Annotated in this window: 50 protein-coding genes and 1 pseudogene (1 of these 51 cut by a window edge); 28 read left to right on the top strand and 23 right to left on the bottom strand. The window is 64.9% G+C overall.

The window, feature by feature from the left end; genetic code table 11:
* Together argJ and BRSPCE3_RS31245 are read right to left on the bottom strand one after the other, a co-directional pair.
* Positions 1-465, bottom strand: partial view of a bifunctional glutamate N-acetyltransferase/amino-acid acetyltransferase ArgJ gene (argJ, locus tag BRSPCE3_RS31250; RefSeq protein ID WP_244070221.1) — the 5' portion only. 777 nt of this gene lie to the left of the window's left edge; 465 of the gene's 1,242 nt are visible here — the first part of the coding sequence; the start codon lies at positions 463-465; its stop codon lies off the left edge, out of view.
* Between the two features lie 312 nt (positions 466-777).
* Positions 778-1,716 carry a peptidylprolyl isomerase gene (locus tag BRSPCE3_RS31245; protein ID WP_244070218.1) on the bottom strand — a complete coding sequence of 313 codons (939 nt, stop codon included), beginning with the start codon at positions 1,714-1,716 and terminating at the stop codon, positions 778-780.
* A gap of 418 nt (positions 1,717-2,134) precedes the next feature.
* Between BRSPCE3_RS31245 and secA the strand changes: the two genes are divergently transcribed.
* Positions 2,135-4,999: a preprotein translocase subunit SecA gene (gene secA / locus BRSPCE3_RS31240; RefSeq protein ID WP_244070215.1), complete on the top strand. Its 2,865-nt coding sequence runs from the start codon at positions 2,135-2,137 to the stop codon at positions 4,997-4,999.
* A 25-nt stretch (positions 5,000-5,024) separates the two neighbouring features.
* Here secA and BRSPCE3_RS31235 read toward each other — a convergent pair whose 3' ends face one another.
* Positions 5,025-6,236 (bottom strand): ABC transporter substrate-binding protein, encoded by a 1,212-nt coding sequence (locus tag BRSPCE3_RS31235; RefSeq protein ID WP_244070213.1) that lies wholly within the window; start codon positions 6,234-6,236, stop codon positions 5,025-5,027.
* 316 nt (positions 6,237-6,552) lie between these two features.
* Positions 6,553-6,933 (bottom strand): cupin domain-containing protein, encoded by a 381-nt coding sequence (locus BRSPCE3_RS31230; protein ID WP_244070210.1) that lies wholly within the window; start codon positions 6,931-6,933, stop codon positions 6,553-6,555.
* Between the two features lie 144 nt (positions 6,934-7,077).
* Here BRSPCE3_RS31230 and BRSPCE3_RS36200 point away from each other — a divergent pair.
* Positions 7,078-7,188: pseudogene (locus BRSPCE3_RS36200) on the top strand (SEC-C metal-binding domain-containing protein); the annotation flags it as partial.
* A gap of 121 nt (positions 7,189-7,309) precedes the next feature.
* Here BRSPCE3_RS36200 and BRSPCE3_RS31225 read toward each other — a convergent pair.
* The 4 genes from BRSPCE3_RS31225 to BRSPCE3_RS31210 all read right to left on the bottom strand — a co-directional run bounded on the left by BRSPCE3_RS31225 (position 7,310) and on the right by BRSPCE3_RS31210 (position 9,724).
* Complete coding sequence (locus tag BRSPCE3_RS31225) at positions 7,310-7,879, bottom strand: hypothetical protein (protein WP_244070208.1); 570 nt, start codon at positions 7,877-7,879, stop codon at positions 7,310-7,312.
* Positions 7,880-7,900: 21 nt separating this feature from the next.
* The gene (locus tag BRSPCE3_RS31220; protein WP_244070206.1) at positions 7,901-8,455 is read right to left on the bottom strand and encodes a hypothetical protein; all 555 of its coding nucleotides are present in this window, start codon (positions 8,453-8,455) and stop codon (positions 7,901-7,903) included.
* A 223-nt stretch (positions 8,456-8,678) separates the two neighbouring features.
* Positions 8,679-9,113, bottom strand: coding sequence for a VOC family protein (locus tag BRSPCE3_RS31215; RefSeq protein ID WP_244070204.1), 435 nt, complete (start codon positions 9,111-9,113; stop codon positions 8,679-8,681).
* Positions 9,114-9,280: 167 nt separating this feature from the next.
* A complete protein-coding gene (locus tag BRSPCE3_RS31210) occupies positions 9,281-9,724 on the bottom strand; it encodes a MarR family winged helix-turn-helix transcriptional regulator (protein ID WP_038387042.1) in 444 nt (147 codons plus the stop codon).
* 178 nt (positions 9,725-9,902) lie between these two features.
* Between BRSPCE3_RS31210 and BRSPCE3_RS31205 the strand changes: the two genes are divergently transcribed.
* The 9 genes from BRSPCE3_RS31205 to BRSPCE3_RS31165 all read left to right on the top strand — a co-directional run bounded on the left by BRSPCE3_RS31205 (position 9,903) and on the right by BRSPCE3_RS31165 (position 18,971).
* Positions 9,903-11,084 (top strand): substrate-binding domain-containing protein, encoded by a 1,182-nt coding sequence (locus BRSPCE3_RS31205; protein ID WP_244070202.1) that lies wholly within the window; start codon positions 9,903-9,905, stop codon positions 11,082-11,084.
* 91 nt (positions 11,085-11,175) lie between these two features.
* Entirely contained in the window at positions 11,176-12,339 is a 1,164-nt protein-coding gene (locus BRSPCE3_RS31200) for a substrate-binding domain-containing protein (RefSeq protein WP_244070645.1), read from the top strand.
* A 170-nt stretch (positions 12,340-12,509) separates the two neighbouring features.
* Positions 12,510-14,024, top strand: coding sequence for an amidase (locus tag BRSPCE3_RS31195; RefSeq protein ID WP_244070200.1), 1,515 nt, complete (start codon positions 12,510-12,512; stop codon positions 14,022-14,024).
* 42 nt (positions 14,025-14,066) lie between these two features.
* Positions 14,067-14,924, top strand: coding sequence for a branched-chain amino acid ABC transporter permease (locus BRSPCE3_RS31190; protein ID WP_194457249.1), 858 nt, complete (start codon positions 14,067-14,069; stop codon positions 14,922-14,924).
* A gap of 5 nt (positions 14,925-14,929) precedes the next feature.
* A complete protein-coding gene (locus BRSPCE3_RS31185) occupies positions 14,930-16,150 on the top strand; it encodes a substrate-binding protein (RefSeq protein ID WP_244070198.1) in 1,221 nt (406 codons plus the stop codon).
* Between the two features lie 7 nt (positions 16,151-16,157).
* The gene (locus tag BRSPCE3_RS31180; protein WP_244070197.1) at positions 16,158-17,261 is read left to right on the top strand and encodes a branched-chain amino acid ABC transporter permease; all 1,104 of its coding nucleotides are present in this window, start codon (positions 16,158-16,160) and stop codon (positions 17,259-17,261) included.
* Positions 17,248-17,982 carry an ABC transporter ATP-binding protein gene (locus BRSPCE3_RS31175; protein WP_244070196.1) on the top strand — a complete coding sequence of 245 codons (735 nt, stop codon included), beginning with the start codon at positions 17,248-17,250 and terminating at the stop codon, positions 17,980-17,982. The genes BRSPCE3_RS31180 and BRSPCE3_RS31175 overlap by 14 nt, the downstream gene beginning before the upstream one ends.
* Entirely contained in the window at positions 17,975-18,676 is a 702-nt protein-coding gene (locus BRSPCE3_RS31170; RefSeq protein WP_244070195.1) for an ABC transporter ATP-binding protein, read from the top strand. The genes BRSPCE3_RS31175 and BRSPCE3_RS31170 overlap by 8 nt, the downstream gene beginning before the upstream one ends.
* 64 nt (positions 18,677-18,740) lie before the next feature.
* On the top strand, positions 18,741-18,971 hold the full coding sequence (locus BRSPCE3_RS31165; RefSeq protein WP_244070193.1) for a cysteine rich repeat-containing protein: 231 nt from the start codon (positions 18,741-18,743) through the stop codon (positions 18,969-18,971).
* Between the two features lie 38 nt (positions 18,972-19,009).
* On the opposite strand, the gene BRSPCE3_RS31160 is transcribed toward BRSPCE3_RS31165, so the two are convergent.
* The 5 genes from BRSPCE3_RS31160 to BRSPCE3_RS31140 all read right to left on the bottom strand — a co-directional run bounded on the left by BRSPCE3_RS31160 (position 19,010) and on the right by BRSPCE3_RS31140 (position 23,737).
* Positions 19,010-19,405: a nuclear transport factor 2 family protein gene (locus tag BRSPCE3_RS31160; protein WP_244070643.1), complete on the bottom strand. Its 396-nt coding sequence runs from the start codon at positions 19,403-19,405 to the stop codon at positions 19,010-19,012.
* A 224-nt stretch (positions 19,406-19,629) separates the two neighbouring features.
* Positions 19,630-21,102, bottom strand: a complete 1,473-nt coding sequence (locus BRSPCE3_RS31155; protein WP_244070191.1) for a murein L,D-transpeptidase family protein — start codon at positions 21,100-21,102, stop codon at positions 19,630-19,632.
* 229 nt (positions 21,103-21,331) lie between these two features.
* A complete protein-coding gene (locus tag BRSPCE3_RS31150) occupies positions 21,332-22,294 on the bottom strand; it encodes an acetyl-CoA carboxylase carboxyltransferase subunit alpha (protein ID WP_106328597.1) in 963 nt (320 codons plus the stop codon).
* Between the two features lie 272 nt (positions 22,295-22,566).
* Positions 22,567-23,574, bottom strand: coding sequence for a site-specific tyrosine recombinase XerD (xerD, locus tag BRSPCE3_RS31145; protein ID WP_244070190.1), 1,008 nt, complete (start codon positions 23,572-23,574; stop codon positions 22,567-22,569).
* Positions 23,575-23,590: 16 nt separating this feature from the next.
* On the bottom strand, positions 23,591-23,737 hold the full coding sequence (locus tag BRSPCE3_RS31140; RefSeq protein ID WP_076864023.1) for a histidine kinase: 147 nt from the start codon (positions 23,735-23,737) through the stop codon (positions 23,591-23,593).
* 145 nt (positions 23,738-23,882) lie between these two features.
* On the opposite strand from BRSPCE3_RS31140, the gene BRSPCE3_RS31135 reads away from it, so the two are divergent.
* The 3 genes from BRSPCE3_RS31135 (at position 23,883) to BRSPCE3_RS31125 (ending at position 27,067) form a co-directional block, all read left to right on the top strand.
* The gene (locus BRSPCE3_RS31135; protein WP_244070188.1) at positions 23,883-24,515 is read left to right on the top strand and encodes a shikimate kinase; all 633 of its coding nucleotides are present in this window, start codon (positions 23,883-23,885) and stop codon (positions 24,513-24,515) included.
* Complete coding sequence (gene aroB / locus BRSPCE3_RS31130; protein ID WP_244070186.1) at positions 24,512-25,654, top strand: 3-dehydroquinate synthase; 1,143 nt, start codon at positions 24,512-24,514, stop codon at positions 25,652-25,654. The genes BRSPCE3_RS31135 and aroB overlap by 4 nt, the downstream gene beginning before the upstream one ends.
* A gap of 108 nt (positions 25,655-25,762) precedes the next feature.
* Positions 25,763-27,067 carry an HlyC/CorC family transporter gene (locus BRSPCE3_RS31125; RefSeq protein ID WP_244070184.1) on the top strand — a complete coding sequence of 435 codons (1,305 nt, stop codon included), beginning with the start codon at positions 25,763-25,765 and terminating at the stop codon, positions 27,065-27,067.
* A 149-nt stretch (positions 27,068-27,216) separates the two neighbouring features.
* On the opposite strand, the gene BRSPCE3_RS31120 is transcribed toward BRSPCE3_RS31125, so the two are convergent.
* Both BRSPCE3_RS31120 and BRSPCE3_RS31115 read right to left on the bottom strand, forming a co-directional pair.
* Positions 27,217-27,666 (bottom strand): hypothetical protein, encoded by a 450-nt coding sequence (locus BRSPCE3_RS31120; protein ID WP_244070183.1) that lies wholly within the window; start codon positions 27,664-27,666, stop codon positions 27,217-27,219.
* Positions 27,667-27,787: 121 nt separating this feature from the next.
* Positions 27,788-28,063: a BolA family transcriptional regulator gene (locus BRSPCE3_RS31115; RefSeq protein WP_028338206.1), complete on the bottom strand. Its 276-nt coding sequence runs from the start codon at positions 28,061-28,063 to the stop codon at positions 27,788-27,790.
* 109 nt (positions 28,064-28,172) lie between these two features.
* Between BRSPCE3_RS31115 and BRSPCE3_RS31110 the strand changes: the two genes are divergently transcribed.
* Positions 28,173-28,808 carry a J domain-containing protein gene (locus BRSPCE3_RS31110; RefSeq protein WP_092120102.1) on the top strand — a complete coding sequence of 212 codons (636 nt, stop codon included), beginning with the start codon at positions 28,173-28,175 and terminating at the stop codon, positions 28,806-28,808.
* A 282-nt stretch (positions 28,809-29,090) separates the two neighbouring features.
* Here BRSPCE3_RS31110 and BRSPCE3_RS31105 read toward each other — a convergent pair whose 3' ends face one another.
* Positions 29,091-30,185, bottom strand: coding sequence for a citrate synthase/methylcitrate synthase (locus tag BRSPCE3_RS31105; RefSeq protein ID WP_244070181.1), 1,095 nt, complete (start codon positions 30,183-30,185; stop codon positions 29,091-29,093).
* A 76-nt stretch (positions 30,186-30,261) separates the two neighbouring features.
* Between BRSPCE3_RS31105 and BRSPCE3_RS31100 the strand changes: the two genes are divergently transcribed.
* Entirely contained in the window at positions 30,262-31,485 is a 1,224-nt protein-coding gene (locus BRSPCE3_RS31100; RefSeq protein WP_244070179.1) for a citrate synthase family protein, read from the top strand.
* 16 nt (positions 31,486-31,501) lie between these two features.
* Here BRSPCE3_RS31100 and BRSPCE3_RS31095 read toward each other — a convergent pair whose 3' ends face one another.
* Positions 31,502-32,164, bottom strand: a complete 663-nt coding sequence (locus BRSPCE3_RS31095; RefSeq protein ID WP_244070177.1) for a DedA family protein — start codon at positions 32,162-32,164, stop codon at positions 31,502-31,504.
* A gap of 291 nt (positions 32,165-32,455) precedes the next feature.
* On the opposite strand from BRSPCE3_RS31095, the gene cobS reads away from it, so the two are divergent.
* The 5 genes from cobS (at position 32,456) to BRSPCE3_RS31070 (ending at position 38,134) form a co-directional block, all read left to right on the top strand.
* Positions 32,456-33,454 (top strand): cobaltochelatase subunit CobS, encoded by a 999-nt coding sequence (gene cobS / locus BRSPCE3_RS31090; protein WP_244070175.1) that lies wholly within the window; start codon positions 32,456-32,458, stop codon positions 33,452-33,454.
* 3 nt (positions 33,455-33,457) lie between these two features.
* Positions 33,458-33,868: a GNAT family N-acetyltransferase gene (locus BRSPCE3_RS31085; RefSeq protein WP_244070173.1), complete on the top strand. Its 411-nt coding sequence runs from the start codon at positions 33,458-33,460 to the stop codon at positions 33,866-33,868.
* The gene (gene cobT, locus BRSPCE3_RS31080) at positions 33,865-35,763 is read left to right on the top strand and encodes a cobaltochelatase subunit CobT (protein ID WP_244070171.1); all 1,899 of its coding nucleotides are present in this window, start codon (positions 33,865-33,867) and stop codon (positions 35,761-35,763) included. Before BRSPCE3_RS31085 ends, cobT begins: the two co-directional genes overlap by 4 nt.
* Positions 35,764-35,766: 3 nt before the next feature.
* On the top strand, positions 35,767-36,864 hold the full coding sequence (locus tag BRSPCE3_RS31075) for an esterase-like activity of phytase family protein (RefSeq protein ID WP_244070169.1): 1,098 nt from the start codon (positions 35,767-35,769) through the stop codon (positions 36,862-36,864).
* A 157-nt stretch (positions 36,865-37,021) separates the two neighbouring features.
* Positions 37,022-38,134, top strand: a complete 1,113-nt coding sequence (locus tag BRSPCE3_RS31070) for an NADH:flavin oxidoreductase/NADH oxidase (RefSeq protein WP_244070167.1) — start codon at positions 37,022-37,024, stop codon at positions 38,132-38,134.
* Positions 38,135-38,195: 61 nt separating this feature from the next.
* Here the strand turns inward: BRSPCE3_RS31070 and BRSPCE3_RS31065 are convergent, their stop codons facing one another.
* Positions 38,196-39,749, bottom strand: coding sequence for an FAD-dependent monooxygenase (locus BRSPCE3_RS31065; protein ID WP_244070165.1), 1,554 nt, complete (start codon positions 39,747-39,749; stop codon positions 38,196-38,198).
* Positions 39,750-39,804: 55 nt separating this feature from the next.
* Between BRSPCE3_RS31065 and BRSPCE3_RS31060 the strand changes: the two genes are divergently transcribed.
* Both BRSPCE3_RS31060 and BRSPCE3_RS31055 read left to right on the top strand, forming a co-directional pair.
* Positions 39,805-40,443: a TetR/AcrR family transcriptional regulator gene (locus BRSPCE3_RS31060; RefSeq protein ID WP_244070163.1), complete on the top strand. Its 639-nt coding sequence runs from the start codon at positions 39,805-39,807 to the stop codon at positions 40,441-40,443.
* A 105-nt stretch (positions 40,444-40,548) separates the two neighbouring features.
* A complete protein-coding gene (locus BRSPCE3_RS31055; RefSeq protein WP_097671068.1) occupies positions 40,549-41,649 on the top strand; it encodes an LLM class flavin-dependent oxidoreductase in 1,101 nt (366 codons plus the stop codon).
* 70 nt (positions 41,650-41,719) lie between these two features.
* Here BRSPCE3_RS31055 and BRSPCE3_RS31050 read toward each other — a convergent pair whose 3' ends face one another.
* Entirely contained in the window at positions 41,720-43,402 is a 1,683-nt protein-coding gene (locus BRSPCE3_RS31050; RefSeq protein ID WP_244070162.1) for a phospholipase D-like domain-containing protein, read from the bottom strand.
* A gap of 218 nt (positions 43,403-43,620) precedes the next feature.
* On the bottom strand, positions 43,621-45,888 hold the full coding sequence (locus BRSPCE3_RS31045; protein WP_244070161.1) for a DUF2235 domain-containing protein: 2,268 nt from the start codon (positions 45,886-45,888) through the stop codon (positions 43,621-43,623).
* A 221-nt stretch (positions 45,889-46,109) separates the two neighbouring features.
* Between BRSPCE3_RS31045 and BRSPCE3_RS31040 the strand changes: the two genes are divergently transcribed.
* Positions 46,110-46,529 (top strand): hypothetical protein, encoded by a 420-nt coding sequence (locus tag BRSPCE3_RS31040; protein ID WP_244070159.1) that lies wholly within the window; start codon positions 46,110-46,112, stop codon positions 46,527-46,529.
* A gap of 18 nt (positions 46,530-46,547) precedes the next feature.
* Here the strand turns inward: BRSPCE3_RS31040 and BRSPCE3_RS31035 are convergent, their stop codons facing one another.
* On the bottom strand, positions 46,548-47,726 hold the full coding sequence (locus BRSPCE3_RS31035) for an ABC transporter substrate-binding protein (protein WP_244070157.1): 1,179 nt from the start codon (positions 47,724-47,726) through the stop codon (positions 46,548-46,550).
* A gap of 151 nt (positions 47,727-47,877) precedes the next feature.
* On the opposite strand from BRSPCE3_RS31035, the gene BRSPCE3_RS31030 reads away from it, so the two are divergent.
* Positions 47,878-48,876: a winged helix-turn-helix domain-containing protein gene (locus BRSPCE3_RS31030; RefSeq protein ID WP_244070155.1), complete on the top strand. Its 999-nt coding sequence runs from the start codon at positions 47,878-47,880 to the stop codon at positions 48,874-48,876.
* Here BRSPCE3_RS31030 and BRSPCE3_RS31025 read toward each other — a convergent pair.
* Complete coding sequence (locus BRSPCE3_RS31025) at positions 48,867-49,493, bottom strand: TetR/AcrR family transcriptional regulator (RefSeq protein ID WP_244070641.1); 627 nt, start codon at positions 49,491-49,493, stop codon at positions 48,867-48,869. The two genes, BRSPCE3_RS31030 and BRSPCE3_RS31025, sit on opposite strands and share 10 nt — an antisense overlap.
* 52 nt (positions 49,494-49,545) lie before the next feature.
* On the opposite strand from BRSPCE3_RS31025, the gene BRSPCE3_RS31020 reads away from it, so the two are divergent.
* The 3 genes from BRSPCE3_RS31020 (at position 49,546) to BRSPCE3_RS31010 (ending at position 54,595) form a co-directional block, all read left to right on the top strand.
* Complete coding sequence (locus BRSPCE3_RS31020; RefSeq protein WP_244070153.1) at positions 49,546-49,803, top strand: hypothetical protein; 258 nt, start codon at positions 49,546-49,548, stop codon at positions 49,801-49,803.
* Positions 49,804-50,089: 286 nt separating this feature from the next.
* Entirely contained in the window at positions 50,090-53,557 is a 3,468-nt protein-coding gene (locus tag BRSPCE3_RS31015) for an acyl-[ACP]--phospholipid O-acyltransferase (protein WP_244070152.1), read from the top strand.
* Between the two features lie 75 nt (positions 53,558-53,632).
* Complete coding sequence (locus BRSPCE3_RS31010; RefSeq protein ID WP_244070151.1) at positions 53,633-54,595, top strand: alpha/beta hydrolase; 963 nt, start codon at positions 53,633-53,635, stop codon at positions 54,593-54,595.
* Positions 54,596-54,938: 343 nt separating this feature from the next.
* On the opposite strand, the gene BRSPCE3_RS31005 is transcribed toward BRSPCE3_RS31010, so the two are convergent.
* On the bottom strand, positions 54,939-56,144 hold the full coding sequence (locus tag BRSPCE3_RS31005; protein WP_244070150.1) for an ABC transporter substrate-binding protein: 1,206 nt from the start codon (positions 56,142-56,144) through the stop codon (positions 54,939-54,941).
* Positions 56,145-56,383: the final 239 nt, after the last annotated feature.

Genomic DNA, 56,383 nt, shown 5'->3' with positions numbered 1-56,383 from the left:
GGCTTTGGCCGCGTCCATCCAGTGGTCGGGCGTCGCGGTCTCGGTGAGCTGCGCCAGCACGCCGTCGAACTTGGTGGCGTCGAGCGGCTCGCCGATCACGCCGGTCGAGGCCAGGAACACGTCCGAGGTCGAGCAGCCGACCGCCTTCGCCGCGATCTGCGCGGTCAGCGTGGTGGACGCCTTGCCGGTCTTGCCGGTGAAGGCGTTGGCGTTGCCGGAATTGACCACCAGCGCGCGGGCATTGCCGCCCTTCAGCCTGGCGCGGCACCATTCGACCGGCGCCGACGGGCACTTCGACTTGGTGAAGACGCCGGCCACCGTGGTGCCCTTGTCCAGCAGCGCGAGCAGCACGTCGGTGCGCCCCTTGTAGCGGATGCCGGCGGCAGCGGTCGCAAGCCGCACACCCGCGATCACGGGCATCTCGGGAACGTCAGGCGGGGCGAGGGGGGAGACGGCGGTGGACATCGGGAGGCTTCCGGCTACGGGGAGGGAAGCGCTGCATAACATCTCGTTGCGTGAAGCGGGAGAGGGTGGTGATGCGAACGCGCTACAGCGTCGTCCCGGCGAAGGCCGGGACCCAAAACCACCGTCATCAATTGTTCAAGAAACGGCTGCCACGGCAAGAACAGGTCTGCCGTCCCGGCCTGCGCCGGGACGACGCAGTCCCGCGGATAGACTGTCCCGGATTTCGCTTCGCTGCATCCGGGCTACGAAGGCCACAAAAGCAAATGGCCGGGACGTGCCCGGCCATCGCAACTGCAATAACGTTCGCGACGCTTACTTCTTCGCCGGCGCCATCTTGTTGTCGGCGGGCTTCGGCGCATCCTTGGCGGCGTCGGCCGGCGCGGCGGGGTCCTTGGCGGTCTCGGCCGGCTTGTCCATGCGCTCGACCTTGGCGGCCTCGCGCAGCTTGGCGACGTAGTCGGCCTGGGCCTTGCGGGTCACATAGGTCTCGATCTGGGCCTTCACCTGCTCGAAGTCGGGCGCCTTGCGGTTACGCTTTTCCTCGACCTTGATGATGTGCCAGCCGAACTGCGACTTGACCGGATCGGAGATCTTGCCCGGCTCGAGCGAGAAGGCGACCGCGGAGAATTCCGGCACCATCTGCTCCTTGGTGAAGAAGCCGAGGTCGCCGCCGTCGGAGGCGCCGGGATCCTTGGACTTCTTCTTGGCGAGCTCGGCGAAGTCGGCGCCCTTGTCGAGCTCGGCCTTGATCGCCTTGGCCTCGTCCTCGGTCTCGACCAGGATGTGGCGCGCGCGCACCTCCTGCTCGCCGGTGATCTGCTTGGAGGCCTCTTCATAGACCTTCTTCATGGCGTCGTCGGTGGTCGCGGCCTTGCCCTCGCTGGCAAGCAGGCTGTCCATCAACAGGCGGTTGCGGGTGAAGGCGAGCCGCTTCTTGAAGTCGTCATTGTTCTCGATCTTCTTGTCCTCGGCGGCCTTGGACACGATCTTCATGTCGATCAGGAAGGACAGCACGTTGTCCTTGCGGGTCGAGGGGTCCATCTGCTGCAGGCTCGGGCCGAGCTCCTCCTCGGCGAGCGCTACGTCGCTGGCGTGGATTTCGGAACCGTTCACCTTCGCCAGCACCGGGTCGGATTCGGCGGCGCGGACCGGAAGGCCGGCGGCCAGCACTGCGACAAGACAGCCCGTGGCGGCCAGGGTGGCGAGGCCGAGGCGCAGGCCGGTCTTGGTTTCCGGAGGCGAGGTGGTCATGCAAAATCCTTGTCTCAAAGGGGGGAAGCTCGAGCGGGGCGGACACTCGCCCAATCGTGTTACATTGGCAACGCGAAAGTCGTGTCAAAATGATGAATTCCTTGACATCTTGCCAGCGTTGACAACCCCCCGACCGGGCCATATCTCTGGCCCACCGTTTCGGTGGTGAGAGCGCTTATTTTGCTGCGTTTTTCGCCGTTGAACCCAGGATGGCCTGTTTCCCACTCAATTGGCGAAGGAGCCCCGGGTCGGGGCTCGAGCCGTAGCGCGTCACGGTGAGTTGATAGGCGGTCCGGCGGACCATCTCAGGCTGTATTCCGAGACTGAAATCCAAGACTGAAATCCAAGACTAAATTCAAGACTTGAATCGCAAGACCGAACCAAGACCGAACCCGAGACCGAAGAACAGGAATTTCGCATGATCGGCGCGCTCGCCCGCAAGTTTTTCGGCTCCGCCAACGACCGTCGGGTCAAGGGGTATCAGTCCCGCGTCAGCGCCATCAACGCACTGGAGGGCGATCTCGTTAAACTGTCCGACGACGAGCTCAAGGCCCGCACCGCCGAATTCAAGCAGCAGCTCGCCAGCGGCAAGACGCTGGACGACATCCTGGTCCCGGCCTTCGCCACGGTGCGCGAGGCCGCCAAGCGGACGCTCGGCCAGCGCCATTTCGACGTCCAGCTGATCGGCGGCATGGTGCTGCACGAGGGCGACATCGCCGAGATGAAGACCGGTGAAGGCAAGACGCTGGTCGCGACGCTCGCGGTCTATCTCAACGCGCTCGCCGGCAAGGGCGTCCACGTCGTCACCGTCAACGACTACCTCGCTCGCCGCGACTCCGGCTGGATGGGCCAGATCTACGCCTTCCTCGGCCTGACCACCGGCGTGATCGTGCACGGTCTCGACGATGCCGAGCGCAAGGCCGCCTATGCCTGCGACATCACCTACGGCACCAACAACGAATACGGCTTCGACTATCTGCGCGACAACATGAAGTACCGCCTGGAGGACATGGTCCAGCGCGAGCACTTCTACGCGATCGTCGACGAAGTCGACTCGATCCTGATCGACGAGGCGCGCACGCCGCTGATCATCTCCGGCCCGCTCGACGACCGTTCGGATTTCTACAACACCATCGACACCTTCATGCCGAAGCTCGTCAAGAAGGACGACTACGAGGTCGACGAGAAGCAGCGCACCGTGACCCTGACCGAAGGCGGCATGGAGAAGCTCGAGAACTTGCTGCGCGACGCCGGCCAGCTCAAGGGCGAGTCGCTGTACGACGTCGAGAACGTCTCCGTCGTGCATCACGTCAACCAGGCGCTGCGCGCCCACACGCTGTTCACCCGCGACAAGGACTACATCGTCCGCGACGACGAGGTCGTCATCATCGACGAGTTCACCGGCCGCATGATGCAGGGCCGGCGCTATTCGGAAGGCCTGCACCAGGCGCTGGAAGCCAAGGAGCACGTCACGGTCCAGCCCGAGAACCAGACGCTGGCCTCGATCACCTTCCAGAACTATTTCCGGATGTACCAGAAGCTGTCCGGCATGACCGGCACGGCGCTGACCGAAGCCGACGAGCTGTTCGACATCTACAAGCTCGAGGTCGTCGAGATCCCGACCAACCTGCCGGTGGCGCGCCTCGACGAGGACGACGAGGTCTACCGCACCCAGAACGAGAAATACGCCGCGATCCTTGCCGAGATCGAGCGCGCCAACAAGCGGCTGCAGCCGGTGCTGGTCGGCACGGCGTCGATCGAGAAGTCGGAAGTGCTGGCCGAGTACCTCAAGAAGCACGGCTACAAGCAGATCGACTTCACCTCCGAATCCGGCATGGAGAAGCTCTATGCCGCGGCGCGCGCGGGCAAGCCGGCGAAGCTGTTCGCGGTGCTGAACGCGCGCTTCCACGAGCAGGAAGCCTACATCGTCGCGGAAGCCGGCGTGCCGGGCGCGATCACGATCGCGACCAACATGGCCGGCCGCGGCACCGACATCAAGCTCGGCGGCTCGCTCGAGATGCGGATCCAGCAGGAGACCGGGGCGATCACCGACGAGGCCGAGAAGGCCAAGAAGATCGAGCAGATCAAGGCCGACATCGAGCGCTTCCGCGAGATCGTGCTGAAGGCGGAAGAGGATTTCGAGATCGAGCCCGCCAAGGGCAACAAGCCCGCCAAGACCGTGAAGAAGCCGGGCGGCCTCTACATCATCGGCTCCGAGCGTCACGAGTCCCGCCGCATCGACAACCAGCTGCGCGGCCGATCCGGCCGTCAGGGCGACCCCGGCCGCTCGAAGTTCTTCCTGTCGCTGGAAGACGATCTGATGCGCATCTTCGGCTCCGACCGGCTCGATAGCATGCTGCAGCGGCTCGGCCTGCAGGAAGGCGAAGCCATCATCCATCCCTGGATCAACAAGGCGCTCGAGAAGGCGCAGCAGAAGGTCGAGGCGCGCAACTTCGACATCCGCAAGAACCTCTTGAAGTTCGACAACGTCCAGAACGACCAGCGCAAGGTGATCTTCGATCAGCGCGTCGACCTGATGAAGGACGACAGCGTGGTCGAGACCGTGACCGACATGCGCCATGCCTTCGTCGAGGACGTGGTCACCAAATACATTCCCGAGCACGCCTATGCCGAGCAGTGGGACACCACGGGCCTCAAGGACGAGCTGAAGCGCGTGCTCGATGTCGATCTGCCGGTCGACGAATGGGCCAAGGAAGAGGGCATCGCCGACGAGGAACTGCTCAACCGCATCGAGACCCATGTCGACGAGCGCATGGCGGCCAAGGTCGCGCAATGGGGCCCCGACGTGATGCGCTACGTCGAGAAGACCATCCTGCTGCAGACGCTCGACCATCTTTGGCGCGAGCACCTGATCATGCTCGACCATCTGCGCCAGGTGATCGGCCTGCGCGGCTACGGCCAGCGCGATCCGTTGCAGGAGTACAAGACCGAAGCCTTCAATCTCTTCCAGGAGATGAGCGCGCATCTGCGCGAGGCGGTCACCGCGCAGCTGATGCGGGTCGAGATCGTGCCGCCGGAGGAGCCGCCGCAGCCGCTGCCGCCGATGGAAGCGCACAAGCTCGATCCCAACACCGGCGAGGACGAGTTCGCCCGCGCCAGCCTCACCGAGGCCACCTACGCCCAGGCCTCGCTGGCGCCGGCGATGCTCGCCGCCGACCGCAATCCGAACGACCCGGCCAGCTGGGGCAAGGTCGGCCGCAACGAGGACTGCCCCTGCGGCTCAGGCAAGAAGTACAAGCACTGCCACGGGCGGTACGCGTAAGCGATTTGACCGGTGAGTTCGGTCATCATCGCTTGATGAGAGGACATCCATCCTCGCCTGCCGGGCGAAACGCCTGTTCGCCCGGGATCGTCGCAATGATCTTGTAGTAGTCCCAAGGGCCACTCGATTCATCGGGTGTTTTGACCTGCACGAAATACATGTCGTGCAGCAGCCTTCCGTCTTCCCTGAGCTTGCCGGCTTTTGTGTAGAAATCGTTGACCGGAATCTCGCGCATTTTGGCCATCACCGCTTTCGGCTCATCGGTGCCGGCTGCCTCGATGGCGCGAAGATAATGCAGGATTGCGGAATAGACGGACGCCTGCGCTGAGGTCGGCATACGTTTGTGTCGTTCAAAAAAGCGCTTCGACCATGCGCGCGTTTCGTCGTTGCGATCCCAGTAGAACCCGGTGACAAATCGCAAACCTTGCGCCGGTCGAAGTCCGAGACTGTGAATGTCGGTGATGAAGGCAAGAAGCGCGACGAGCGTCTGACCGCCGCGTGACAGTCCAAACTCGTTTGCCTGCTTGGTGGCGTTGATCATGTCTCCGCCGGCATTTGCCAGCGCTACGACCTTCGCGCCCGAGGCTTGCGCCTGCAGCAGATACGAACTGAAATCCGAGCTGTTGATCGGGTGGCGCACGCTTCCCAACACCTTTCCGCCGCTGGCTAGAACGGCGCTGCTCGCATCGGCCTCCATCGAATAGCCAAAAGCGTAATCAGCGGTGACGAAGAACCAGGTGTCCGCACCGCTGCGGACCATGGATCGAGCAAGTGTGGTGGTTAGCGCGTATGAATCCTGCAGCCACGAGGCTTCGTTCGGCGTGCAGTTCTTTCCTGTGTACGCAGTCGTTCCGACGGCGCCGGCGATGGCGATGCGATTTTTCTGGAGTGCGACCTGCTCGACCGCGAGCGCGACGGATGAATTGTCGAATCCGACCGCCATATCGACGTTGTCGACGTCGAACCAGTGACGCGCAATCGCGGCACCGATGTCGGCCTTGCTCTGATGATCGCCAATGACGATATCGATCGGCTTGTTCAGCACCTTGCCGCCGAAGTCCTCCACCGCCATGTGCGCGGCGATGACCGAGCCGGGTCCGCCAAAATCGGCGTACACACCGGACTGATCGTTCAATACCCCGATCCGTACCACGTCGTCCGAAATCTGTGCGACGGCTGTCCCGCTATAGGGGGATGCCAGGCAGCCCAAAAGCACCGCGAGATGTGGCAACCGCATGGGTTCACCTCGGTGTCGGAGTGGACGGTGCCGATCCTACTTGTTTTTGATTCAATTATCGATGGACGAGGAGAATATGCGAACCGGACGAGCCTCATGCGTCAACAGCTGACTTTCGGAGGTACCGCGAATGGATGATGCTTGCTTGAGGCGGCGGTCGCTGTGTTCCGGCCTGAGGCGCCTACCGACGGAAGCCACGAGTACAAGCGCTGCCAGGACGGTCCGCGTAAGCATCGCCCTTCAGTGAGGCAAGCGCATGTGGCAGGCGCGCGCAATCCGTCACGCCCGCTCTTCGCCAGTTGGCCGTTGAACGGTGCTACTTCGGCGTGTCGTAGAGCGGCTTGCCCTTGTCGACGATATGGACGGTCAACAGCTTGATCGCCTTGTCGCCGACGACCTTGTAGGCGCCGTGCGGTGCACCGCGCGTGGTGATGCCAACCGCGCCGGTCGGAATTGCCACCTGCTTTCCGTCCGGCAACTCGATGGTGCCGCCTTCGAGGAAGTAGTACGATTCCTCACCATTATGGAAGTGCAGCATCGACGTGTCGCCAGGCTTCAGTTCGCTGATGCTCGTGATGACCTCCATGTTGGTGCCGCTCAAATCGGCTCGCTTCAGCTCTTTTCGAAACGGTGAGTCCTGTGCATTCGCGGGCGTGACCAGCATTGCAGCCAAGGCAAGTCCGACAATCGTCTTCATGGAAATCGTGCCTCCCTGAAAATGATATTGAGAAATACCTGCTAGCTTCTTGGAAATTGCGCATGCCGGCAAGGTGGTTGGCTTGGCAAGATACATCCCGCACCGCACACGCGGGCCTGCTGTCACGGAGAAAAATCCGGTGCGGCCGGTCGCAATCCGAACGACCCGGCCAGCTGGGGCAAGGTCGGCCGCAACGAGGACTGCCCCTGCGGCTCAGGCAAGAAGTACAAGCACTGCCACGGGCGGTACGCCTGACAGTTGTATCGACAGTTTGGCGGGACCGACATGAGTTCGGCCCGCCAGCATTTTGCTTCGATCCTGCGGGCGCCTGCTAACCTGCGGGGCCGCCGCGAATGGTTGGCGTCCACGCATTGGCTTACGCGATAATTATCGGCGTGGCCTCCGCATTGTTGGCCGCCGGCGGATCCGGCTCATTCTGTGGATCGGGAAGCGGCTCATCGTAGAAACAACGCAGCAGCATCACGCATGTTTTTACGTTCTGGGCAGGATTTGCCATGCTTGGCATGTTTCTGGTCTGAGGCACGTGAGAGTTGTTGGGATCGAGCTCAAATTCAGTTGTGATGGTGCTGTCATGCACCGCATCGAAATGGACTTGCTTTATCGACGAGTCACCCATCACGGCATTCAGGACGGCGCTGATCGCGACTTTGGTGGCGTGAGGAAGTCCTCGACGCAACAAGAAGAACCAGCGCAATCTGGCGGCTTGATTGGCCGGGGCGCTGCTCAATCGATGCGCAAGGCGAGCCAGATTCAGTCTTCTGCTAAAGAGCAATCCGCTTTCCTTCTGGTCCTGGAATCGGACCGATCCCAGCATCGTCTTGTCGAGGTTTGCGGCTTCGGCGTTGGGATCGTGCATATCCGAGAAGCGATTGCTTAGCGCGGCGCAGATTTGCTGGTCGTTAGGCGACGGAATCAGAGCTCCCATGTTCACCTCCGTAAAATGAACTTACAGCAATAATTCACACCTTTCAGGCCGGCTGGTAAGGGAAGCTCCTAGCGCTTGCCTCCGCCGTAACCAGCACCGATTCCAGCAAGGCAGCGGAACGTTCTGCGAAGATGACGGACCTGCTGCCTCCGACTCGCTCATCAAGCAATGCAACTCGTCCAGCGCCTGTTCGATTTGCAATCGGCGTCCAGTATTACGAAGCAGTGTCTGGGCTCCCTGCGTTGTCGCCCATTGGTCAGCGATGCAGTCACAGGCCAACGTCACGTTGTACGGTGATCTTGGCCCGGTCCCGAGATGATGCCCTGCTTCATGAAGGAAAACAAAGGTCAGGGACGCTTCGGCCAATGTCGGATGTAACGCCAGCCCGCCGTAGACCAGTACGCTGGGCTTCCCATCAAGCACGATGGCCTGCGCGTTGATCACCCTGCAATCGAGACGCAACTCAAACCGCAAGCCGGGAAAGGCGGTCTGAAAATCGGCGGTGATCGCACTGAGCACGGCAGACCGTTCTCCGGCGAGTCCACGATCAAGCGGCAAAAAATTGCTGAAGAGCATGCAAACTTCCAATCACCACTTGCAATGTAAGGGCGCGGTCGTAACGCAGGAGCGGTCGTCGCTCTACTCTCTCGCATCAATACTATCTAAGCGTGAGCAGATGTAAATAGACCGCGAAGAGGCCGCGGCTGGCTGTCCGGTGGAGGTCTCACTGGCGCGGGGCAATGTAAGAATGCAAGCGGCTGCACGCGGCGACCGGGCCGCCGCTGCAGCCGCCTCACTGTCAGCCCGCATACGCCTTGTCGAGATCGGCGATCACGATCTTCTGCATCTTCAGCATCGCCTGCATGACGCGATCGGCCGCCTTGCGGTCGGGATCGCCGAGATAGCGGCTCAGCGCCGACGGGATCACCTGCCACGACAGGCCGAAGCGGTCCTTGAGCCAGCCGCAGCGCGATTCCTGGCCGCCGTCGGTGAGCTTCTCCCAGAAATAGTCCACCTGCTGCTGGGTCTCGACGCTGAGGAAGAACGACACCGCCTCGTTGAACTTGTGCTGCGGCCCGCCATTGAGCGCGTAGAACCGCTGCCCCTCGAGCTCGAAGCTCGCCATGAAGTCGCTGACGGTCTCGATCTCGGCGTTGGGAAACACCGATTTGTAGAAGGCGACGGCCTCGCGGACGTTGTTGTCGAGCCAGAGGAACGGCGTGATCGAAGTCATGACGGGGTGTCCTCGCTGGTTGGTCGATCGGGGAACCTGCGCGACGACACGCGAAGGCTGCGCCACCGGCGCGCCCACAGGACGTGCATGGCGGCCACATCCCGACATTCGCTGTCAGCTTTTTTCGATGATTTCGACAAATGCTGCGCCCGACCAGCGCGCGGGCCTCAGTTGGCGCTGCCGATCAGGCTTTCCAGGAGCCGCTTGAGCTCGGTGGTCGACTTGTCGCCATAGCTCTCGACGATGTGCTCTTCCTGGCTCACCGCCAGCGAGTTGAGCCGGCGGCACAGCGCCTTGCCGCGGTCGGAGACGAACATCAGCACCTTGCGGCGATCCTTGGGGTCCTGCACGCGATAGACCAGCGCGTCCGACACCATGCGGTCGATCATCTTGGTCAGTGTCGGATGGTTGAGCAGCACCGCGTCGGCAAGCTCGCCCATCGAGTGGCCGTTGCCGTCGGACAGCACCTTGAGGATGCGCCACTGCTCGACCGGCACGCCTTCCTTGGCCAGCCGCGTCTCCAACTGCCGGTTGATCTCCCGGTTGGCTTGCGCGAGCAGGTAGGTGAGGTGTTCGGTGATCGGGGAGTTTTCTTTCGGCGGTTTAGCCACGGCGTGAGACCTGGTTCCTGACCCGGTGAATGAATGTCCGGCAACTCATGCCGTTTCTATATGCACTTCAATTGTTGAATATTCAATATTTTCCCCTAGGATATTCCCCCAACCAAAGGGCGGATGCCGCGACCGCCCGCTGGCTGCGTTGCGTATTGCTTCCCAGACAGGAGTTGGCGTGCTCTCGACGGTCTCTCTCCAGGCGTATGGCGGCTTGCCCGTCGCGCCGCCGCACCTGTTTCGAAGCCCGTCGTCCTGTGCGGCCGATTTCGCTTTGACCGTCAAGCCGGGCTCGTCGCGCCGTGGCGGCACCGACAGCAAGCTTCGGATCGGCAATTTCATCACCTTCTCCGGCGCGCCCGGGATCTGGGGGCCGATCTCGGCCAACAGCGTCATGCTCGCGGTCGACGAGATCAACCGGCGCGGCGGCATCCGCGGCCGCGAGGTCGAATTGTCGATGTACGACGCCGGCGGTCCGATCGAGGAGGTGGTGCGACGCGCCGAGCAGGCAATCGCCTTCGACGAGATCGACGTGATCATGGGCTCCCATATCAGTGCGGTCCGCCTCGCGCTGCGCAGGGTTACGGCCGGCCGCATCCCCTATGTCTACACGCCGGTCTATGAGGGCGGCGAGCGGACGCCCGGGGTGATGGCGATCGGCGAGACGCCACGCGCCGAGAGCCGCCCGGCGATCCATTGGCTCACTGAGGCCAAGAAGGCGCGGCGCTGGTACCTGATCGGCAGCGATTATGTCTGGCCTTGGCAATCGCATCGCGCGGTGAAGCGCTACATCAAGCAGGCCGGCGGCCAGGTGGTCGGCGAGGAATTCGTCCCGCTCGGCGAGGACGATCACGAGCCGCATCTGGCGCGGATCCGCGCCGCCAAACCCGATGTCGTGCTGATCACCCTGATCGGGACCGACAGCATCACCTTCAACCGCGCCTTCGCCGATGCCGGGCTTGCCGCCACCACGCTGCGCTATGCGGGCGCGATGGACGAGACCGTGCTGCTCGGCATCGGGCCGGACGCGACCGAGAATTTGTTCTGCGCCTCCGGCTATTTCGGCTGCGTCGATGCCCGTGCCAATGACGAGTTCCGGGCCAGCTACCGTGCGATGTTCGGGGTGCATGCCCCGCCGATCGGGTCGGTCGGGCAATCCAATTATGAGGGGATGCGCTTTCTCGAAGCCGCGGCCAACCAGGCCCGCTCGCTGTCGACCGGCCCCTTGTCTGCTGCAGCGCGCAACCTGGTCTACAGCGGTGCCCGCGGCATCGTCACCATCCGCGACGGCCGTGCCGAAATGCCGATCTATCTTGCCGAGGCCGACGGTCTCGACTTCAATGTGATCAAGACGATCTAGCGGGCACCGTCGCCCGCGAGGGCAATGCCGCACTCGCCGTGCGGGGTGCCGTTACCAGACAGGAGCAGGTGTGCATTTGACGCCCAACGTCATGGCCGGCGGCCTCCCGTTCCCGCCATCCCTGCTGTTCAGGAACCTGGCGTCGGCGGCGTCGGATCGCGTGCTTGCGCCGATGGATCGTGGCGGGTTCGGCCGGCGTGGCGCGCGCAACCGGCTGCGGATCGGCGGTTTCGTCTGTTGCACCGGTTCGCCCGGGATGTGGGGACCGGCCGCGACCTCGACCGCGCAACTCGCCGTTGCGGACATCAACCGGCGCGGCGGCATCCTCGGCCGCGAGATCGAGTTCCAGGTCTACGACGCCGGCGGCCCGATCGAGGAGGTGCTCGACCGCGCCGAGCAGGCGATCGCGTTCGACGAGGTCGATCTCATCATGGGCATGCACACCAGCGCGGTGCGCGTCGCGATGCGGCATCTCATCACCCGCAGCAAGATCCCCTACATCTATACGCCGGTCTATGAGGGCGGCGAGCGGACGCCGGGCGTGATTGCGATCGGCGAGACGCCGCGCTGGCAGAACCGGCCGTCGATCCACTGGCTGGCCGAGGCGAAGCGCGCCTCGCGCTGGTACCTGATCGGCAGTGACTATGTCTGGCCATGGCAGTCGCACCGCGCGGTGAAGCGCTACATCAAGGAGACCGGCGGCCTCGTGGTCGGCGAGGAGTTCGTGCCGGTCGGCGAGGACGATCACGACGCGCATCTGGAGCGGATTCGTGCCGCGAAGCCCGATGTGGTGCTGATCTCGCTGATCGGCACCGACAGCGTGACCTTCAACCGCGCCTTCGCTGACGCCGGGCTCGCCGCCACCACGCTGCGCCTGGCCGGCTGCTTCGACGAGACGGCGCTGCTCGGCGTAGGCGCCGACAAGACCGAGAACCTGTTCTGCGCCTCCGGCTATTTCCCCTCGGTCGGCTCGCAGGCCGGCGACGATTTCCGCGACCGCTATCGCGCGATGTTCGGGGCCTTCGCGCCGCCGGTCGGATCATGCGGCGAATCCGCCTATGAAGGCTTCTGCCTGCTCGAGGCCGCCGCCCACCGTGCCGGTTCGCTCGACCTGCGGCCACTGCTCGCGGCCGCCGACAACCTCGTCTATCGCGGCCCGCGCGGTCCGGTCACGGTGCGCGATGGCCACGCCCGGATGCCGATGTACCTCGCCGAAGCCGACGGCCTCGACTTCAGGGTGATCAAGCCGATCTGAAATCGAGGTGCGACAGCCGCGCCGGAAGGTTTTGCGAAATAATACTTGAAAAGGAAAATATTTCCGTTTTGAATACAACAGCGGGGTGGACGGTTCGCGCGGGGCAACGCGCAGCCGGCTGCCTCGTGTCGAGGGATCAATCCAAAGATCAAAAGCTTCAGGAGAGCGCCGTGACCGTCGTCCTTCCCACGCCAACGCAACTTCGCGCCGTCGCCGAGCAGTGCGGCCTGTCCCTGACCGATGAGGACGTGGCCTCGTTCCGCGGCCTGATGCAGGGCTCGGTCGAGGCCTACAACCTCGTCGCCCAGATGCCGGACGAGCTGCCCGAAGTGAAATATCCGCGCACGCCCGGCACTCGGCCGGCGCCGGAAGACAACAAACACAACGCCTGGTACCGCAAATCGACGGTGAAGGGCGCCGCCTCCGGCAAGCTCAAGGGCAAGACGGTGGCGCTAAAGGACAACATCATGCTGGCCGGCGTGCCGATGACCAACGGCTCGTCGACGCTGGAAGGCTATGTCCCCGACTTCGACGCCACCATCGTCACCCGCATGCTCGACGCCGGTGCCGAGATCAAAGGCAAGGTGCATTGCGAGCACTTCTGCCTGTCCGGCGGCAGCCACACCGGCTCCTACGGGCCGGTGCACAATCCGCACAAGATGGGCTATTCGGCCGGCGGCTCGTCGTCGGGCTCGGGCGTCGTGGTCGCGCTCGGCGAGGTCGACATGGCGATCGGCGGCGACCAGGGCGGCTCGATCCGCATGCCGTCCTCGTTCTGCGGCACCTACGGCATGAAGCCGACCTGGGGTCTCGTGCCCTACACCGGCATCATGCCGATCGAGATCTACGTCGATCACACCGGCCCGATGACCGCGACGGTGGAAGACAACGCGCTGCTGCTCGAAGTGCTGGCCGGCGACGACGGCTACGATCCGCGGATCAAGGCGCCGACGGTCGACGACTACACCAAGGCGCTCGGCAAGGGCGTCAAGGGCATGAAGATCGGCATCGTCAAGGAAGGCTTCGAGCAGCCGACCGCGGAGGCTGCGGTGAACGAGAGCGTGCGCGAGGCGGCCAAGCGCTTCAAGGACCTCGGCGCCAGCATCGAGACGGTGTCGATCCCGATGCACATGCTCGGCGGCGCGATCTGGACCCCGATCGGCACCGAAGGCCTGACCCAGACCATGATGTTCGGCGACGGCTACGGCCTCAGCCGCGGCGACCTCTATTCGACCTCGCTGATGGATTTCCATCGCGGCTGGCGCCGCCAGGCGGATTCGCTGTCCGAGACGACAAAGCTGTTCATGATGCTCGGCACCTACATCAACAACAATTTCGGTCCGCGCTTCTACGGCAAGGCGCTCAACATCTCGCGCCGGCTGGCCGCGGCCTACGACAAGGCCTTCAAGGACTACGATCTCTTGCTGATGCCGACCACGCCGATGAAGGCGACGAAGTTGCCCGAGGCCAATGCCAGTCGCGAGGAATACGTCGCCCGCGCGCTCGAGATGATCTCCAACACCGCGCCGTTCGACATCACCCATCACCCGGCGATGTCGCTGCCCTGCGGCATGGTCGACGGACTGCCGGTCGGGCTGATGCTGGTCGGCCGGATGTTCGAGGAGAGCACCATCTACCGCGCCGCGCATGCCTTCGAGCAGGCCGGCGACTGGAAGAAGATGTGAGGCGCCGCTTGCTGCTGACCCAGGCTGGATGGATCGAACACCATGGCTAGCACCTTCGCCGCGGTGTTCGAGATTGTGAGCTTCGGCGCGATCATCGTGCTGGTCGTGCTCGGGCTCGGCATCATCGCCAGCATGATGGGCATCTTCAACTTCGCGCAGGGCGAGTTCGTCCTGCTCGGGGCCTACGTCACCTATCTGGCCTACGCCCATGGCGCGCCGGTCTGGGCCGGCATGGTCGCCGCGCCCTTCGTGGTCGGCGCGATCGGCTTCGTGCTGGAGGCGCTGATCATCAGGCGCTTCTACGCTGCGCCGATCGTGGCGATGCTCGGCACCTATGCGCTCGGCCTGATCATCCGCGAGAGCGTCCGCGGCCTGATCGGGGGCTTCTATCTCACGGTGCCGGAGCCGATCGGCGGTTCGATCGACCTCGGCTCCGTCCACATCTCGGCCTGGCGCTTCACCATCATCGTGATCACGCTGCTGGTGATGGGTGGTTGCTATCTGCTGCTGGCGCGCACCTCGTTCGGGCTGCGGGTCCGCGCCACGCTGGAGAACCCGGCGCTGGCGCGCGCCTCGGGCATCTCGACGCCCCTGATCTACGGCGCGACGTTCGCGTTCGGTGCGGCGCTCGCCGGGCTTGCCGGCGCGCTGATCGTGCCGGTGTTCAGCCTGTTCGCCGATCTCGGCATCCGCTTCCTGATCCAGGGTTTCGTCGCCGTGATGGTCGGCGGGGTCGGCTCCTTCATCGGTCCGGTGGCCGGCGCCGGCGTGATCGGCACGCTCAGCGCTGCGCTGCCATGGGTGATGTCGCCTGTCGTCGCCGACGTGCTCGTCTTCGTGCTCGCCATCGCCTTCATCAAATTCCGGCCGCAAGGCCTCATTGCTGGGAAAGGGGTCTAATCACCATGTCGATTGAACGCATGAATCTCACGCGCCGCCGCTTCATGAGCAATTTTGCCTTTGCGACCGGCGCGCTCGCGACCGGGGTCGGCAGCTGGGTGGTGAGGCCGGATTGGGCCAATGCCGCAGAGGGACCGATCAAGGTCGGCATCGCGACCGACCTGACCGGCCCGATCGCTTATGCCGGCAACGCCGACGCCAACGTCGCCAAGATGGTGATCAAGGAGATCAACGCCGGCGGCGGCCTGCTCGGCCGGCCGCTCGAGCTCTACATCGAGGACACCGCCTCGAACGAATCGGTCGCGGTCGGCAACGTCCGCAAGCTGATCCAGCGCGACAAGGTCGACATGGTGCTGGGCGGCATCACCTCGTCGATGCGCAATGCGATCAAGGATCCGATCGTGGCGCGCGGCAAGACACTCTACATCTATCCGCAGCTCTACGAGGGCAAGGAGTGCACGCCGTTCCTGTTCTGCACCGGACCGACGCCGGCGCAGCAATGCGACGAGTTCATTCCCTGGCTGATCAAGAACGGCGGCAAGAAGTTCGCGCTGCCGAGCGCCAACTATGTCTGGCCGCATACGCTCAACGTCTACGCCCGCAAGGTGATCGAAGACAATGGCGGCGAGGTGGTGTTCGAGGAGTACTATCCGCTCGACCAGGTCGACTTCTCAGCCACCGTCAACCGCATCATCTCCAACAAGGTCGATGTGGTCTTCAACACCGTGATCCCGCCCGGTGTCGGCCCGTTCTTCAAGCAGCTTTATGAAGCCGGCTTCCTCAAGAACGGCGGACGGCTCGCCTGCGTCTACTACGACGAGAACACGCTCAACATCAACCAGGCCAACGAGATCGAGGGGTTGGCGAGCTGCCTCGACTACTTCAAGGTGCTGACCAAGGAAAGCCCGTTCGACGCCAAGATCCAGGCGGCCTACGAAAAGGATTTTCCCGGCAACTTCCTGTTCGCGGCCGGCAGCGCCGCCACCGGCACCTATCGCGGCCTCAAGCTGTGGGAAGCCGCGGTCAAGGAAGCCGGCAAGGTCGACCGCGAGTCGGTCGCCGCTGCGCTGGACCACGCCAAGATCGCCGAAGGGCCCGGCGGACCGGCCGAAATGGTGCCGGGCAAGCGTCACTGCAAGATGAAGATGTACACCGCAGTTGCCAAAGGCGGGAACTATGAGATCGTGGCACGCAGCGCCGGTCTCGTCGATCCCAAGGAATGCTGAGCAGTCAATGGGTGGAGCAAGCGAGGCCGTCGCACGCGTCGGTGAGGAACCAGATGTCGTGACGGGTGAGGGACTACCGGCCGCGCACGCGCCGGCGGGACAGGCGTCGGCTGGATGGAAGGTCCTGCCGATCGTGGAAGGGCTGGTGCTGCTGATCGCACTGGTCCTGCCGTGGGTGCTGCAGGATTATCTCACGGTGTTCGCTACCCGTGTGGTGATCCTGGCGCTGTTCGCGCTGTCGTTCGACCTGGTGTGGGGCTATGCCGGCATCATGAGCTTCGGCCAAGCGCTGTTCTTCGGCGCCGCCGGCTACGGCGTGGCGCTCTTGGCGCGCGACCTCAACGTCACCTCGATCCTCTTGATCCTGCCGGCGGGCACCCTGATCGGCCTCACCGCATCGCTGCTGCTCGGCGGCTTCCTGCTGCTCGGGCGCTATCCCTCGAGCGTGATCTTCGTCTCGCTCGGCACCCTGACCGGCTCCTATGCCGCGGACCGGTTGGCGCGCGGCTGGTACTATCTCGGCGGCCAGAACGGCATCCCGTCGATCCCGCCGCTCACCCTCGGCAGCTACGAGTTCGAGGAAGGGCCGGTATACTACTACATGGTGCTCGGCATCCTGGTGGTGGTCTATCTGCTCTGCCGCTTCCTGGTGCGTTCGCAATTCGGCCTCGCGCTCGCCGGCCTGCGCGAGAACGAGCAGCGCATCGCCTTCTTCGGCTACAAGGCGCAGCACCTGAAGGCGATCATCTTCGCGGTCGGCGGCACCATCGCCGGCCTCGCCGGCAGCCTCTATGCCTTCCATGAAGGCTTCGTCTGGCCCAACATGCTGGGCGTCGTGTTCTCGACCCAGGTCGTGCTCTATGTTCTGTTCGGCGGCTCCGGCACGCTGATCGGCGCGGTGATCGGCACCGTGATCATCGAGGGCGTCTCGTTCTGGCTCTCGGACAACTATCGCGATATCTGGCCGATCATCCTCGGCGTGCTGCTGTTGCTCGTGATCATGTTCCGCCCGCTCGGGCTGGTCTCCCTCGTGCTCGGCGAGCGCGAGCGGGTCGGCAGCTTCGGCAAAGCGCCCAACAAGGCAAAGGAGTCCGGCCATGCCGCTCCTTGAGGCGCAAGGCATCAGCAAGGTGTTCGGCAAGCTCACCGCGCTTGACGGAGCGGCGCTGACCGTCGGCGAGAACGAGTTTCACGGCCTGATCGGCCCGAACGGCTCGGGCAAGAGCACGCTGATGAAATGCGTCGCCGGCGCCGACGTGCCGACCACGGGCAAGGTCTCCTTCGTCAACACCGACATCACCGCGTTCACGCCAACCGAACGCGCCCGCGCCGGCATGAGCCTGAAATTCCAGATCACCTCGGTGCTGCCGACGCTGACGCTGTACGACAACATCCTGCTTGCGCTGCAGGCGCAGTGCTCGCTGTTCGACCTGGTGCTGTCGCGCACCCGCAGGAAGCTGCACGATCAGGTGATGACGATGCTGACCCAGTTCCGGCTTGCCGATCGCGCCCATGATGCCGCCGCGGCGCTGTCGCACGGCCAGCAGCAATGGCTGGAGATCGCGATGGCGCTCGCAGGCCGGCCGCGGCTGCTGCTGCTGGACGAGCCGACCGGCGGCATGAGCCTCGAGGAGCGCCGCGTCACCGGCGAATTGTTGCAGCCGATCAAGCAGCATTGCTCGCTCGTCATCGTCGAGCACGACCTCGATTTCATCCGCGACATCTGCGACCGCCTCACCGTGCTCGACCAGGGCAAGGTGCTGGCGTCGGGGACGGTCGCGGAGATCCAGGCCAACAAAAGCGTCCAGGAGATTTATCTTCGCCGTGCCTGAGCAAACCTTCCTCGATATCAGGCATCTCGATGCCGGTTACGGCCGCAGCCAGGTCCTGTTCGATGTCAACATCGGCATCCCCTGGCGCGGCGGCGTCGCCGTGCTCGGCCGCAACGGCGCCGGCAAGACCACGCTGATGAAGACCATCGTCGGCGAGCTCGCCAGCACGCAAGGCGAACTGTCGTTCGACGGCCGGGACATCACGCGGCGCCGCACCGAGGAGCGCGTGCGCTCCGGCATCGGCTATGTGCCGCAGGAGCATTCGGTGTTCGCCCGCCTGTCGGTGCGCGACAACCTCGCCGTCGGCTCGCTGTTCAATCCGGATGCCAGCGCGGTCGACCGCGTGATCGCCATCTTCCCGAAACTCGGCCAGCGCCTCGACCAGCCGGCCGGCACGCTGTCGGGCGGCGAGCGCAAGATGCTGGCGATCGGCCGCGCCATGCTCGGCAATCCGAAGCTGCTGCTGCTCGACGAGCCGACCGAAGGCGTCTGGATCGGCGTGATCGAGGAGATCACCGAGCGGCTGATCGAGCTCGCCAAGAGCATCTCGGTCGTGATCGTCGAGCAGCATCTCGACCTCGCGCTGCGCGTCGCCGACTATGCCTATGTGCTGGATCGCGGCCGCGTCGCGCTGCAGGGCGCAGCAGGCGAGGTGCGCAACGATCCGGAACTGCTGCGCTATCTGGCGCCGTAGAATCCCGGGTTCCCGCAGGAACGAAGCGCTCCTGCTGCCGTTAGGCCGCGGGAGGAATTCAACGATGCGTTATTTCTCGATTGCAGCCGTTTTTGCCGCTGCCGTGCTCAGCAGCGGCGCCGCGCTGGCGCAGCATTCCGGCACCTCGGCGGAACAGAAGGCGTGCTCGCGCGATGCGCAGCGCTTCTGCCGCAAGGACCTCGGCAATGACGGCGCGGTGCAGAATTGTCTTCAGACCAATCGCGACAGCCTGAGCCGAAGCTGCAAGAAGGTGTTCGAGAGCCACGGCATGTAGCCGTCGCTTGCCGGTTGCAGCAGCAACTCCTTGTCGGGTTAGCGCGGCGACGTTCCGTCGATGCGCTCGACGAGGTGTGCCCGTGAAGGCGAAGGCGCGAATCGGTCGGCGAAATATTGCGTTTCGTGGGCGACCAGTCCGTCGCGGAATTCCATGATGCTCACCACGTAGGACGGCCTGTCGTCATAGGTGAGGATGTATTCGGTCACCCAGAGATCGCCGCCGCCGATGATGCGCCGGATCGTGAAGCGCTTTGTGTTCGGCTGCACGGTCCGGCTCTCCTGAATGCTGCGCCGGCCCCGGATCCGTTCGCCCGATTGCGGATAATCAAGCACGGCATCGTCACGGTAGATGTCGTGCTCGCGTTCGAAATCGCTCGCATCCGAAGCCTCCCAATGGCGCTGAAGCGCTGCGCGTACGGTTTGATCGTCCATCGCAATCTCCCGGCTGTGCCCCGCGTGCGTGATCTGACGATCGTCGATAGGTGGTTGGCAAGAGGAATGTGGCAGAGCAACGCTGCGGCGATTCATGTCGCGGGGATACGGAAGTTTGACCTACAGATCGCGCAACATACTCGACGTCGTCCCGGCCTTCGCCGGGGCGACGCTGAGTCGGCGGGATCGCTACCGAATGGCGTCGCGGCGCAGTCGTGCCGCGTCTACTTCACCGCGGAGAAGCGGGTGTCGAACGAGTTGGTCTGCACGACCGGTGCGGAGCCGGCGAGCTGGGTCGACGAGCTCGCGGCCGGTGCGGCGGCGGCGGTGTTGGTGACCTGCGGCTTCGGCGCGGGCTTGGCGGCCTGCTTCGGCTCCGCCTTCGGGGCGACGCGTACCACCGATTGCGGCTTGGCCTCGGCGACCTTCGGCTTGGCCGGTGCGGCAGCGGCCGGAGCCGGCGCGCTCGTCCTGCTGGCGTCGGCGGTGGCGCCGCCGATGCCGACCTTGCGGGCGAAGCTCGAGAAGAAGCCCTCGGACTTGTCGGAGGCGTTCGCCGAAGCGACGCGGGTGTTGGCCGGCGGCGCTGTCGTCGTCGACGACGTCGTCGCCACGACCGGCTCTTCCTGTTGGGGCGCGATGTTCGGCCGCGGCGGATTGACCGTGCCGGGGATCGTGCCGGGCGCGCGCGCCAGCGCCATCGACTGCAGCGCCTGGCTGTCGCCGCCTTCGGAGAGACCGGTGTTTCCTTCCGGAATCTTCGAGGCGAAGATCGCGTTCATGCCGCCGTCGATGCCGGTGTTGAGGCGGGCAACGGGCGTGCCCTTGGACACCAGCTTGGCGGTCTCGGCGGCGTCCTGCTGCTCCTTCTCGCGCACCGCGCTCGCGATCTCGTCGGGGATCACATAGGCCGGGCACTTGGCGGCGGCGTCGAACACCGGATCGCGGGTCGCATTCGGGGCCTTGACCGCGTCGAACACGTATTTCTTCTCGCAGAAGTCGACCTTCGGCTCCTGCTTGGTCACCTCGAAATGATCATAGCCTTCCTTGATCATCTTCCAGAAAGGCATGTTCGGATTGTTGCGGTGCTTGGCCATGTTCACCGGCGTCATCCGGAACGGATAGGCCTGCAGCTGGAACGCCTTCTGGCCGCCGAAGAACGACTCGCGGCCGAGCGAATAGATTTCCGCGATCTGCTCGTCGGTCATCGCGTAGCAGCCGCGCGACGAACAGTCGCCATGCACCATCAGCTGCGAGCCGGTGCGGCCGAGCGCCTTGTCGAACGCGTTGGGATAGCCGGTGTTGAACGACAAATAGTAGGCCGACTGCGGGTTCATCTGGCTCGGGTTGATCGAGTAGAACCCTTCGGGCGCCTGGCGGTCGCCTTCGCGGACCTTCGGGCCCAGATCGCCCGACCAGCGGCAGATCGGATAGGTCTTCAGCAGCGCCATGCGGCCGGAGCGATCCTGCTTCCAGACCTCGAGCTCGGCTTCCTGCTTGAACAGCCGCACCAGCATCGGCGACTGCATGTCCATGTCCTTCTCGGCCATGGCGGCGACGAGCTTGGGCGGGACCGGCTGGTTGGCCTTGGCGTTCTGGGCGAGCGAGATCTGGTCGCTGTCACAGCCGGCGAGCATGACACCCGCGGCGAGGACCGCCGAAGTCAGAAGCGCGCGTACGAGCGTGCGATGAGTCAAGTCCGAGCTCCACACCCACCGGGCGATTTTCGCGACCCCAACACGGCGAACATGCCCTGAAGCCATTGTGTAAAATATTAGCCTTCGACCACCCCTGCTCGCAACCTGAACCGGGGCTGACGGCTCTCACCGTAGCAGGCATGGTTCAAGGAACGTTAAAGACCCGGCTCGGGGCTCAATTGCGGCAAAATTGGTCGATTTGGGCGAAAATCACGGCGATTTGCGCAGGTCAGCCGAGCTTGCGGCCGATATCCAGGAACTTCTGGCGCCGCTGCTTGCGAATCGCGTCCGGATCAAGATTTCGTAGGTCGTTCAGCGCCTGGGCGATGGCGTCGCCCGTGGTCGCGATCATCGCGGCGGGGTCGCGATGAGCGCCGCCGGAGGGCTCCTTGAGGATCTGGTCGATCACGCCGAAGCGCAGCATGTCCTGCGCGGTGATCTTCATGCTGTTGGCGGCTTCCTGCGCCTTGGTGCCGTCGCGCCACAGGATCGAGGACGCCGCCTCCGGCGAGATCACGCTGTAGATCGCGTGCTCCATCATCAGCACGCGGTTCGCCGTGGTGATGGCGATGGCGCCGCCCGACATGCCTTCGCCGGTGACGATCGCGACGTTGGGCACGCCGAGCGACAGGCAGGCGTCGGTCGAGCGCGCGATCGCCTCGGCCTGGCCGCGCTCCTCGGCGCCGATGCCGGGATAGGCGCCGGCGGAATCGACGATCGACAGCACCGGGATGCCGAAGCGGTCGGCCATCTCCATCAGGCGCACCGCCTTGCGGTAGCCTTCGGGGCGCGCCATGCCGAAATTGTGCTTGATGCGGCTGTCGGTGGTGGCGCCCTTCTCCTGGCCGACCACGCAGATGCTCTCGCCGCGGAAGCGGCCGAAGCCGCCGATCAGGGCCTCGTCGTCGGCGAACTTGCGGTCGCCGGCCATCGGGGTGAATTCGGTGATCAGGCCGCCGATGAAATCGGTGAAGTGCGGCCGCTGCGGATGCCGCGCCACCAGCGTCTTCTGCCACGGCGTCAGGTTGGCATAGAGATCGGTCAGCGCCTGCGCGGCCTTGTCCTCGATCCGCGCGACCTCGTCGCCGATGTCGCTGCCGCTTGCGGCAAGCGCCCGCAACTCGTCGATCTTGGATTCAAGCTCGGCGACGGGTTTTTCGAAGTCGAGATAGCTGCGCATCGGGTCGGGCATCAACTCAATATAGGGAGGAACAATGCGAGGGGCGAAGCGGTTTCGGCGGTGACAAGAGAAGTTTTGTAACTTCAATCGGTTAACGCGCATTCAGGTGGAATGCACGCTTCGGGATCGCAGGCAGGTGACGCTCTTTCTGCGGAGATGCGGCGGAAGTCAAGGCGGATTGCTCGTAGCCCGTAGCCCGGATGGAGCGAAGCGCAATCCGGGAATGGTATTTCCGCCGATACAGTCCCCGGATTTCGCTTGCGCTCCATCCGGGCTACGGGTGTCTAGGGCTTCTCCGCCAGCGGGTGCAGGTCGCGGACCAAGCTCTTCAGCCGCTCCTCCACCACATGGGTGTAGATCTGGGTGGTGGAAATATCGGTGTGGCCGAGCAGGGTCTGCACGATGCGCAGGTCCGCGCCATTGTGCAGCAAATGGCTGGCAAACGCATGACGCAGCACGTGCGGCGACACCAGCCGCGGCGCGAGGCCGGAGGCGCTCGCGAGCTCCTTGAGGTCGCGGGCGAAATGCTGCCGGGTCAGATGGCCGCTCTCGCCGGAGGACGGAAACAGCCATTTCGATGCTGCTGCCTTCTTCGCCTTCGGCTGCATCACCTCCAGCGCAGCGAGGTAGTCCGCCATCGCCTGGCGCGAGGCGTCGTTCAGCGGCACCAGCCGCTCCTTGTTGCCCTTGCCGCGCACCACGATCATCCGCGCGTCGCGGCGTGCCGCGGAGACCGGCAGCGACACCAGCTCGGAGACGCGCAGGCCGGTGGCGTAGAGCACCTCGAGCAGGCAATACAGCCGCAGTGCGCGCAGCCGCTGCGCCGGCGAGACGTCGGTCTGGGTCAGCTCCTTGGCGCGGGTCAGCATGCGGTCGACGTCGGCGATCGACAGCACCTTGGGCAGGCCGCGGCCGCGCTTCGGCCCGGACAGGATCGCGGCCGGATCATCGCCACGGATACGTTCGTTGAGCAGGAAGCGGTAGAGATGCCGCATCGCCGACAGCCGCCGCGCCACGCTGGTCGACTTGAAGCCCCGCGTGTCCAGGTCGGCGAGGTAGCCGCGCAGCGCCTCGGTATCGGCGCTGGTGAAATCGGCGCCGGCATGGGCGAGGTAGTCGGAGAAATCGGTGAGGTCGCGCCGATAGGCGTCGAGCGTGTTGACTCCGGCACCCTGTTCCGCGGCGAGCATGTCGAGGAACAGCGCCGTCAGCTTGGCGTCGGAGGATTTTGCGGGGGACCTGGCCTGGGTCTTGGCTTCGGTCTTGGCGGGATTTTTGGCAGCAGCGGGCATGCCGGAATCATAGCGTCTATTTCTTGAGGAACTTATCCGGCGGGATGGTCACCGTCATTTCCCGCGGTTTCGGCTGTACGTAATTCGCCAGCGCGAAGACGATGCCGTAGCCGATCCCGAAAATCACGGCGACGACCGTCAGGAAGCGGAACAGGCTGGGCATGGAGGCGACTCGGGCGGCGAATTAACCAATGAAATCATCCAACATGTTCCCCGCACCGTTGCAAGAGTCGCTGGTAACGGTATCGCCGGGGGTAGTATAGGTGGCTCGAATTCCGAACAATTCGTCCCAATATCCGAGCTTTTTGATGTCCGACGCAGCCGTCCCGGCGCCCACCCACCCGACCCTGGAGGCCGACATCGCGGCCGCGCTGGGGACGCGGTCGATCGTGCTGGTCGGCATGATGGGGGCGGGCAAGTCGACCATCGGCCGGCGGATGGCGGCACGGCTCAAGCTGCCGTTCACCGACGCCGACACCGAGATCGAGACGGCGGCGGACATGACGATACCGGAGATCTTCGAGAGCAAGGGCGAGCCGTATTTCCGCGATGGCGAGGCCCGGGTGATCGCCCGCATCCTCGGCAATGGCCCGGTGGTGCTGGCGACCGGCGGCGGCGCCTTCATGCGCGAGGAGACCCGCAGCCGGATCCGCGACCGCGCCGTGTCAATCTGGCTCAAGGCCGACAGCGATATCATCATGCGCCGGGTCCGCCGCCGCGCCGATCGTCCGCTGCTGCAGACCGCCGACCCCGAGGCGACGGTGAACCGGCTGCTCGGCGAGCGCGAGCCGGTCTACCAGACCGCCGACCTGACGATAGCTTCCCGCGACGTGCCGCACGACCGCATTGTCGACGAATGCCTCGCGGCCCTGCATGCACATCTGTGCGGCGTGCGTCCGGCCGACGAGCCACCATCTGATGGATTGAACGCGACCTCATGACTGCGCCCTTGAAACATTCCGCCTCCGTTACCGTCGACGTCGCGCTCGGCGACCGCGCCTATGACATCGTCATCGGCCGCGACGTGCTGGCCTCGCTCGGCGAACGCGTCGCGGCGCTGCGGCCCGGCGTGCGCACCGCCATCGTCACCGACCGCACCGTTGCCAAACACTGGCTGGAGCCGGCCGAGGCGTCGCTTGCGGCGGCAGGCGTGCCGACGTCGCGGATCGTCGTCGAGGAGGGCGAGGGCTCGAAGTGCTACGCCACCCTGACGCAGGTCAGCGAGGCGCTGATCGCGGCCAAGATCGAGCGCAACGATCTGGTGATCGCGCTCGGCGGCGGCGTGGTCGGCGATCTCGCCGGCTTTGCGGCCGCGATCCTGCGCCGTGGCGTCGATTTCGTGCAGGTGCCGACCTCGCTGCTGGCGCAGGTCGATTCCTCGGTCGGCGGCAAGACCGGCATCAACTCGCCGCAGGGCAAGAACCTGATCGGCGCCTTCCACCAGCCGGTGCTCGTGATCGCCGACACTTCGGTGCTCGATACGCTGTCGCCGCGCCAGTTCCGCGCCGGCTATGCCGAGGTGGCGAAATACGGCATCCTCGGCGACGAGGCGTTCTTCGCCTGGCTCGAAGAGAACCATGGCGACATCTTCACCGGCGGTGCGGGGCGCGAGCACGCGATCGCAACCTCCTGCCGCGCCAAGGCCGAAATCGTCTCCCGCGACGAGCGCGAGACCGGCGAACGCGCGCTGCTCAATCTCGGCCACACCTTCGGCCATGCGCTGGAAGCCGCGACCGGCTTCTCCGACCGCCTGTTCCACGGCGAGGGCGTCTCGGTCGGCATGGTGCTCGCGGCGGAATTCTCCGCCCAGCTCGGCATGATCTCGAACGACGATGCGACGCGCATCGCGCGTCATCTTTCTGCGGTAGGGTTGCCGACGCGCCTGCAGGATATCGCGGGCTTCACGCAGGAAGGGCTCGCCGACGCCGACGCGCTCCTGGCGCTGATGGCGCAGGACAAGAAGGTCAAGCGCGGCAAGCTGACCTTCATCCTGCTGGAGGCGGTCGGCCGTGCCGTGATCGCCAACAATGTCGAGCCGCAGCCGGTGCGCGACTTCCTGCAAGCCAAGCTCAAGGCCTAGAGCGGAATGAGCCTGCTTCGGATCGTCATCTTGTTTGATTTGAGCATGATCCTCCCGGAAATCCGCTACACACTTTTCCGGATCATGCTCTAGCCACGGATCAAGTCAGTGGGATGGTTGACCTTCTCGATCGTGCTGCTCTGTCTCCTGATCTCCGCGTTCTTCGCGGCGAGTGAGACGGCGCTGACCGGCGCCTCGCGCGCCAGCATGCTGCGGCTGTCGAAGCAGGGCAACACCGATGCCGGTGTCGTCTCGAAACTGTTCGCCATGCGCGAGCGCATGATCGGCGCGCTGCTGCTCGGCAACAACATCGCCAATATCGGCGCCTCGGCGCTGGCGACCGGCGTGTTCACCGCCTGGTTCGGCGATGTCGGCGTGCTCTACGCCACCGCTGTCATGACCGTGATGGTCGTGGTGTTCGCCGAGGTGCTGCCGAAGACCATCGCGATCAACGCGCCCGACCGCATCTCGCTGCTGGTCGCGCGGCCGATGCGGCTGACGATCTTCGTGCTGGGGCCGCTGCTCACGATCATCGAGACCATCGTGCTGGCGTTGATGAAGCTGCTCGGCATCAAGGTCGGGGCGTATCAGACGGTGTTGTCACCGACCGAGCGCCTGCGCGGCGCGGTCGATCTGCTGCACCATGAAGGCAAGGTCGAGAAGCAGGACCGCGACATGCTCGGCGGGCTCTTGGACCTCAGCGAGCTGCAGGTCTCCGATGTGATGGTCCATCGCACCGAGATGACCATGGTCAACGCCGACCTGCCTCCGGAAGAATTGGTCCGCGAGGTGCTGGCCAGCGAGTACACCCGGATCCCGCTGTGGCGGGAGAAGCCGGAGAACATCGTCGGCGTGCTGCACGCCAAGGATCTGCTGCGCGCGATCCGCGCCAATGAAGGCGACATGTCGGCGATCGATGCTTCCGCGATCGCGCTGCCGCCCTGGTTCGTGCCGGAGATGCGTCCGGTCTCCGAGCAGTTGAAGGCGTTCCGCCGCCGCAAGACCCACTTCGCGCTCGTGGTCGACGAGTATGGCGAGGTCGAAGGCATGGTGACGCTGGAGGACATTCTGGAGGAGATCGTCGGCGATATCTCCGACGAGCACGACGTCGTCGTCGCCGGCGTGCGGGCCCAGCCGGACGGTTCGGTGGTGGTCGACGGCTCGGTGCCGATCCGCGATCTCAACCGCGCGATGGACTGGCGCCTGCCGGACGAGGAGGCGACCACGGTCGCCGGCCTCGTGATCCATGAGGCGCGCTCGATCCCCGATCGCGGCCAGAGCTTCACCTTCCACGGCTTCCGCTTCCGCGTGCTTCGCCGCGAGCGCAACCGCATCACCGCGCTGCGCATCGTCGCCGTTCCGCGCGAGGCCGCCGAGCCCGAGAAGCCGAAGCGGGCGGGGACGGCGTTCTAGTCTCGCGCCGCGTGCAGCTCGACCCTATCACCGTCACCCTGAGGAGCGCGTAGCGCGTCTCGAAGGGTCGACGGCCACCAGCCGGGCCGTGCATCCTTCGAGACGCGCTGCGCGCTCCTCAGCAGGACGGGTCTGATGGATGTGCCTCTCTACTCGATATCGATCGAGATGCCCGACAGCTTCCACGCGCCGTCGGAGGGGATGAAGCCGAGCTGATACTTCACCTGCTTGGGCGTGGTGTCGAAATGGCCCTTCAGCCGCAGCACGCCCTTGTCATCGACCTTGGCGTCCTCATCGAGCACGATCGGCTTGGCCACCACGGCGTCGAACACCGCGTGCTTGTCGACCAGATCCTTGAAGATCGTCTTCAGCTTGTCCGGCGGAAACTGGTCGCGGAACGGCTTTGAGATCTTGGCGTGGAACACGGTGAAGTTATTCGCGGCCACCGCATCGTTGAGCGAGACCAGGATGCTCTTGATCAGCACCTCCTGGACGAATGGGCTCGGCATGTCCAGCGCCGAGGCCGGGCGCATCGCGCAGATCAGGAGCAGGCCGGCGGCGGCGACAATCGACCGGAAACGTGGCCAGCAAGGGATCATCAATGGCCCCATATCAAGCGTGGCGATGCCATCCGTAGTTCTCACGGATGGAGCGGACCCATCGCCGGAGGTATCATCCTCATAACGGAAAACCACTGCTTCGTCTTGCGGCAAGCGGGAGCTAGCGCGGCTTTTCCCCGGGGCCGTGGGCATGGATCGCCAGCGCGTGCACCGAGCCGGCGAGTTCCTGCGCCAGCGTCGCATTTATCATGCGATGGCGTTCGATCCGGCTCTTCCCTTCGAAGGCCGGAGACACAATATATACCCTGAAATGCGTCTCCCCGCCTGGCCTGTGGCCGGCGTGGCCCTCATGCAGATGTGACTCGTCGACGACGTCGAGGCTTTCGGGCAAGAAAGCTTCACGCAACTTGTTTATGATAGCGTCTTTGGTGCTCATGGCGGCGGAGTTAGGTCCGCGACAGCTTTTCGTCAATGGTGCAAGCGGGAAACGAGGTCTGCGCAATGTCAAGACTTGAAGATTTGTGCATTGCGTAGTCAAAGAGAACATGCCGATCGATTCATCAAAGTTCTTCGACTCCATTCGCATCAAGCCGACCAAGGTGAGTGCGAAGCGCCAGGCGCAGGCCGGCGAGCAGGCGGTCGCCTGCGAGTGGGCGGGTTGCCAGAACAAGGGCGCGCACCGCGCCCCGAAGGGCCGCGAGAATTCGCGCGAGTATTGGCACTTCTGTCTCGATCACGTCCGCGAGTACAACCAGTCCTACAATTTCTTCCAGGGCATGAATCCTGACGACGTCGCGCGCTACCAGAAGGATGCGCTGACCGGTCACCGTCCGACCTGGAAGATGGGCGCCAACAACGGCAAGAAGGAGAGCGGTCTCGATGCCGCCTCCGATCCGTTCCACGTGTTCTCCGAGCTCAACGGCCGCGGCCGCTGGCGTCCCGGACCGGGTGGCGCGGAGCCGAAGCCCGAGACCCGCAAGGTGATGAACGCCGAGCGCAAGGCGCTGCTGGTGATGGGGCTCGGGGCCGGCGCGACGCTCGAAGACGTCAAGTCGAAGTACAAGGCGCTGGTCAAGCAGCACCACCCCGACGCCAATGGCGGCGACCGCTCTACCGAGGATCGCCTGATCGAGATCATCAAGGCGTATAATTATCTGAAGACCGTGGTGCGTGAGGCGTAAGCGCTCGCGCCCGTCGCCCTGCGCGATGATGTCTCGTTTCGCACCTCCCCTTGAAAAGGGGAGGTCGCTTTGCTCGTTAGTGCAAAGCGGGTGGGGATCCGGTCTCTCCACAAACACGGTCGCCCGCGGCTGACCCCATCCCGACCTTCCCCCTTTCAGGGGGAAGGAGAAGAGGCTTCGTAGCCCGGGTGGAGCGCAGCGCTATCCGGGGCTCTTCCATCCACGGTCACACCGCTCCCGGATTTCGCTGCGCTCCATCCGGGCTACGGTTTCTGGCGAGCCTCAATCCTTCGGCACCGCGCCGACATAGGACGAGCTCGGCCGGATCAGCCGTCCGGTGCGCCGCTGCTCGAGGGCGTGCGCGGTCCAGCCGGCGGCGCGGGCCACCGCGAAGATCGGCGTGAACGCCTGCCGCGGGATCTGCAACGCATCGAGCAGGATCGCGGTGAAGAACTCGACATTGGTCTCCAGCGGCCGCTCCGGGTTCTTCTTTCGCAGCGCTTGCCGGATATAGGCCTCGACCTCGCCGGCGAACGGCAGGTCGGCGCCGTTGGCCTCGAGGCGCTCGATCGCGAGCTTCAGCACGTCGGCGCGCGGGTCGCGCACGCGATAGACGCGATGACCGAACCCCATTAGCCGCTCGCCATGCGCCAGCGCGCCGTCGACCCAGGGCTGGATGCGCTCGCGCGTGCCGATCGCGTCCAGCATTTCCAGCACCGGCTCCGGCGCGCCGCCGTGCAGCGGACCGGTCAGCGCGCAATAGCCGCCGGTGATCGCCGCGAACAGATCGGCCTGGGTCGAGGCGATCACCCGCGTCGTGAAGGTCGAGGCATTCATGCCGTGGTCGCAGACCGTGACGAGATAGGCGTCGAGGGCTGCGACCTCGCGCGGCGCGGCCTTGCGGCCGAGCAGCATCCGCAGCGTGTCGGCGGCGTGGCTGGCATTCGGATCCGGCGCGATCGGGTTATTGCCCTTCGCGCGCTGCACCAGGGCACCCGCGATCACCGGGAAGGCACCGACAATGGTCGCCTCGTGCTCGAGCCCGTTCTCGCCGCGGAGGCCGGCGATCGCGGCGCGGAAGCCGTCGACAACAGACATGCCGCGCGTCGCCGGCAGCAGGTCCGGCAGCCGGGCGAAGGCGCGTTCGCGGGCGGCGCCGAGGCTGGCGCGGACATTGGCCTCGCTCAGCGCCTTGCCGGTGGCGCCGTTCCACAGCCGCGCGGTGACACCCTCGAAGCTCGACTTGCCCGCGAGCCTGGCGACGTGCTCGCCGGCGATGATCAGCTCGCCGCGCTCGCCGTCGACATGGCTCAACACGGTCTCGGCGGCGGGAACGCCGTCCAGACCGATCTGGCTCTTGGTGAGAATCATGTTCATGGCCCGATCTCCTTGCTTCACGCCTGCAAGGTCGGACCTCTCGACGAGTTGATCAATCTTGATTATATAAATCAATATGAAAAAATCCGCCGAGCTTTACCTCTCCGCCCGCGAGGCCGCCGCCGAACTCGCGATCTCGCCGGCGACCCTCTACGCCTATGTCAGCCGCGGGCTGATCCGCTCCGAGCCGTCGCCGGATTCGCGCAGCCATCGCTACCGCGCCGAGGACATCAGGGGCCTGAAGGAGCGCCGCGTGCCGTCGCCGGAGCCGCGCGGCTTCCGCAATTTCGATGCCGATCTGCCGGTGATGGATTCGGCGATCGCAACCATCACCGAGCAGGGCCCGATCTATCGCGGCGTCAACTGCGTCGAGCTCGCCCAGCGCGACACGCTGGAGCACACCGCGACGCTGCTGTGGGACGTCACCGGCGTCGATCCGTTCGCGCCGGATAATTGTCCGCATGTCTCCGACGAGATGCGCGCGATCGCCGAAGCCGCGTGCCGCGCCCAGCCGATCGACCGCACCGTCGCGGTGATGGCGCTCGCCGCAAGCGCCGATCCCGGCGCCTTCACCCGCGCGCCCGATGGCCGCGCGATGGTCGGCGGCCGCATCCTGCGGCTGCTGGTTGCGACCATGCTGAACGCCGTACCGTCGGCCGCGCCGCTGCATGAGCAGGTGGCGCGGGTCTGGACGCCGGACAACAAGCACGCGCCCGACCTGATCCGTCGCGCGCTGGTGCTGCTCGCCGATCATGAATTGAACGCCTCGACCTTCACCGCGCGCTGCGCGGCATCGACCGGGCTCAATCTGTACGACGCCGTGATCGCGGGTCTCGTCGCGCTGAAGGGGCCGATGCATGGCGGCGCCGGCGTGCTCGCCTCGCGCCTGGTCAAGACGATGCTCGACAATGATGTCGCGCCTGTCGTCCGCGAGCGCGTCGCGCTCGGCGAGCGCTTCGCCGGCTTCGGGCACGGCGTCTACAAGAAGGGCGATCCGCGCGCGATCTCGCTGCTCGAGGCGCTGACGCGGGCCGGCGCGCCGCGCAAATTCACCCGCGAGGTGCCGGAGCGGATCGCGGAAGCCACCGGCGAATTCGTCAACATCGATTACGCGCTGGCAGTGCTGGTGCATGCCCTGCGGATGCCGGCAGGCAGCGAGCTCGCGCTGTTTGCAATGGCACGCAGCGTCGGCTGGATCGCGCATGCCAGCGAGCAGCTTCAGCTCGGCAAGCTGATCAGGCCCCGCGCGCGCTATGTCGGTCCGGCGCCCGGGCGCGCCGGCTCGACCAACAGCATCTAGCCCTTATTTTGCAGGCCTATTTCGCAGGTTTGGCCGGTTCGATCAGGCCGCCGCCATGGCGGCGGCGGATGGTCCAGACCGCGAGCGCGAGGATGACGGCGGCGCCTGCGACAGCGAACATCCAGAGATGTTTGCCGACATGCTGGTGATGCGGCAGGCCGGCATAGTCGTGCAGCGCGGTGACCGCGAGCACGCCAGGCAGCACATGCGCCGGCGCCCAGAGCAGGATCGCGGGGATGTTGATCGCGTAGAACCGCGCCGGCGGCATGTCGAGCGCGCCGGCGGTGATCGGCACGAAGGCGCGGATCGGCGGCACGAAGCGGGCGAAGAACACCGCGAGCACGCCCCAGCGGTTGAAGAAGGCCTCGCTCTGCGCGACCACGCGCGGGTAGTTGGAAAGCGGCCAGGCCGACAGGATCTCGCGCTGGCTGCGATAGCCGATCAGATAGGCGGTGCCGTCACCGAGCATTGCGCCACAGGCCGCGGCGGCCAGCACCGGCGCGAGCTTCAATTCGCCGCCCGGCACCAGCGCGCTCAGCGCCAGGATGATGGTCGAGCCCGGCACCAGGGAACCCACCACCGGCACTGCCTCCAGCAGCGCGGCCAGGAACAGCGTCAGATAGGCGAGCCAGGCATGGGCCGAAACGAACGCGATCAATGGGTCAAGGAATGAAGTCACAGAATTCCTGGATGACGATGAAACAGGTCCGAGAGCTAACAACTCCTCGCCGGGCTGAAAAGTGCCTGCGGACAGGCCGCAACGGGGCTGCGGCGAAAGTACGGCGAGATTTGCAGAGCAGCCTTCCAAAAATCGAGTTTCGCGCCTATCTTAATGATACAACAACGGAACTTTGATTTGCCAGTGGGCTTCTGCCGGCCGATGCTCTCTGCTAGGCTCGTGCGTAGCACCCCATCCGCAGCCAAATGACCTAAATCTGGTTTCGGGAATGCCCGGGACCTCGGAGGATGAATGACGACGGCCGTCCAGACCAAAGCGCAAGAACCCGTCGGTTTGCCCGACATGAAGGTTTCGGTTCGGCAGGTCTTCGGGATCGATAGCGATCTGGAAGTTCCCGCCTATTCCGAAGTCGATCCGCATGTGCCGGAAGTCGATAGCGACTATCGCTTCGACCGCGCCACCACGCTCGCGATCCTCGCCGGCTTTGCCAAGAACCGCCGCGTGATGGTCACCGGCTATCACGGCACCGGCAAGTCGACCCACATCGAGCAGGTTGCGGCCCGGCTCAACTGGCCCTGCGTCCGCGTCAACCTCGACAGCCACATCAGCCGTATCGATCTTGTCGGCAAGGACGCCATCGTGGTCAAGGACGGCAAGCAGGTTACCGAATTCCGCGACGGCATCCTGCCCTGGGCGTTGCAGCACAATATCGCGCTGGTGTTCGACGAATACGACGCCGGCCGCCCGGACGTGATGTTCGTGATCCAGCGCGTGCTGGAAGTCTCCGGCCGGCTGACGCTGCTCGACCAGAACAAGGTGATCAAGCCGCATCCGGCGTTCCGCCTGTTCTCGACCGCGAACACGGTCGGCCTCGGCGACACCTCGGGCCTCTATCACGGCACCCAGCAGATCAACCAGGGCCAGATGGACCGCTGGTCGATCGTCACCACGCTGAACTACCTCGCCCATGACGAGGAAGTCGAGATCGTGCTGGCCAAGGCGAAGCACTACCGCACGCAGGAGGGCCGCGACATCGTCAACAAGATGGTGCGGCTTGCGGATCTCACCCGCAACGCCTTCGCCAATGGCGACCTGTCGACGGTGATGAGCCCGCGGACGGTGATCACCTGGGCCGAGAACGCCGACATCTTCAGCGATATCGGCTTCGCGTTCCGCGTCACCTTCCTCAACAAGTGTGACGAGCTGGAGCGGCCGCTGGTTGCCGAGTTCTACCAGCGCTGCTTCAACGTCGAGCTGCCGGAATCCTCGGTCAACGTGGCGCTCAGCTAGTCCATGCCGAAAATCTCCGTCGAGCGCACAGTCACACAGACGAAGAAGGCGGTGCTCGGCGGATTGCTCCGCTACAACAACGAGAAGATGGGGAAGCAGAAGTACAAGCGCTTCGCCATCTCGCTGCGGCAAGGCGACGAGATCGTCGGCGGCGTCGTCGGCGAGGTCTGGACCGCGGTGTTGTTCATCCAGCTGTTCTGGATGGAGCAGAAGTTTCGCAACAAGGGCTTTGGCGCCAAGCTGATCAAGGCGATCGAAGACGAGGCGCGGCGCTTCGGAGCGACGCGATCCTATCTGGATACGATGAGCTTCCAGGCGCCGGGCTTCTACCGCGCCAATGGATATGAAGAGTTCGGTTCGATTGAGGGGTATCCCGGCGGCGTCACGCGCCACTGGTTTACGAAATCACTATGACAACCTCCAATATCAAATTCCGTCCCGGATCGAAGGAAGCGCCGACCGAGCCGTTCAAGCGCTCGGTGTCGGCGTGCCTGAAGGCGATCGCCAAGAAGCCGGAGCTCGAGGTCTCCTTCGCCGCCGAGCGGCCGGGGCTTGCGCCCGGCAAGGCGCGGCTGCCGGAGCCGGCGCGCAAGATGACCAAGCGCGATGCCGCGATCGTGCGCGGCCACGCCGATTCGATCGCGCTCAAGATCGCCTGTCACGATCCCAAGGTGCATCGCAAGCTGATGCCGGGCAATCCGCAGGCGCGCGGCGTGTTCGAGGCGGTCGAGCAGGCGCGCGTCGAGGCGATCGGCTCGCGCCGGATGTCCGGCGTCGCCAAGAACCTCACCGCGATGCTCGACGATCATTTCCACCGCGGCAAGTACGACGAGATCACCGACCGCGCCGATGCGCCGCTGTCGGATGCGCTGGCGATGCTGGTGCGCGAACGCCTTACCGGCATGGCGCCGCCCGCGGCCGCCAAGAAGATGGTCGATCTCTGGCGTCCGACGCTGGAGGACAAGATCGGCTCGCGGCTCGACCAGCTCAGCCGCTTCACCGAGGACCAGGCGAGGTTCGGCGACCTCGTCCATGACCTGCTGTCGGCGCTCGATCTCGGCGACGACCGCAACATGGATTCCGACGATGACGAGGATCAGGACGAGAACCAGGACGGCGAGAGCGATCAGTCCGGTGCCGAGGGCTCGCCCGATTCCGACGCCGCGCAGGAGATGAGCGCCGACCAGGCCCAGACCTCGGCGGAAGAGATGAGCGAAAGCGCGATGGAAAGCGCGCAGGCCTCCACGTCCGACACGTTCGACGACGGCGAGCTCGGCGACGACGAGACGCCGGGCGAGGCGACGCGGCCGAACTCACGCGGCCAGAACGAGCCGCGCGGTCCGGAATATCATGCGTTCGCGCCGAAGTTCGACGAGGTGATTGCGGCCGAAGATCTCTGCGATCATGACGAACTGGAGCGGCTGCGCTCCTATCTCGACAAGCAGCTTGCGCATCTGCAGGGCATCGTGGCGCGGCTCGCCAACCGCCTGCAGCGCCGGCTGATGGCGCAGCAGAACCGCGCCTGGGAATTCGACCTCGAAGAGGGCATCCTCGATCCGGCGCGGCTGTCGCGCGTCGTCACCGATCCCTATCACCCGCTGTCCTTCATGCATGAGAAGGAGGCGACGTTCCGCGACACCGTGGTGACGCTGCTGCTGGATAACTCCGGCTCGATGCGCGGCCGTCCGATCACGGTTGCCGCCACCTGCGCCGACATCCTGGCGCGCACGCTGGAGCGTTGCGGCGTCAAGGTCGAGATCCTGGGCTTCACCACCCGCGCCTGGAAGGGTGGGCAGTCGCGCGAGGCGTGGCTTGCCGCCGGCAAGCCGGCCAATCCGGGCCGCCTCAACGATCTCAGGCACATCATCTACAAGTCGGCCGACGCGCCGTGGCGTCGTGCGCGGAAAAATCTCGGCCTGATGATGCGCGAAGGCCTGCTCAAGGAGAACATCGACGGCGAGGCGCTCGACTGGGCGCACAAGCGCCTGCTCGCGCGTCCCGAGCAGCGCCGCATCCTGATGATGATCTCCGACGGCGCCCCGGTCGACGACTCCACGCTGTCGGTCAATCCCGGCAACTATCTCGAGCGGCATCTGCGCCACATCATCGACGAGATCGAGACCCGCTCGCCGGTCGAACTGATCGCGATCGGCATCGGTCATGACGTCACGCGCTACTACCGCCGTGCCGTCACCATCGTCGATGCCGAAGAGCTCGGCGGCGCCATCACCGAGAAGCTCGCCGAGCTGTTCAGCGAGACCAACGGCTCGGCGCCCGCGCAGGGCACCCGTCGCCGCCTCCACTCGTGAGACATGCGCTCACCCGTTAGCCGCCGCCATGTCCTGCAAAATATGGCGGCGGGGCTGTCGGCCGCGGCGCTGCCATGTTTTGCGTTGCCTAATCTCGCGCAGGCGCAGAGCGCGACCCAGCCGCCGGCGGGGCCGAGACCGGCCGGACGGCCAAACCCCTATCGCGTCAACGAACCGGTCTCGATCGAGGTCAAGGCACGGCCGCTGCCGTCGTTCGACATCCGCGATCGTGCGCGGACGCGGTTCGGCGCGCTGGAATATCGCAGCGGCCTGATCCTGACCTCGTCGTTCTCCGGCTTCGGCGGCCTCTCCGCGCTCAGGCTCGATGCCAAGGGCGAGCGCTTCATCGCGGTCAGCGACCAAGGCAGCTGGTTCACCGGCCGCATCGTCTATCGCGGCCGGGAAATGGCCGGGGTTGACGATGTCGAGGCGGCGCCGCTGCTCGGGGCTGATGGCAGGCCGATCACCGCGACGCGCGGTTGGTACGATTCGGAATCGCTCGCGCTCGACGGCTCGGTCGCCTATGTCGGGCTCGAGCGGGTCAACCAGGTGCTGCGCTTCGATTTCGCCAAGGGCTTTACCCGCTCGCGCGGCGAGGTGGTGCCGCTGCCGCCGGCGGCACGCAAGCTTCCCAACAACAAGGGGCTCGAGGGCTTGGTGTTCGTGCCGAAGGGGCTACCACTTGCCGGCACCCTGATCGCATTCTCGGAACGTGGGCTCGACGCGAGCGGCAATCTGATCGCCTTCCTGGTCGGCGGCAAGACGCCGGGCCAGTTCAGTGTCCGCCGCACCGAGAATTTCGATATCAGCGACGCGGTGCTGTTGCCGTCGGGCGATCTGTTGATCCTGGAACGGAAATTCTCCTGGATCGGTGGCGTCGGCATCCGCATCCGCCGCCTCGTGCTGTCCGAGATCGCGCCCGGCGCCGTGGTCGACGGCCCCGCGATCTTCAACGCCGATCTCGGCAACGAGATCGACAACATGGAAGGCATCGACGCCCATGTCACTGCAGACGGCGAGACCGTGCTGACCATGATCTCCGACGACAATTTCTCCTTGATCCAGCGCAATCTGCTGTTGCAGTTCACGCTGGTCGAGTGAGGCTTCTCTTCACCCTCCCCCTCCAGGGAGGGTGAGCGGAGGCCGTGTCTGCATTGCTGCTCTGCGTCCCGGCCTCTCCGCCGCTCCTGCCTGTTGGTGATCGCCGCCGCGGCCTCTATCTTAAGCCCGCCCTTTCCCCGATCCGGATATGCCCCGCATGAGCACCCTGTTTTCCCCGATCGAGCTGCGCCGCTTGAAACTCTCCAATCGGATCATGGTCTCGCCGATGTGCCAGTATTCGGCCGACGACGGCTCCGCCAATGATTGGCACTTCACACACATCAATATGCTGGCGCTGTCGGGCGCCGCGATGTTCTGCATCGAGGCCACGCATGTCGAGGATATCGGGCGGATCACGCCGGGCTGCCTCGGCCTCTATAGCGATGCCAATGAGGCGGCGCTGAAGCCGATCCTGGCCTCGGTGCGCAAGCATTCGAAGGCGGCGGTCGCCATGCAGCTCGCCCATGCCGGCCGCAAGGCCTCGAGCCAGCGTCCCTGGGAGGGCGGGCAATTGATCCCGATTGCCGACGGCGGCTGGCAGACGGTGGGCCCGTCGGCGGTCCCGCATAAGGAAGGCGAGGCACCGCCGCTGGCGCTCGATGATGCCGGCCTGAAGCGAATCCGCGAGGCCTTTGTCGCGGCGGCGAAGCGCGCCGACCGGCTCGGCATCGATGCGCTCGAGCTGCACGGCGCGCACGGCTATCTGCTGCACCAGTTCCTGTCGCCGATCGCGAACAAGCGCACCGACCGCTATGGCGGCTCGCTCGAAAACCGCATGCGCTTTCCGCTGGAAGTGTTCGACGCGGTGCGTGCGGTATTCCCGGATCACAAGCCGATCGGCATGCGGGTGTCGGCGACCGACTGGGTCGAGGGAGCCTGGGACCTCGCGCAGACCATCGAGTTTGCCAAGGAGTTGAAGAAGCGCGGCGTCGACTGGATGGACGTCTCGTCCGGCGGCGTCTCGCCGCTGCAAAAGATTCCGCTCGGGCCGGGCTACCAGGTGCCGGCGGCACAGGCGGTGAAGGAGGCGACCGGCGTCACCACGATGGCGGTCGGCCTGATCACCGAAGCGAAGCAGGCGGAGGAGATCGTCACGTCGGGGAAGGCCGACATGGTCGCGCTCGCCCGCGGCATGCTCTACGACCCGCGTTGGGGTTGGCACGCCGCCGCCGAGCTCGGCGGCGAGGTGAGCGCGCCGCCGCAATATTGGCGTTCGCAGCCGTCGACGCAGAAGGCGCTGTTCGGCAAGACCACATTCGGGACGCGCTGACGGCTTGCACCGATTGTAGCCCGGATGCAGCGCAGCGAAATCCGGGACCCGCGAAATGCGGTCAGACCGTTCCCGGATTGCGCTTCGCTGCATCCGGGCTACGGCTCTCGCTGATTGCAGCCGGTCCGAACCAGCGCGTCAGCGCGGCGTCGAGACCTGCGGTGTCGGCATCGTCGGACGCCCAGGCGATGCAGGCATCGGGGCGGATCAGCAGCGACGGGCCGTCGCGCCTTGGTACGCATCGTACGAACATGTCCCAACGCGCCGCGATCGCTGATGCAGCGCCGCCGGTGGCATCGACCAGCACGGCCCTGCCGTCCTCCATCTGATCGAACAGGGTCGTGTCCGCGCCATCGTCGCCGAGCGCGAAATTGCCGCTGATCCGGCCGACCGACGGATGCTCGCTGCCGAGATCGTAACGGGTCTTGATGCCGCTGATCATCTCGCCGAAGTAGCGGGTGCCCTCGTCGAGGCTCATCAGATCGGCGACGATGTCGCGCAGGGCATCCGTCATGACGTCCGGCCGCATCAAGGCGACCTGGGCGCGGGTGTTGGCAAGTACCCTTGCCGCGATCGGATGCCGTTCCTCGGTGTAACTGTCGAGCAGGCTATCCGGCATGCGATCGCAGACCACAGCCGCGAGCTTCCAGCCGAGATTGACCGCATCGAGCAGGCCGAGATTGAGGCCTTGCCCGCCGAACGGCGAGTGCACATGCGCGGCGTCGCCGGCCAGGAACACGCGGGCCCTGCGGTAGCTGTCGGCCTGCCGCGCATTGTCGGTGAAGCGCGTCGCGGTCTTGACCGCGGTGATCCGGACGTCGGCGCCGCTGATCCGGCGCAGCCTGGTCTCGATCTCCTCGCGGGTCACTGGCGCGCTGCGATCGGCCGGCGGTCCGTCGAACTCGGCCATGAACACCCGGCCGGGAATCGGGCCATAGGCCATCATGCCGATCGGCGTCCGCCGCCAGCCGATCGGGAGCAGACGATCCGGATGATCGAGGTCGACGATGGCCTGGTGTCCGGTCAGCGTCGGTTTGGTACCGGGGAAGCCGAAGCCCGCGCGCTTGCGCACGGCGCTTCGTCCGCCATCACAACCGACCAGATAGGCGGAGCGCAACTCGACCTCGCCGGAGGCGCCCTTCGCCCGCGCTACCATGCCGTCGCCAAGATCCTCGAAATCGATCAGCTCGCAGCCGCGCCGGATCTCGATGCCGAGCGCGGCGGCGCGCTCGCCGAGCATCTTTTCCAGGGCTTGCTGATTGACGCCGCGCAGCCGCCGGTCCGGCTCGCGCTGCCGGGTCTGGTCGATCAGGAAGATGCCGGAGAAGTGGCCGCCGAATTTCTTGAATGGCAGTTCAGCCCCCGCGTCCGCGCTCTTCATGAGCCTGGACATGCTGTCCGCCATGCTGCGCTCGACCGTCGTCATCGCCTCGGCGAGGCCGCGGCGTTCCAGCGCCTCGCCCGCGAGTGCGCCGATCGCGCCGGCCTTGATGGTCTGGTCGGGCTCCGTCAGCCGCTCGATCACGACCACGTCGGCGCCGCCCAGGGTCAATTCGATCGCCAGCAGCAGTCCGGTCGGTCCGGCACCGACCACAACTACATCCGTCCGCGTCACGCCGTCACCATAAATTTGTACTCAGTATAATATTTACTATGGTACAAATTCCTGCATGTCAAATCAGGGCGGATTGCGGGAGCGGAAGAAGGAAGCGACGCGCCAGGCGATCTCGGATGTCGCCACCGAGCTGTTCGTGGCGCGCGGCTTCGACAACGTCTCGGTGGCCGAGATTGCCGAGGCCGCCGAGGTCTCCCGGATGACGGTGTTCAATTACTTTCCGCGCAAGGAAGATCTGTTCTTCGACCGTGAAGAGGAGAGCCGCCAGATGCTGCGGGCCGCCTTGGCCGAGCGTCCGGACGGCGAAGCGCCGCTGATGACGCTACGCAATCTGGTGCACAGCCTGGCGGATCGAGCGCACCCATTCGCGAAATTCACCGACGCGACGGCGAAATTCTGGCGCACCGTCGCCGAGAGCCCGGCGCTGTCGGCACGGGCGCGCGAGATGCGTGACGAATTGATCGACGATCTCGCAACCTTGCTGGCGGGAGCCATCAAGCGTCCGCTCGCCGATGCCGACGCCCGGCTCGCCGCCGCGATGGTGATCACGGCGCTGACCGTCGCCTATGCGGAAGGGCTTCGGGAGCACAAGGCCCGCAGGTCGGCCGCGTCGTCGCGAGCGGCCGTCTTGCAGGTCATGGAGCGAAGCTTTTCCGGCATCGCGGCCATGTTGAAGGATACACCCTACGTGTAATGCCTGGCCGGGCCGCGCGCGACAAAGCCATTGTTCTGCCGCGGCCTGGGCAGCTACTCTCCGAGCGCGTGCGGAAGACACGCATCGAGCAAAGAGAGGAAACCCATGGAACTCGGATACTTCGCGATGCCGTCGCATCCGCCGGAGTGCGGATTGAAGGAGGGCCACGACTGGGACCTGCAGGTGCTGCGCTGGCTGGATGAACTCGGCTATCAGGAAGCCTGGATCGGCGAGCACCACACCGCGCCCTGGGAGCCGCATCCCTCGCCCGATCTCCTGATCGCGCAGGCGCTGCTGCAGACCAAGAACATCCGCATCGGACCCGGTGGCTTCCTGCTGCCGTATCATCACCCGGCGGAGCTCGCCAACCGGGTCGCGATGCTCGATCATCTCTCGAACGGGCGCTTGAACTTCGGCGTCGCCGCCTCGGGCCTGCCGAGCGACTGGGCGATGTTCAATGTCGACGGCATGTCGGGACAGAACCGCGACATGACCCGCGAGGCGCTCGAGATCATCCTGAAGATGTGGACCGAGCCGGCGCCGTGGACCCACAAGGGCAAGTTCTGGACGGTGACCAAGCCGGACACGATGTTCGATTTCCTGAAACCCCACATCAAGCCGCAGCAAGCGCCGCATCCGCCGATCGGCGTCGCCGGCCTGTCGAAGAATTCCGACACGCTGAAGCTCGCCGGTGAGCGCGGCTTCATCCCGATGAGCCTGAACCTCAATCCGGCCTATGTCGGCAGTCACTGGGACTCGGTGGAGGCCGGCGCGGCCAAGACCGGCCGCAAGCCGAGCCGCAAGGACTGGCGGATGGTGCGCGAAGTGTTCGTCGCCGACACCGACGCGGAGGCGTGGAAGCTGTCGACCGGCGACATGATGGGCCGGATGATGGGCGAATATTTCCTGCCGCTGCTCGGCCACTTTGGTTTCAAGGATTATCTGAAGGCCTCGCCCGACGTGCCCGATAGCGACGTCACGGTCGAGTATTGCGCCCGCAACAACTGGATCGTCGGCTCGCCCGCGACCGTCACCGAGAAGATCGAGAAGATCTATCAGGAGGTCGGCGGCTTCGGCGTGCTGCTGGTGTTCGGCTTCGATTACAAGCACAAGCCGGAGGCCTGGCATAATTCGCTGCGGTTGCTGAAGCAGGAGGTCCTGCCGAAGCTGAAGCATCTCGACGCCTCGGTCGGCCGCGCGGCGTAAGTCCCGGAGAGCAAGAGAAAAGGGCAGCGGCAACGCTGCCCCTTTTTCATGTCACGACGGATCGCCGGCGTCAGGCCGTGCCGAGCCAGAACCGGGTTTCGATCTGCGCCCAGCCCTTGCCGATGCGGCTGCTCAGCCAGCTGTCGCTGCGCTTCAGGCCCTTGTCCTTCTGGCCTTCCGGCGTGTTGCGCCAGGCCTGCCAGCGATACTGGCCATAGATGCTGACGATGCGCGCGGCGTAGGTTAGCGCGAGCTGCGAATCGCCCCTGATGATGACGAGGTTGTCGTCGTTCTTGGTGCTGGCGCGGTCGGAGAAATTGTGCGAGCCGGTCATGACCACCGGGTTCTTGCCGGCCGGATCCAGCACGATCACCTTGCTGTGCACGGCGATCATGAATTTCCCGGTGTTCTTGATCTCGTGCTGCCACCAGTCGGCGGTCTTGTCGATGCCGGCGGGCCGGATCACGTCGGCAATCTCTTTGCCCTTGAAGACCTGCTGCTGGCCGTCGCCGGCCAAGAGTTGCAGCTGGTCCTTCGGGCTGTCCTTGCCCTGCGCCGGGAAATTGTTGAGCACGCCGCGCACATAGAGGTTCTTGTCCTGCGCCTTCTCCAGGATCGGGCCGAGCAGGCCCTTGTTGCCGGGATTGAGCATCAGGCACACCGCGCCATGTTCGGCGTCCTCGATCATCTTGTTGGCTTCCTTGAGGTCGCCGCTCTTGGTGGTCGGCGTGAACCAGACGCTGATATTCGACTTGCCGATCGTGAACGGCCATTCGTGATCGCCGGCCACGGCCAGCGCCTTCGGCGATTTGCTGCCGTCGGCGTAGATCGCCTTCCAATGATCGTGATAGGCCGCCGCGATCTTGTCGTCGGTGATCTCCAGCCCATTGTTGTTCTGGGTGCAGAGTCCGGTCCGGGTCCAGTTGGTACTGCCGGTCCAGACCACCTTCGGCGTCTCGGCGCCGTCGCAGAACACCGCGAACTTGTTGTGGGCGTAGCGGCTCGGCGCGATCTTGCGGCGGACGATGTCGACGCCCGCCTTCTTCAGCACGCCGGCGTTCTTCTCGGTGTCCTTTGCGGTGGCGTCGGCCTTGCCGGTGCTGTTGCCGAGCACGACATGCGCCTTGCCTTTCAGCGCGGTCAGCGCGGCGACCAGTTCGGGATCGTTGAGCTCGTAGAGCGCGAGATAGACGTCGCGCTTGTTCGTCTTGGCATCGCCGAGCAGCGCCAGCAGGCGGGCGCCAAGCTCGCCCATCAGGAAGTTGCGGATCTTGTTGCCCTTGGTGGAGATTGCCTTGTCCAGCGTCTGCGAGGCCTTGGGCGTGGTGCCGATCGCGCGCGACAGCCATTGTGCCGAAATCGTGCCGCGGTTGAACCATGGCTTCAGCGGGCCCGACGGGGTGGTGGAGACGTAGTCGGTCCATGTCGCCGGCGCACTGTACGCGGGCTTCACCTTGGTGGCGCCGTCCTTGAGAACCGGAACGACGCCATAGCGGACCGGCGCGTCGGTCGGCGCCAGGAAATCGGTCCAGTTCGTCTTCTGCACCGGCCATTCGGTGCTCGGCCGATGGTCGCCCGGCTTGTGATCCTGCGCCTGGTCCTCGAACCCGACCCAGGTATCGACCACGGTCGCGCTCTTGCCCTGTTGCTGGCGATACAGCGCAAAGCCGAGGCAGTCCGGGATCATTGCCGCGACCTCCCAGACCACGAAGATGCCGTCGGTGGTCGGAAACGCCTGAATTGTGGAAATCATGGTGATGCCTCCAAATCGTGCGCGAGAACTATCCGGTCGATATGAACCTGGCGCGTCAGCGTCCTCGGAGATCGCGTCGGCGCGTTCCGGGCGCTTGGCAGCCGATCTAGCAAAGGGAGCATATCATTTGATATGCAACCTGGACTGTCGGCTGGATCACAGATGGATCACACCACGCACGTCGGCCGGCCGCGATCCGGCAGGGCGGTCGCGGCTGCCTACAGCAACCGCACCGTGATCTTCGCCTTGCCCTTGTGCTCGCCGTAGAACCATTTGTAGACCCAGGGCAGGCCGATCACCGCCTCGTTGACGTAGAGGAAGACCTCGCCGCTGCGATCGGCGGTGAACCTCGCTTTGTAGACCTGCGGATCGGTGTTCGGCGCCGGCGAGGGGTCGAGGAAGTACTCGTCGACCCCGGTTTCGCCAACCCGGGCGATCAGCCTGAACCACGGCCGGAACAGGATCCGCCGCAGGAAGATCGTGAAATAGCCACGCAACTGCTTTGCGCCCTCGAGGGTCGAGGTCCGGTATCCGATCGGCGTGACGGCGCGACCGGCGTCCTCCCATGGCTCCGACATCGTGATCGCGATCTCGTATTTGAACCCGGTGCGCACCTTGAGGCCGGTCGGTGCACAGATCGCGCCGGTGTCGAAGTCGGCCGCATCCTGGGGGATGCCCTTGTCGACGGCGACAAGTCTGTCGGCCGCAGTCCCCGTGCAGAACGCGCCCATCGAATCGGCGGCGTTGAACAGGAAATGGCTGAGCAGCGTCGCGCCGTACCAGACCATCACGGCCGTCAGCAGGAACGGAACGACATGCCGTTTCCCGACATTGAGGACCCACTGATAGATTGCGCTGGTGCGGAATCGATAGATCGCATTGTGCACGAAGCCGGAGAGCGGCTTGGGTTTGGCGCGGTCGCGCCAGATGATCCGCATCCGGTCGCTGATCGTGGCGCTGAGCGAACTGCCGACCGCCATCAGCGCGGCAACGGCGATGACGCCGCCGGCGAACCATTCGGGATTGCCGGCGTACCAATCGGCCCACCAATGAAAGGACTGCGGCAGGAACGATTCGACGAAGCGCACCAGCTCCGAAATCATCCTGAACCAGGAGCTGAATTCGTGCTCCTTGTGCTGATTGTGGAACAGCCAGAACGCCGCCAGATGCAGCGAGGCCGCCAGCGTGGCGAAGTAGGCGATCCGGCGCATCCAGACGAAATTCCACAGCTTCTCCTGCGCGGCATAGCGCGCCGGTGCGCCTGCCGGCGTCTCGAAGGTCGTCGCGCCGAGCGGCGTGATCTGGCCGCTGCGGGAGACGATCACGTAGTTCGGCGGAAGTCCGATCGGGGCATAGGCATTGGCGCCGCTGTCGATCCGCTCGAACACGCTTTCGTGGATCTTCGGCATCGGCACGCTGACGCCGGCATAGCGATCATTGCAGAGGTCGACGACCTTGCGCGGGCCGTATCGATAATACGAGCCGAGGCCAGCGCGCGAATCATAGAGGCGGCCATCCTTGTCCTCGGAGGATCGGATCGCCTTGATCGCATCGGGGTCGGCAATTGGTGCGCTCTTGAACACCAGCCCGCGCTTGACGGCTTCGTCGACCAGCCACGCCAGCGGCACGAACGCGACGGCATCGTCCGGATAGCCGCCGCCGACGTTGGCGTGCATGCCGACGAACCACACCTGGACCAGGCGCTCGCCATCGATGGTTGTCGGCACCGCCGGTGCGGGCTGTCCCGGCTCCTGCTCGGTCCAGAGCACCGGATGGAACGTGGTGCGCTCGTCGTCGAGCGCCAGCGCGTGGCGCGCGCACTTCACCTTGGGGCTGAGAATCCGGTTCGGCAGCTCGAGCGGCCACACCCAGTTCGAGATGCCGCGCGTCATCTCGTCGATCGGCAGGCCGTAGGCCGCGACGGTGTCCCAGATGCCGATGAATTCGATCGCCGCGACCTGCTTCCGGACGATCTGCGAATAGGGCTTGTTGCGTTGAAGGCGGTCGAGCACCGGCACGAGGACATAGTCGCGCAGCGCCCGGAACAGCACCTCGATGCGCCAGATCGAGTGGTAGCCCGCGGCGCGGTACGCGCGATAGGCCTTCACCGCGCCGTCGTGCAGCTCGGCCTCGGTGTCCGCGACGATCAGGCCCTGATCGAGGATCAGTGCCGCGAGCGTGCGTACGGTGAATGCGCCGCGGCTGAATCCGAACAGGTAGATCTTCGAATCATTCTGATGGTCGTAGTTGCGGCAGATGAACTTGTAGGCATCGAGGATATTGCGCTTGAGGCCGTAGCCGAACGCGCCGCCGAGCAGCGCAAGCGGCACGAATTTCGACGTGCCGACGCCGTCATCATATTTGGCGGCCTGGCTGTTGCCCTGCAAATCGAGCGACTGGAATATCCGCCAGACATTGGTGCGCCAGACGCTGGAAGCTGCGTTGCCGGTGCCGTCGGACAGGATGATGATCTTGGGGCTCGGCATCGCAGGACGCTCTCTGAAATGAATGAAGCGGATGACGCAGCGTAGTAGTAGCGGATTTGATTGCTACCTTGGATCGATCTTTAGTCATTCTGTGCCGCGACCGGTGTGAACTGGCGCACAAAAGCGTCACGTGGTCGCGGCCATGTGAGTAGCGACGGCTTTCGCGTTGCCGCGAAAAGGCCTAGCCTGATGGTGGCGCAATTCATTGATGAGGCACAGCAATGCGCAGCCGCGTCAGAAAATTTGCCCATGTCCTGGAGCGCTTCGGCCTTGCCCTGGCGGGCGCCGCAAGCGGCCTGTTCGTCGCCATCCATGTCGGCTCGAGCGTGTCGGCCCTGACCTCGCAGGCGTTCCTGCTGATCATGATGCTGGGCGGCGCGATCGGCTTCTATCTCGGCATCGATACGCCGCCAAAACTGTTCCATCCGAAGGACGGAGCCTCGACACGGAAGATCGACGCAGCGGAGCTGCTCAGCGCGATCGGCACCTTCCTCGCGACCATGGTTGCGTTCTTCTCGGTGGGCGTCGTCGTGCTGCGGAGCGAGCCGGACATCGGCTGGACCGCGGCCATCATGGCGGGCTGGGTGCTCGGCGTCGCGATGCAGATCGTCGCCGGCACGATCGCGCGGGCGCGCGCCTGAGGCATCGCCTGGCCGCGCCTACCGGTTCGCGATCTTGGTGGGATCCTTGATCGCCCTGAACGTCTCGTGCTCGACGCTGTAGAGCTCGCCGCCGACCTTCTCGACCTTGCGAATATAGATGTCGTGGACGACCTCGCGGGTCTTCGGGTCGATCGACATCGGGCCGCGCGGGCTTTCCCAGGCCATGCCCTTCATGGCATCGACCAATGCCTCACCGTTGGTCATGCCGCCGGTCGCCTTCAGCGCCTGGTAGATCAGATGCATGCCGTCATAGCCGCTGACACTGATGAAGTTCGGACGCACATTGGCATTGGCCTTGCGGAATGCGGCGACATAGTCGCGGTTCAGATCGGATGGATGAGCGGCGGAGTAGAATCCGGCCGTGATCATGCCGATCATGGCATCGCTCATCCCCGGCAGGTCCTCGTCGTCGGCGATGTCGCCGGGGCCGATCAGCTTGATCCCGCTCTTGTCGAGCCCGCGCTCGACAAACTGCTTGGCCAGAATGCCGGCCTGGCTTGCCGGGACGAAGATGAACAGCGTATCGGGATTGCCATCGCGCGCACGCTGCAGGAACGGCGCGAAGTCGGGATTGGCCAGCGGCACTTTCAGCGCTTCGACGATCGAGCCGCCTGCCACGGTGAAGCTCGCCGTGAAGACGCCGGCGGCCTCGTGCCCCGGTGCCCAGTCGGACGCGATGATGGTGGCCCGCTTCGATCCGTTTCTCGCCGCCCATTCCGCCAGCACGCTGGCCTGCTGCGCATGCGTCCAGCTGGTGCGCACGAAGTAGGGCGACCGTTCGGTCACGATCGAGGTACCCGATATCATGACGACGGTCGCCGTCTTGCTGTCATTGACGACGGGCGCGAGAGCCAGCACGCTCGGCGTCGATCCGGCGCCGAGGATCGCGACCTTGTCGTTGATGATCAGCTCCTGTGCCATGCGCTTGGCATTGTCCGGCACGCTGCCATCGTCCCGGACGATCAACTCGATCTTGCGACCGGCGACCGTATCGCCGTGCTGCGCCATATAGAGCCGCGCTCCGGCGACCGCCTGCTTGCCGACCGGCCCCAGAACGCCGGTCAGCGGCATCACCAGCCCAACCTTCACAACGTCCGGCGCCTGGGCGCGTCCCGATTGCATGGTCGCGAGCGCCAGAACAACCCCGGCCAGTGCGGCAAACGCTGTCCTCGTCATGGTCGACCTCCCGCGTGCCCGGAAATGATGCCGGACCGGTTCACGACTATCGGCGTCGCTGTCGGGAAGTCCTGATCAAGAAGTGACAGAACGACGAATTTCCTGCTAAATTTCTCCGATTGGTGCCGTCTGTGGGCATGGAGTGACCTCTATGAACCCGGCGACTGATTCTGTTTTGATATTTGATTGCTTCGTGCTCGATTTCGCCCGCGGTGTCGCGCGCGTCGACGGTGTCGAGCTCGACCTCAGGCCAAAGTCATTCGCGGTGCTCCGTCATCTCGCCCGCAATGCCGGGCGGCTGGTATCCAAGCAGGACCTGCACGAGGCGGTCTGGGGTAACGTTGCCGTTTCGGACGACTCGCTCGTGCAATGCATCCGCGAGCTGCGCCAAAAATTGCGCGATGACGACCACCGCATCATCAAGACCGTGTCGCGCCGGGGATACCGGCTCGATGCCGAGCCTGCTCCGCCATCGCACGACCATGGACCGCAGGACGTCCTGCGCGAGCCGTCGACTGCCGGGGGCGTTGCAATGCGTTTGGCCGCGCTTCCCCGATGGTTGCTGGTCGTCGGACTGTCAGTGATCGCCTTCGCAGCTCTTGCCTCCGCGCGGCCAATTGCCGGCGGGATGTGGCATCCGCTGGCGCAATTGGCGAACTGGCTTGCGCCGCAGGATCACGGCATCGTGCCGGATCAGGATGTCGAGCGGATCACCGCGCTGGCCGCCGAGAAGCAATTGCCGCTTCCCGCTTATCGCGTTCACGCGCCGGCAAGTGACGTGCCGGACAATATTCGTCGCTTTCTCGGCGTGTGGGTGAGCGGTGAGGGATGGATCAATTCGCACCGCCAATTCATGATGATCGTCACCAATGTCGATCGGGACGGTGTCGCGACCGGCTATCTCGTCAATGGACCGGCGATGCCGCACAGCCGAGTGTCCGGACCTGGTTTTTCCGGAGGCTTCACCGGATATGTCCTCGATGACGTCCTGCGATATGACGGCAATGCGGGACTGCATTCTGCATCCATCACCGCGGACGGACGGATCGAGTTTAAGCTCGTCTTCCGCGAGGGAGGCACCAGCGTCGTGTTCCTCGAACCGCTCTGGACGCTCGCCAACCCAGGTCGTGTCGCGCGTAATCAAACCTGACTGCCGGGCGTGACGCCCAATCCTGCCAGATGCGTGTCGACGAATTGCGCGAGCCGCTCGCGCAACTGCTCCGGCGGCACCGCGACCATGCGCTCCTCGAGGCCCAGCGAGATGATGCCGTGGACCGCAGAGAACATCTCCCGCGACAGCAGCGCGACATCGTTGGGATCGCGATCGGGCAACAGCCGCACCAGCGGCGCATGCATCAGCGCGAACGCATCCATCACCATCGCCAGGATATCTTCCGGAAACGGCCGGTCGTCCTCCATGCGGTGCTCGAACAGCGAGCGCAGCAGATTGGCGTGCTCGGTGGCGAAGCCGAGATAGGCGTCGGCGAGCCCGTGCAGCTGGCGCAGGGCATCATCGGCCGGGACCGCCTTGAGCCGCGCCGTCAGGGCCTGAACGGTCTCCCGGTTCACGGTCAGGATCAGGCCGTCGAAGTCGCCAAACTCGTTATAGACACTGCCGATGGAGCAGGCGGCGGCCTCGGCAACGTCACGAACTTTCAATGATCTCAAGCCTTTAGTGGCGATAGACCGGCGTGCGATCTCGATCAGCAGCGTGCGCCGCTGAATCTTTTTCCGGTCTCGTCGCGATTCTTCTTGAACAATGTTCATTTTCAAGCTACTAATTTGAGCGTTGCTCAAGTTGGCATAGGAGGCCACTCAGATGCAGACACTAGCACTTCAATTGACCACCACCCTTGTCGATGACGCGATCGAGCTCGTGACGGGCTTTGGCCGCGGCATCCTCTCCCTGGCGATGGCGCCGATCGAGCGGATCGCCCGCGCCTGCGACGTCGCAGGCGTGCTGGAGCAGCGGCGCGCGGATCGGCGCGCGCCGCGCCCGGCGGCGACCAGCGGCGGCCGCTGCAAGTCACGCAACTGCCGCTGGTCGCCGTTCCGCGGGTTGAGTGAACTGACCTGAAGCAGGCAGGCGCAATTGTCGCCGAATGCTCAAGAAAGCACTCACCATGTCCCTCGCGAGCCCGTTTCGAAGTCGATCGACCACAACCCTGGATAAGGTCTCGTACATTTCTCCCGGGCATTGTCGCGACGCTTGGTGCGGCCGATCCGCGCCGGCATCGAACCGATACGTTGCGGAAAAGACTAAAGGCTGCGGCATCTCCGTCATTTTCACCACCCTCACCATTCTCTGCCATCCCAACTCGCAGACCTGCCAGCGCCGCGCGCGCTAACCCAAGGAACCGGTCATGATCAAGGAATTGATGACGTCCCGCCGCTTCGCGCCGCTGTTCTGGTCGCAGTTCTGCTCGGCCCTCAACGACAACGTGCTGAAGAACGCGCTGGTCATCATGCTGCTGTACGGCGTCGCCAACGAGCAGGGACCGGCGCTGGTCCAGCTCGCCGGCGCGGTGTTCATCTTCCCGTTCTTCGTGCTGTCGGCGCTCGGTGGCGAACTCGCCGACCGCTACATCAAATCCATCGTCGCGCGCCGGCTGAAGTTCTTCGAGATCTTCGCCGCGGCGTTTGCCGCAGCCGGCTTCTTCACCCATTCGATCCCGCTGCTGTTCATCGCGCTGGCGCTGTTCGGCATCGTCGCCGCGCTGTTCGGCCCCGTGAAATATGCCGTGCTGCCCGACCAGCTGTCGGTGTCCGAACTGGCGACCGGCAACGCGCTGGTCGAGGGCGCGACCTTCATGGCGATTCTGATCGGCACCATCGCGGGCGGCATGTTCGTTGCGGGCGCCAGCCACATGGGCTGGATCTGCGCCGCCGTGGTCGGCCTGTCGGTGCTGTCGTGGGGATTTGCCTCGCGCATTCCGGTGACGCAGCCCTCCGCGCCTGATCTGCCGATCACCAGGAATCCCTGGACCTCGACGGTGCGCCTGTTGAAGTCGCTCTATGCCGAGCCGCGGCTGTGGGACGGCATGGTGATCGTGTCCTGGTTCTGGATGGTCGGCGCGATCGTGCTGTCGCTGCTGCCCGCGCTGATCAAGGAAGGCGTCGGCGGCACCGAGGGCGTGGTCACGCTGTGCCTTGCCGTGTTCGCGATCGGCATCGCCGCCGGCTCGCTGTTCGCCGCGCAGCTGAGCCACGTCCGGCCGAACCTCGCGCTGGTGCCGATCGGCGCCATCGTAATGGGCGTGATCGGCCTCGACCTCGCACTTGCGATCGCCACCACCTCGCTCGGCAAGGACGTCACCGCGGCCGCGTTCGCGACCTCGTTCGGCGGCTTCCGCATGCTGGCCGACTTCTTCTTGTTCGCGTTCGGCGGCGGCCTGTTCGTGGTGCCGTCGTTCGCCGCGGTGCAGGCCTGGACCGCGCCGTCCGAGCGCGCCCGCATCATCGCTGCCGGCAACATTTTGCAGGCCGGCTTCATGGTTGTCGGCGCGGTGTTCACCGGCGCGCTGCAAGCTACCGGCCTGCCGATCGCCTGGATCTTCTTCGGCCTTGCGATCGCGAGCTTCGGCACCGTCTGGTTCGTGCTGACCAAATGGGGCAAGGAGGGCGTGCGCGATTTCGGCGCGCTGCTGTTCCGCGCGATGTTCCGCCTCGAGGTGCGCGGCATGGAGAATCTGCCGCCCGCAGGTACGCGGATGCTGATCGCGCCCAACCATGTCAGCCTGGTCGATGGCCCGCTGTTGCACGCCACGCTGCCGATCGACGCCAGCTTCGCAGTCGACACCGGCATCGCCAAGGCGTGGTGGGCCAAGCCGTTCCTGAAGATGATCAAGCACTACACGATGGATCCGTCGAAGCCGCTGGCTGCGCGCGACCTGATCAAGCTGGTCGCCGCCGGCGAGCCGGTGGTGATCTTCCCGGAAGGCCGCATCACGGTCTCCGGTTCGCTGATGAAGGTCTATGACGGCACCGCGATGATCGCCGACAAGGCCGATGCGGTCGTCGTTCCCGTGCGCATCGAGGGCGCGCAGCGCTCGTATCTCAGCTATCTCAAGAACGGCGAGATCAAGCGCTCCTGGTTCCCCAAGGTGACGATCTCGATCCTGCCGCCGGTCAAGCTGCCGGTCGACCAGTCGCTGCGCGGCAAGGCGCGCCGCAATGCCGCCGGCGCAGCGCTTCAGGACGTCATGATCGACGCCATGGTCCAGAACGCGATGCTCGATCAGACCCTGTTCGAGGGCCTCGGCCACGCCTATCGCGACCGCGACACCGGCAAGCCGATCATCGAGGACGCGCTCGGCACCAAGCTGACCTATCGCAAGCTGATCCTCGGCGCGCAGGTCTTGAGCCGCAAGCTCGAGCAGGGCACTTCGGTCGGCGAGAATGTCGGCGTGCTGCTGCCGAACTCGGCCGGCGTTGCCGTCGTGTTCATGGCGCTGCAGACCATCGGCCGCGTGCCGGCGATGCTCAACTTCTCGGCCGGTCCGGTCAACGTGCTGGCCGCGATGAAGGCGGCGCAGGTGAAGACCGTGCTGACCTCGCAGGCCTTCATCGAGAAGGGCAAGCTCGACAAGCTGATCGCGGCGATCGCCGGCCAGGCGCGCGTCGTCTATCTCGAGGACGTCAGGGCGGGCATCGGCCTCGCTGACAAGATCGCGGGCTTCCGCGCCGGCATCGCGCCGCGCGTCGCTCGCGAGGCCAACGACCCCGCGGTCATCCTGTTCACCTCGGGCTCGGAGGGCACGCCGAAGGGCGTCGTGCTGTCCCATCGCAACATCCTCGCCAACGCGGCGCAGGCGCTGGCGCGGGTCGATGCCAATGCCAACGACAAGGTGTTCAACGTGCTGCCGGTGTTCCACTCGTTTGGTCTCACCGGCGGCATGATGATGCCGCTGCTCGGCGGCATTCCGATCTTCATGTATCCGTCGCCGCTGCACTACCGGATCGTGCCCGAGCTGATCTACCAGACCGGCGCCACCATCCTGTTCGGCACCGACACCTTCCTCACCGGTTATGCCCGCTCGGCGCATGCCTATGATTTCCGCACGCTGCGGCTCGTCATCGCCGGCGCCGAGGCAGTGAAGGAGCGCACCCGGCAGATCTACATGGAGCGCTACGGCATCCGCATCCTGGAGGGCTACGGCGTCACCGAGACCGCGCCGGTGCTGGCGATGAACACGCCGATGGCCAACCGCCAGGGCACCGTCGGCCGGATCTCGCCGCTGATGCAGTATCGGCTCGATCCGGTCCCCGGCATCGAGGAAGGCGGCCGTCTCTCGGTGAAGGGCCCGAACGTGATGATCGGCTATCTCCGCGCCGAGAATCCCGGCGTGCTGGAGCCACTGCCGGACGGCTGGCACGACACCGGCGATATCGTCACGGTCGATGCGCAGGGCTTCATCGCGATCAAGGGCCGCGCCAAGCGCTTCGCCAAGATCGCCGGCGAGATGGTCTCGCTGTCGGCGGTGGAGACCATGGCATCAGCGTTGTGGCCGCAGGCGATGTCGGTCGCGGTCACGATCCCCGATCAGCGCAAGGGCGAACGCATCGTGCTGCTCACCACGCAGAAGGATGCCGACCGTGCCGCGATGCAACGCCAGGCCAAGAGCTCAGGCGCCTCGGAGCTCGCGGTGCCCGCCGACATCCGAATCGTCGACAAGGTGCCGCTGCTCGGCACCGGCAAGACCGACTATGTCGGCGCCACGGCGCTGGCCAAGGAACTCGCCGCCGCTGCGCCGGCACACGCGCCGCAGGCGGATGAGAATACCGATGCGGCCGAGGCCGAGCCGGAGGCGCGTCAGCAACACGTTGCCTGAGTGTCGGCATGATGGTTGTGCTTTCCGGGAGCATGTTGTCAGATGGACGGCAACTGCTCCCGAGAAAGCACAGCCATGGTTCTTCCGCTCGACCCCGTCATCGAAAAAATCATCCCGCTGCTGCCGCTGCGCGATCCCGCAACCATGACGCCGCAGAGCTGCCGCGATTCGCTGCGCGCACTGGCCGAGGCGCGCAAGGCGGTGCCGCCGCCGCCGGTCGATGTCGCACGCGACATTCAGGTGCAGGGCGCCGCCGGCAAGCTCGGCGCGCGGCTCTATCGCAACGGCAGCGGCAGCGCGCCGACCGTGATCTTCTTCCATGGCGGCGGCTGGGTCGCCGGCGATCTCGAGACCCATGACCGCCAGGCCCGCAACCTCGTGATCGAGACCGGCGCGGTGGTGATCTCGGTCGACTACCGCCAGCCGCCGGAGACGCGTTTCCCCGGCGCGTTCGAGGATGCCTTTGCCGCGATCCGCGACGTCGTCGCGCGGATCGCCGAGTTCGGCGGCGATCTTGCCCGCGTCGGCGTCGCCGGCGATTCCGCCGGCGGCAACCTCGCCGCCACCACGGCGCTCGCCTGCCGCGACGCCGGCATCAAGCTCGCCGGGCAGCTGCTGGTCTATCCCGTCACCGACGTGGTCGGCAGTTTTGCCGATGCGAGCGAGAACGCCAAATTTCCGTCACGTGACGAGAATGCCGAGGGCTACTTCCTGACGCGCGCGACGATGCAGTGGTTCACAGGGCACTATCTCGCGGACCCTGCGCAAGGGTCCGACTGGCGCGTCTCGCCGCTGCGCGCAGAATCTCTCGCCGGTGTCGCGCCCGCGGTGGTCACGACCGCCTGGTTCGATCCCTTGCGCGACGAGGGCCACGCCTATGCCAAGGCGTTGCAGGCCGCCGGCGTGCCGGTCGCGTATCACACCGGCGAGGGGCTCATCCACGGCTACTTCGGCCTCGGCGATGCGTCCGACGCCGCGCGCGCCGAGGCGCAGCGCGCGCGGGCGGATTTCAAGCTGTTGTTGGAGCGGGGGGCGTAACGCCTCCCTTACCCTCCCATGGGGGAGGCGCTGCCAAAATATCGAAAACAACCCCATGCACAGTAGCCGGCGGTGGCGGTCGGCGTTCAACCAGGCGGCTTGACGCGTCGGGCAACTCAGGGATATATTTCCAATATTCAGAAATCAGGCAGATGTACGCTGGCCACCCTCCCCTGGAGGGGGAGGGTCGTTGCGCATGCAGCGAAGCGAAATGCGCAGCGGGGTGGGGTGACGGTGTCTCCGCGTCCAACAGTGCCCGAACGGAGAGATCACCCCACCCCGTCTCACATTCCGCTGCGCTTCATGTGAGTCGACCCTCCCCCTCCAGGGGAGGGTAGCCCCCTCAATCATTCCCGATGGTGTCGCCGAACAGCTGCCAGGTCTCGCCGTTGAATTTCTGCAGCCGCATCGCCTCGACCGGGAAGTAGTCGGTCGGCGAGGTCTTCACCTTGATGCCGGGCAGGAACATCGGCAACGCGATGTCGAGGTTGGCGGCCTGCTTCATGATGTTCTCATGGGTGAGATCGTCGCCGCATTGCTTCAACACCTGCACCGTCGCCTCCGCCACCACATAGCCGTAGACGATCAGCTGGTCCTGCAGATTGCCGTCCGGAAAATAGCTCTTCATGAAGCTCTGCCACGCGATCACGTCCGGATCATCCTTCCACTGCGGATCGTTCGGATCCTTCAGCGAGTAGGACGAGATGATGTCCTTGGAGTATTCGAAGCCGGCCGGCTTCAGCACTGAGGAGACCGAAGTCGAGGTCGCCGCGAGGAAGAACAAATCCGGCTTCCAGCCGATCTCGCCGATCTTCTTGATCGCTTGCGCCGCCTGCTTGGGGATCGCGTGCATGAACAGCACATTGGCGCCGGAAGCTTTCAGCTTCACGATCTGGCTGTCGACCGTCGGATCGGTCGATTCATAGGTCGTCTCTGCCACCACCATTTTGGCGGTGTTCTCTGCGCCCAAGCCCTTCTTGAAGCCGTTGCCGTAATCCTTGCCGGCGTCGTCGTTCTGGTAGAACAGCGCGATCTTGGCGTCGGGCTTCTGGGTCAGCACATATTTGGCGTAGACCGCGGTCTCGGCCTGGTACGACGGCTGGAAGCCGATCGACCACGGATAATGCTGATAGTCGCCCCACAGCGTGGCGCCGGCGCCGACGAACAGCTGCGGCACCTTCTTGTCGTTGAGATATTTGCGCACGGCAAGGCCGGTCGGCGTGCCCAGCGGATTGAGGATCGCGGCGACCTCCTCCTGCTCCACCAGCTTGCGGGTCTGCTCCACCGTCTTCGGCGGCGAGTAGCCGTCGTCGAGCGTGATCAGATTGATCTTGCGCCCGTTCACGCCGCCCTGGTCGTTGATCATCTTGAAGTAGGCGGCCTGCGTCTTCGCGATCACGCTGTAGGCCGACGCCGCGCCGGAGAATGGCGAGGTCTGCCCGAGCTTGATCTCGGTGTCGCTGGCGCCCGCGCCGTATTTCTTCTCGGCGGCATGCACCTGTGTCGCGAGCGCAAGCACGGCCGCTGCCGTGATGGCCTTCCAGATCATCGTGAGCCTCCCTGTGCGTTTTTTGTTGTTCGCGAGGGGAGCTTACGGGAGGTTTGGGAAGGCAGGCTTGCGGCGAGACGCCGGGGCAGGGATGCGAAAATGCGGCGGGGTCTAATTTTTACCGTCGTCCCGGCGAAGGCCGGCAACTGTTATGTTGAAGGGGCTGTCCGATAGGGCTTTCTGTCGCGCATCATGGCGTTGAGGATGGTGAGCAGCTTTCGAGCAACGGCAATGAGGGC

The organism is Bradyrhizobium sp. Ce-3, assembly GCF_022835695.1.
GTDB lineage: Bacteria > Pseudomonadota > Alphaproteobacteria > Rhizobiales > Xanthobacteraceae > Bradyrhizobium.
This window is presented reverse-complemented; position numbering and strand designations above follow the sequence as displayed.

Bases quoted from the DNA above. Each gene is read 5' to 3' on its own strand.
- BRSPCE3_RS31165 (WP_244070193.1), top strand. From the start codon at position 18,741: ATGCGTTATTTCTCGATTGCAGCCGTTTTTGCCGCTGCCGTGCTCAGC.
- BRSPCE3_RS31105 (WP_244070181.1), bottom strand. From the start codon at position 30,185: ATGAACATGATTCTCACCAAGAGCCAGATCGGTCTGGACGGCGTTCCC.
- BRSPCE3_RS31235 (WP_244070213.1), bottom strand. From the start codon at position 6,236: ATGCGGTTGCCACATCTCGCGGTGCTTTTGGGCTGCCTGGCATCCCCC.
- BRSPCE3_RS31075 (WP_244070169.1), top strand. From the start codon at position 35,767: ATGCGCTCACCCGTTAGCCGCCGCCATGTCCTGCAAAATATGGCGGCG.
- BRSPCE3_RS31030 (WP_244070155.1), top strand. From the start codon at position 47,878: ATGAACCCGGCGACTGATTCTGTTTTGATATTTGATTGCTTCGTGCTC.
- BRSPCE3_RS31185 (WP_244070198.1), top strand. From the start codon at position 14,930: ATGTCGATTGAACGCATGAATCTCACGCGCCGCCGCTTCATGAGCAAT.
- BRSPCE3_RS31140 (WP_076864023.1), bottom strand. From the start codon at position 23,737: ATGCCCAGCCTGTTCCGCTTCCTGACGGTCGTCGCCGTGATTTTCGGG.
- BRSPCE3_RS31175 (WP_244070196.1), top strand. From the start codon at position 17,248: ATGCCGCTCCTTGAGGCGCAAGGCATCAGCAAGGTGTTCGGCAAGCTC.
- BRSPCE3_RS31225 (WP_244070208.1), bottom strand. From the start codon at position 7,879: ATGGGAGCTCTGATTCCGTCGCCTAACGACCAGCAAATCTGCGCCGCG.
- BRSPCE3_RS31190 (WP_194457249.1), top strand. From the start codon at position 14,067: ATGGCTAGCACCTTCGCCGCGGTGTTCGAGATTGTGAGCTTCGGCGCG.
- BRSPCE3_RS31035 (WP_244070157.1), bottom strand. From the start codon at position 47,726: ATGACGAGGACAGCGTTTGCCGCACTGGCCGGGGTTGTTCTGGCGCTC.
- BRSPCE3_RS31115 (WP_028338206.1), bottom strand. From the start codon at position 28,063: ATGAGCACCAAAGACGCTATCATAAACAAGTTGCGTGAAGCTTTCTTG.
- BRSPCE3_RS31215 (WP_244070204.1), bottom strand. From the start codon at position 9,113: ATGACTTCGATCACGCCGTTCCTCTGGCTCGACAACAACGTCCGCGAG.
- cobS (WP_244070175.1), top strand. From the start codon at position 32,456: ATGACGACGGCCGTCCAGACCAAAGCGCAAGAACCCGTCGGTTTGCCC.
- secA (WP_244070215.1), top strand. From the start codon at position 2,135: ATGATCGGCGCGCTCGCCCGCAAGTTTTTCGGCTCCGCCAACGACCGT.
- BRSPCE3_RS31220 (WP_244070206.1), bottom strand. From the start codon at position 8,455: ATGCTCTTCAGCAATTTTTTGCCGCTTGATCGTGGACTCGCCGGAGAA.
- BRSPCE3_RS31060 (WP_244070163.1), top strand. From the start codon at position 39,805: ATGTCAAATCAGGGCGGATTGCGGGAGCGGAAGAAGGAAGCGACGCGC.
- BRSPCE3_RS31160 (WP_244070643.1), bottom strand. From the start codon at position 19,405: ATGGACGATCAAACCGTACGCGCAGCGCTTCAGCGCCATTGGGAGGCT.
- BRSPCE3_RS31200 (WP_244070645.1), top strand. From the start codon at position 11,176: ATGGCCGGCGGCCTCCCGTTCCCGCCATCCCTGCTGTTCAGGAACCTG.
- BRSPCE3_RS31045 (WP_244070161.1), bottom strand. From the start codon at position 45,888: ATGCCGAGCCCCAAGATCATCATCCTGTCCGACGGCACCGGCAACGCA.
- BRSPCE3_RS31120 (WP_244070183.1), bottom strand. From the start codon at position 27,666: ATGATCCCTTGCTGGCCACGTTTCCGGTCGATTGTCGCCGCCGCCGGC.
- aroB (WP_244070186.1), top strand. From the start codon at position 24,512: ATGACTGCGCCCTTGAAACATTCCGCCTCCGTTACCGTCGACGTCGCG.
- BRSPCE3_RS31010 (WP_244070151.1), top strand. From the start codon at position 53,633: ATGGTTCTTCCGCTCGACCCCGTCATCGAAAAAATCATCCCGCTGCTG.
- BRSPCE3_RS31070 (WP_244070167.1), top strand. From the start codon at position 37,022: ATGAGCACCCTGTTTTCCCCGATCGAGCTGCGCCGCTTGAAACTCTCC.
- BRSPCE3_RS31150 (WP_106328597.1), bottom strand. From the start codon at position 22,294: ATGCCCGACCCGATGCGCAGCTATCTCGACTTCGAAAAACCCGTCGCC.
- cobT (WP_244070171.1), top strand. From the start codon at position 33,865: ATGACAACCTCCAATATCAAATTCCGTCCCGGATCGAAGGAAGCGCCG.
- BRSPCE3_RS31230 (WP_244070210.1), bottom strand. From the start codon at position 6,933: ATGAAGACGATTGTCGGACTTGCCTTGGCTGCAATGCTGGTCACGCCC.
- BRSPCE3_RS31005 (WP_244070150.1), bottom strand. From the start codon at position 56,144: ATGATCTGGAAGGCCATCACGGCAGCGGCCGTGCTTGCGCTCGCGACA.
- BRSPCE3_RS31110 (WP_092120102.1), top strand. From the start codon at position 28,173: ATGCCGATCGATTCATCAAAGTTCTTCGACTCCATTCGCATCAAGCCG.
- BRSPCE3_RS31025 (WP_244070641.1), bottom strand. From the start codon at position 49,493: ATGAACATTGTTCAAGAAGAATCGCGACGAGACCGGAAAAAGATTCAG.
- BRSPCE3_RS31135 (WP_244070188.1), top strand. From the start codon at position 23,883: ATGTCCGACGCAGCCGTCCCGGCGCCCACCCACCCGACCCTGGAGGCC.
- BRSPCE3_RS31180 (WP_244070197.1), top strand. From the start codon at position 16,158: ATGGGTGGAGCAAGCGAGGCCGTCGCACGCGTCGGTGAGGAACCAGAT.
- BRSPCE3_RS31085 (WP_244070173.1), top strand. From the start codon at position 33,458: ATGCCGAAAATCTCCGTCGAGCGCACAGTCACACAGACGAAGAAGGCG.
- xerD (WP_244070190.1), bottom strand. From the start codon at position 23,574: ATGCCCGCTGCTGCCAAAAATCCCGCCAAGACCGAAGCCAAGACCCAG.
- BRSPCE3_RS31015 (WP_244070152.1), top strand. From the start codon at position 50,090: ATGATCAAGGAATTGATGACGTCCCGCCGCTTCGCGCCGCTGTTCTGG.
- BRSPCE3_RS31100 (WP_244070179.1), top strand. From the start codon at position 30,262: ATGAAAAAATCCGCCGAGCTTTACCTCTCCGCCCGCGAGGCCGCCGCC.
- BRSPCE3_RS31055 (WP_097671068.1), top strand. From the start codon at position 40,549: ATGGAACTCGGATACTTCGCGATGCCGTCGCATCCGCCGGAGTGCGGA.
- BRSPCE3_RS31050 (WP_244070162.1), bottom strand. From the start codon at position 43,402: ATGATTTCCACAATTCAGGCGTTTCCGACCACCGACGGCATCTTCGTG.
- BRSPCE3_RS31040 (WP_244070159.1), top strand. From the start codon at position 46,110: ATGCGCAGCCGCGTCAGAAAATTTGCCCATGTCCTGGAGCGCTTCGGC.
- BRSPCE3_RS31020 (WP_244070153.1), top strand. From the start codon at position 49,546: ATGCAGACACTAGCACTTCAATTGACCACCACCCTTGTCGATGACGCG.
- BRSPCE3_RS31245 (WP_244070218.1), bottom strand. From the start codon at position 1,716: ATGACCACCTCGCCTCCGGAAACCAAGACCGGCCTGCGCCTCGGCCTC.